Origin of the sequence: Streptomyces sp. PT12 (assembly GCF_003311645.1) — a bacterium.
Lineage (GTDB): Bacteria > Actinomycetota > Actinomycetes > Streptomycetales > Streptomycetaceae > Streptomyces.
The window spans coordinates 55,936-111,508 of sequence record NZ_QEST01000129.1; the positions used below are offsets into that span (position 1 = coordinate 55,936).

General features: G+C 73.3%; 53 protein-coding genes, 1 tRNA gene and 1 riboswitch (1 of these 55 cut by a window edge). Of the genes, 24 read left to right on the top strand and 30 right to left on the bottom strand.

All coding sequences use genetic code 11. The features are described 5' to 3' along the window. Positions 1-25: 25 nt before the first annotated feature. The 4 genes from pstA to DEH69_RS13955 all read right to left on the bottom strand — a co-directional run bounded on the left by pstA (position 26) and on the right by DEH69_RS13955 (position 4,444). Entirely contained in the window at positions 26-1,114 is a 1,089-nt protein-coding gene (gene pstA / locus DEH69_RS13940) for a phosphate ABC transporter permease PstA (RefSeq protein ID WP_113687265.1), read from the bottom strand. Next, on the bottom strand, positions 1,114-2,091 hold the full coding sequence (pstC, locus tag DEH69_RS13945; protein ID WP_258534660.1) for a phosphate ABC transporter permease subunit PstC: 978 nt from the start codon (positions 2,089-2,091) through the stop codon (positions 1,114-1,116). Before pstC ends, pstA begins: the two co-directional genes overlap by 1 nt. 216 nt (positions 2,092-2,307) lie before the next feature. Further along, positions 2,308-3,429, bottom strand: coding sequence for a phosphate ABC transporter substrate-binding protein PstS (pstS, locus tag DEH69_RS13950; protein ID WP_113687267.1), 1,122 nt, complete (start codon positions 3,427-3,429; stop codon positions 2,308-2,310). 229 nt (positions 3,430-3,658) lie between these two features. Beyond that, the gene (locus DEH69_RS13955) at positions 3,659-4,444 is read right to left on the bottom strand and encodes a response regulator transcription factor (RefSeq protein ID WP_258534661.1); all 786 of its coding nucleotides are present in this window, start codon (positions 4,442-4,444) and stop codon (positions 3,659-3,661) included. A gap of 243 nt (positions 4,445-4,687) precedes the next feature. Between DEH69_RS13955 and DEH69_RS13960 the strand changes: the two genes are divergently transcribed. Further along, positions 4,688-5,614 carry a hypothetical protein gene (locus tag DEH69_RS13960; protein ID WP_113687398.1) on the top strand — a complete coding sequence of 309 codons (927 nt, stop codon included), beginning with the start codon at positions 4,688-4,690 and terminating at the stop codon, positions 5,612-5,614. 96 nt (positions 5,615-5,710) lie between these two features. On the opposite strand, the gene DEH69_RS13965 is transcribed toward DEH69_RS13960, so the two are convergent. Continuing rightward, positions 5,711-6,565, bottom strand: a complete 855-nt coding sequence (locus tag DEH69_RS13965; protein WP_113687268.1) for a helix-turn-helix transcriptional regulator — start codon at positions 6,563-6,565, stop codon at positions 5,711-5,713. Positions 6,566-6,747: 182 nt separating this feature from the next. Between DEH69_RS13965 and DEH69_RS13970 the strand changes: the two genes are divergently transcribed. Further along, positions 6,748-9,135 (top strand): helicase-associated domain-containing protein, encoded by a 2,388-nt coding sequence (locus DEH69_RS13970; protein ID WP_113687269.1) that lies wholly within the window; start codon positions 6,748-6,750, stop codon positions 9,133-9,135. A 22-nt stretch (positions 9,136-9,157) separates the two neighbouring features. On the opposite strand, the gene argS is transcribed toward DEH69_RS13970, so the two are convergent. After that, positions 9,158-10,945 (bottom strand): arginine--tRNA ligase, encoded by a 1,788-nt coding sequence (gene argS / locus DEH69_RS13975; protein ID WP_113687270.1) that lies wholly within the window; start codon positions 10,943-10,945, stop codon positions 9,158-9,160. Positions 10,946-11,191: 246 nt separating this feature from the next. Between argS and DEH69_RS13980 the strand changes: the two genes are divergently transcribed. Continuing rightward, positions 11,192-11,806, top strand: coding sequence for a Uma2 family endonuclease (locus tag DEH69_RS13980; protein ID WP_113687271.1), 615 nt, complete (start codon positions 11,192-11,194; stop codon positions 11,804-11,806). Positions 11,807-11,882: 76 nt separating this feature from the next. Next, positions 11,883-13,529: a DNA repair helicase XPB gene (locus tag DEH69_RS13985; protein ID WP_113687272.1), complete on the top strand. Its 1,647-nt coding sequence runs from the start codon at positions 11,883-11,885 to the stop codon at positions 13,527-13,529. Here the strand turns inward: DEH69_RS13985 and DEH69_RS32075 are convergent. After that, positions 13,484-13,690 (bottom strand): hypothetical protein, encoded by a 207-nt coding sequence (locus tag DEH69_RS32075; protein ID WP_113687399.1) that lies wholly within the window; start codon positions 13,688-13,690, stop codon positions 13,484-13,486. The two genes, DEH69_RS13985 and DEH69_RS32075, sit on opposite strands and share 46 nt — an antisense overlap. Before the next feature lie 197 nt (positions 13,691-13,887). Here DEH69_RS32075 and DEH69_RS13995 point away from each other — a divergent pair, with 197 nt between their 5' ends. From DEH69_RS13995 to DEH69_RS14025, 6 genes are all read left to right on the top strand, one after another. Then, positions 13,888-14,352: a pyridoxamine 5'-phosphate oxidase family protein gene (locus DEH69_RS13995; protein WP_113687273.1), complete on the top strand. Its 465-nt coding sequence runs from the start codon at positions 13,888-13,890 to the stop codon at positions 14,350-14,352. A 247-nt stretch (positions 14,353-14,599) separates the two neighbouring features. Next, positions 14,600-14,869 (top strand): hypothetical protein, encoded by a 270-nt coding sequence (locus DEH69_RS14005; protein ID WP_113687274.1) that lies wholly within the window; start codon positions 14,600-14,602, stop codon positions 14,867-14,869. 87 nt (positions 14,870-14,956) lie between these two features. Further along, complete coding sequence (locus tag DEH69_RS14010; protein WP_258534662.1) at positions 14,957-16,543, top strand: tetratricopeptide repeat protein; 1,587 nt, start codon at positions 14,957-14,959, stop codon at positions 16,541-16,543. Between the two features lie 152 nt (positions 16,544-16,695). Continuing rightward, positions 16,696-18,741, top strand: a complete 2,046-nt coding sequence (locus tag DEH69_RS14015) for an ATP-binding domain-containing protein (RefSeq protein WP_258534663.1) — start codon at positions 16,696-16,698, stop codon at positions 18,739-18,741. An 84-nt stretch (positions 18,742-18,825) separates the two neighbouring features. Beyond that, positions 18,826-19,221 carry a RidA family protein gene (locus DEH69_RS14020; protein WP_113687400.1) on the top strand — a complete coding sequence of 132 codons (396 nt, stop codon included), beginning with the start codon at positions 18,826-18,828 and terminating at the stop codon, positions 19,219-19,221. Positions 19,222-19,279: 58 nt separating this feature from the next. Next, positions 19,280-19,894 (top strand): metal-dependent phosphohydrolase, encoded by a 615-nt coding sequence (locus tag DEH69_RS14025; RefSeq protein WP_309302793.1) that lies wholly within the window; start codon positions 19,280-19,282, stop codon positions 19,892-19,894. Here DEH69_RS14025 and DEH69_RS14030 read toward each other — a convergent pair. The 3 genes from DEH69_RS14030 to DEH69_RS14040 form a co-directional block, all read right to left on the bottom strand. Further along, on the bottom strand, positions 19,822-21,120 hold the full coding sequence (locus DEH69_RS14030; protein ID WP_113687401.1) for a Cmx/CmrA family chloramphenicol efflux MFS transporter: 1,299 nt from the start codon (positions 21,118-21,120) through the stop codon (positions 19,822-19,824). The genes DEH69_RS14025 and DEH69_RS14030 overlap by 73 nt on opposite strands. Positions 21,121-21,252: 132 nt before the next feature. Further along, positions 21,253-21,513 (bottom strand): DUF4031 domain-containing protein, encoded by a 261-nt coding sequence (locus DEH69_RS14035; protein ID WP_113687278.1) that lies wholly within the window; start codon positions 21,511-21,513, stop codon positions 21,253-21,255. Then, entirely contained in the window at positions 21,510-21,884 is a 375-nt protein-coding gene (locus DEH69_RS14040) for a hypothetical protein (RefSeq protein ID WP_113687279.1), read from the bottom strand. The genes DEH69_RS14035 and DEH69_RS14040 overlap by 4 nt, the downstream gene beginning before the upstream one ends. A gap of 99 nt (positions 21,885-21,983) precedes the next feature. Here DEH69_RS14040 and DEH69_RS14045 point away from each other — a divergent pair, with 99 nt between their 5' ends. Next, positions 21,984-22,928: a MurR/RpiR family transcriptional regulator gene (locus DEH69_RS14045; protein ID WP_258534672.1), complete on the top strand. Its 945-nt coding sequence runs from the start codon at positions 21,984-21,986 to the stop codon at positions 22,926-22,928. Between the two features lie 44 nt (positions 22,929-22,972). After that, the gene (murQ, locus tag DEH69_RS14050) at positions 22,973-23,881 is read left to right on the top strand and encodes an N-acetylmuramic acid 6-phosphate etherase (RefSeq protein WP_113687281.1); all 909 of its coding nucleotides are present in this window, start codon (positions 22,973-22,975) and stop codon (positions 23,879-23,881) included. Positions 23,882-23,937: 56 nt separating this feature from the next. Here the strand turns inward: murQ and DEH69_RS14055 are convergent, their stop codons facing one another. From DEH69_RS14055 to thrC, 5 genes are all read right to left on the bottom strand, one after another. After that, a complete protein-coding gene (locus tag DEH69_RS14055) occupies positions 23,938-24,423 on the bottom strand; it encodes a hypothetical protein (RefSeq protein ID WP_113687282.1) in 486 nt (161 codons plus the stop codon). A 143-nt stretch (positions 24,424-24,566) separates the two neighbouring features. Next, a complete protein-coding gene (gene groL, locus DEH69_RS14060; RefSeq protein ID WP_113687283.1) occupies positions 24,567-26,195 on the bottom strand; it encodes a chaperonin GroEL in 1,629 nt (542 codons plus the stop codon). A gap of 295 nt (positions 26,196-26,490) precedes the next feature. Continuing rightward, complete coding sequence (locus DEH69_RS14065; RefSeq protein WP_004986573.1) at positions 26,491-26,694, bottom strand: cold-shock protein; 204 nt, start codon at positions 26,692-26,694, stop codon at positions 26,491-26,493. 439 nt (positions 26,695-27,133) lie between these two features. After that, the gene (locus DEH69_RS14070) at positions 27,134-27,409 is read right to left on the bottom strand and encodes a MoaD/ThiS family protein (protein ID WP_113687284.1); all 276 of its coding nucleotides are present in this window, start codon (positions 27,407-27,409) and stop codon (positions 27,134-27,136) included. After that, positions 27,406-28,728, bottom strand: coding sequence for a threonine synthase (gene thrC, locus DEH69_RS14075; protein WP_113687285.1), 1,323 nt, complete (start codon positions 28,726-28,728; stop codon positions 27,406-27,408). The genes DEH69_RS14070 and thrC overlap by 4 nt, the downstream gene beginning before the upstream one ends. Positions 28,729-28,744: 16 nt before the next feature. Continuing rightward, a riboswitch (SAM riboswitch) is annotated at positions 28,745-28,909 on the bottom strand. Positions 28,910-29,152: 243 nt separating this feature from the next. On the opposite strand from thrC, the gene DEH69_RS14080 reads away from it, so the two are divergent. Both DEH69_RS14080 and DEH69_RS14085 read left to right on the top strand, forming a co-directional pair. Next, a complete protein-coding gene (locus DEH69_RS14080; RefSeq protein WP_113687286.1) occupies positions 29,153-30,118 on the top strand; it encodes a glucosyl-3-phosphoglycerate synthase in 966 nt (321 codons plus the stop codon). Between the two features lie 107 nt (positions 30,119-30,225). Next, positions 30,226-31,647 (top strand): trehalose-6-phosphate synthase, encoded by a 1,422-nt coding sequence (locus tag DEH69_RS14085; protein ID WP_113687287.1) that lies wholly within the window; start codon positions 30,226-30,228, stop codon positions 31,645-31,647. A 27-nt stretch (positions 31,648-31,674) separates the two neighbouring features. Here the strand turns inward: DEH69_RS14085 and otsB are convergent, their stop codons facing one another. Both otsB and DEH69_RS14095 read right to left on the bottom strand, forming a co-directional pair. After that, positions 31,675-32,496: a trehalose-phosphatase gene (otsB, locus tag DEH69_RS14090; RefSeq protein ID WP_258534664.1), complete on the bottom strand. Its 822-nt coding sequence runs from the start codon at positions 32,494-32,496 to the stop codon at positions 31,675-31,677. 10 nt (positions 32,497-32,506) lie between these two features. Then, positions 32,507-32,776 (bottom strand): DUF3263 domain-containing protein, encoded by a 270-nt coding sequence (locus DEH69_RS14095; protein WP_113687289.1) that lies wholly within the window; start codon positions 32,774-32,776, stop codon positions 32,507-32,509. A gap of 226 nt (positions 32,777-33,002) precedes the next feature. Here DEH69_RS14095 and DEH69_RS14100 point away from each other — a divergent pair, with 226 nt between their 5' ends. The 4 genes from DEH69_RS14100 (at position 33,003) to DEH69_RS14115 (ending at position 37,028) form a co-directional block, all read left to right on the top strand. Further along, on the top strand, positions 33,003-33,941 hold the full coding sequence (locus DEH69_RS14100) for an SIS domain-containing protein (RefSeq protein WP_113687290.1): 939 nt from the start codon (positions 33,003-33,005) through the stop codon (positions 33,939-33,941). Positions 33,942-34,015: 74 nt separating this feature from the next. Then, the gene (locus DEH69_RS14105; RefSeq protein ID WP_258534665.1) at positions 34,016-35,008 is read left to right on the top strand and encodes an ROK family protein; all 993 of its coding nucleotides are present in this window, start codon (positions 34,016-34,018) and stop codon (positions 35,006-35,008) included. Continuing rightward, entirely contained in the window at positions 35,005-36,162 is a 1,158-nt protein-coding gene (gene nagA, locus DEH69_RS14110) for an N-acetylglucosamine-6-phosphate deacetylase (protein ID WP_113687291.1), read from the top strand. Before DEH69_RS14105 ends, nagA begins: the two co-directional genes overlap by 4 nt. After that, entirely contained in the window at positions 36,159-37,028 is an 870-nt protein-coding gene (locus tag DEH69_RS14115) for a class II fructose-bisphosphate aldolase (RefSeq protein ID WP_113687292.1), read from the top strand. Before nagA ends, DEH69_RS14115 begins: the two co-directional genes overlap by 4 nt. On the opposite strand, the gene DEH69_RS14120 is transcribed toward DEH69_RS14115, so the two are convergent. Further along, positions 37,009-37,971 carry a hypothetical protein gene (locus tag DEH69_RS14120; protein WP_113687293.1) on the bottom strand — a complete coding sequence of 321 codons (963 nt, stop codon included), beginning with the start codon at positions 37,969-37,971 and terminating at the stop codon, positions 37,009-37,011. The two genes, DEH69_RS14115 and DEH69_RS14120, sit on opposite strands and share 20 nt — an antisense overlap. 99 nt (positions 37,972-38,070) lie before the next feature. Then, positions 38,071-39,690 (bottom strand): diguanylate cyclase CdgB, encoded by a 1,620-nt coding sequence (gene cdgB / locus DEH69_RS14125; RefSeq protein ID WP_113687294.1) that lies wholly within the window; start codon positions 39,688-39,690, stop codon positions 38,071-38,073. A gap of 204 nt (positions 39,691-39,894) precedes the next feature. Here cdgB and DEH69_RS14130 point away from each other — a divergent pair, with 204 nt between their 5' ends. Further along, positions 39,895-40,452 carry a flavin reductase family protein gene (locus DEH69_RS14130; RefSeq protein WP_258534666.1) on the top strand — a complete coding sequence of 186 codons (558 nt, stop codon included), beginning with the start codon at positions 39,895-39,897 and terminating at the stop codon, positions 40,450-40,452. A 41-nt stretch (positions 40,453-40,493) separates the two neighbouring features. On the opposite strand, the gene arfB is transcribed toward DEH69_RS14130, so the two are convergent. Then, positions 40,494-40,934 carry an alternative ribosome rescue aminoacyl-tRNA hydrolase ArfB gene (arfB, locus tag DEH69_RS14135; RefSeq protein ID WP_113687403.1) on the bottom strand — a complete coding sequence of 147 codons (441 nt, stop codon included), beginning with the start codon at positions 40,932-40,934 and terminating at the stop codon, positions 40,494-40,496. 141 nt (positions 40,935-41,075) lie between these two features. Between arfB and DEH69_RS14140 the strand changes: the two genes are divergently transcribed. Beyond that, complete coding sequence (locus DEH69_RS14140; RefSeq protein ID WP_113687296.1) at positions 41,076-41,651, top strand: TerD family protein; 576 nt, start codon at positions 41,076-41,078, stop codon at positions 41,649-41,651. Positions 41,652-41,727: 76 nt separating this feature from the next. Here the strand turns inward: DEH69_RS14140 and DEH69_RS14145 are convergent, their stop codons facing one another. Then, entirely contained in the window at positions 41,728-42,393 is a 666-nt protein-coding gene (locus DEH69_RS14145) for a pentapeptide repeat-containing protein (RefSeq protein WP_258534667.1), read from the bottom strand. Positions 42,394-42,503: 110 nt separating this feature from the next. On the opposite strand from DEH69_RS14145, the gene DEH69_RS14150 reads away from it, so the two are divergent. Further along, on the top strand, positions 42,504-43,508 hold the full coding sequence (locus tag DEH69_RS14150) for a zinc-binding dehydrogenase (protein ID WP_113687297.1): 1,005 nt from the start codon (positions 42,504-42,506) through the stop codon (positions 43,506-43,508). A gap of 119 nt (positions 43,509-43,627) precedes the next feature. On the opposite strand, the gene DEH69_RS14155 is transcribed toward DEH69_RS14150, so the two are convergent. Both DEH69_RS14155 and DEH69_RS14160 read right to left on the bottom strand, forming a co-directional pair. Beyond that, positions 43,628-45,766 (bottom strand): alpha-galactosidase, encoded by a 2,139-nt coding sequence (locus tag DEH69_RS14155; protein ID WP_113687298.1) that lies wholly within the window; start codon positions 45,764-45,766, stop codon positions 43,628-43,630. Between the two features lie 149 nt (positions 45,767-45,915). Further along, positions 45,916-45,992 (bottom strand) — tRNA-Thr (locus tag DEH69_RS14160). Positions 45,993-46,203: 211 nt separating this feature from the next. Between DEH69_RS14160 and DEH69_RS14165 the strand changes: the two genes are divergently transcribed. The 3 genes from DEH69_RS14165 to DEH69_RS14175 all read left to right on the top strand — a co-directional run bounded on the left by DEH69_RS14165 (position 46,204) and on the right by DEH69_RS14175 (position 48,875). After that, a complete protein-coding gene (locus DEH69_RS14165) occupies positions 46,204-47,343 on the top strand; it encodes an ABC transporter ATP-binding protein (protein WP_113687299.1) in 1,140 nt (379 codons plus the stop codon). 254 nt (positions 47,344-47,597) lie between these two features. After that, complete coding sequence (locus tag DEH69_RS14170) at positions 47,598-47,999, top strand: hypothetical protein (protein ID WP_113687300.1); 402 nt, start codon at positions 47,598-47,600, stop codon at positions 47,997-47,999. Positions 48,000-48,146: 147 nt separating this feature from the next. Beyond that, the gene (locus DEH69_RS14175) at positions 48,147-48,875 is read left to right on the top strand and encodes a nucleotidyltransferase family protein (RefSeq protein WP_113687301.1); all 729 of its coding nucleotides are present in this window, start codon (positions 48,147-48,149) and stop codon (positions 48,873-48,875) included. A gap of 177 nt (positions 48,876-49,052) precedes the next feature. On the opposite strand, the gene DEH69_RS14180 is transcribed toward DEH69_RS14175, so the two are convergent. From DEH69_RS14180 to DEH69_RS14210, 7 genes are all read right to left on the bottom strand, one after another. Then, complete coding sequence (locus DEH69_RS14180; RefSeq protein ID WP_113687302.1) at positions 49,053-50,651, bottom strand: DoxX family membrane protein; 1,599 nt, start codon at positions 50,649-50,651, stop codon at positions 49,053-49,055. A 127-nt stretch (positions 50,652-50,778) separates the two neighbouring features. Continuing rightward, entirely contained in the window at positions 50,779-51,729 is a 951-nt protein-coding gene (gene rlmB / locus DEH69_RS14185; protein WP_113687303.1) for a 23S rRNA (guanosine(2251)-2'-O)-methyltransferase RlmB, read from the bottom strand. A gap of 17 nt (positions 51,730-51,746) precedes the next feature. Further along, positions 51,747-53,138, bottom strand: a complete 1,392-nt coding sequence (cysS, locus tag DEH69_RS14190) for a cysteine--tRNA ligase (protein WP_113687304.1) — start codon at positions 53,136-53,138, stop codon at positions 51,747-51,749. A gap of 97 nt (positions 53,139-53,235) precedes the next feature. Next, positions 53,236-53,646 carry a PPOX class F420-dependent oxidoreductase gene (locus DEH69_RS14195; protein ID WP_113687305.1) on the bottom strand — a complete coding sequence of 137 codons (411 nt, stop codon included), beginning with the start codon at positions 53,644-53,646 and terminating at the stop codon, positions 53,236-53,238. A 75-nt stretch (positions 53,647-53,721) separates the two neighbouring features. Continuing rightward, positions 53,722-54,267 carry a 2-C-methyl-D-erythritol 2,4-cyclodiphosphate synthase gene (ispF, locus tag DEH69_RS14200; RefSeq protein ID WP_113687306.1) on the bottom strand — a complete coding sequence of 182 codons (546 nt, stop codon included), beginning with the start codon at positions 54,265-54,267 and terminating at the stop codon, positions 53,722-53,724. Next, a complete protein-coding gene (gene ispD, locus DEH69_RS14205) occupies positions 54,257-55,024 on the bottom strand; it encodes a 2-C-methyl-D-erythritol 4-phosphate cytidylyltransferase (RefSeq protein WP_113687307.1) in 768 nt (255 codons plus the stop codon). Before ispD ends, ispF begins: the two co-directional genes overlap by 11 nt. A 294-nt stretch (positions 55,025-55,318) precedes the next feature. Next, positions 55,319-55,573 carry the 3' portion of a CarD family transcriptional regulator gene (locus DEH69_RS14210; protein WP_049563928.1) on the bottom strand. Its footprint extends 228 nt past the window's final position, so only the last 255 of its 483 coding nucleotides appear in the window; its start codon lies off the right edge, out of view; the stop codon is at positions 55,319-55,321.

The window sequence follows — 55,573 nt, forward strand, 5'->3', positions numbered from 1 at the left end:
CTTCGCTTCCTTTGGCTGGTGACCGCTAGCTGCGGGTCTTCGGGGCGAACAGGCGGGCGATCAGGCGCGCCACGAGGTTGAGCGCCATCACGATGAGGATCAGGGTGAGCGCGGCGGCCCACGCCCGGTCCACGAACGCCTCGCGCGCGAAGCCCGGGGCGTTCTGGTACTGCGTGTAGGAGTAGACCGAGAGGGTCGCCATCCGCTCGTTGAACGGGTCGAAGTTGTCGCCGCGCGTGATGCCCACGGTGATCAGCAGCGGGGCGGTCTCGCCGATGACGCGCGCGATGGCCAGCGTGACGCCGGTGGCGATGCCCGCGATCGCGGTGGGGAGCACGACCTTGACGATCGTGCGCCACTTGGGCACGGCCAGCGCGTAGGACGCCTCGCGCAGCTCGTTGGGCACGAGCTTGAGCATCTCCTCGGTGGAGCGCACCACCACGGGGATCATGAGGACGCTCAGCGCGACCGAGCCCATGAAGCCCATGCGGATGCCGGGCCCGTAGAACAGCTCGAAGAGCGCGTAGACGAACAGGCCCGCCACGATCGAGGGGATGCCGGTCATCACGTCGACGAAGAACGTGATGGAGCGGGCCAGGCGCCCGCGGCCGTACTCGATGAGGTAGATCGCGGTCATCATGCCGATCGGCACGGACATCAGCGCGGCGATGCCGGTGATGATGAGCGTGCCGGTGACGGCGTGGCTCGCGCCGCCGCCCTCGTTGACGACGCCGAGCATCGAGTTGTTGAAGAACTCGGAGTCGAAGCGCTCGAGACCCCGGTCGACGACCGCGGTGAGCACGGAGACCAGGGGCAGCAGTGCCAGGACGAACGCCGAGGAGACGATCGCCGTGACCAGCCGGTCGAACGCGCCCCGCGGGCCCTCGACCGCGCGGGACCAGGCGTAGATCACGACGGAGTAGCCGAGGGCCGCCCCGATCCCGCACACCGCGGGATTGACGTCGGCGAGCTGCCACAGCGCCGCGGCCACGGCGACGAACGCGAGCAGGACGCCGGGGGCCGCGCCCCGGGGCAGCGACCCGCGGGAGAGCGGCACCGGAGGGAGCACATCCGGGGGCGGCGGGGTCTTGTCCAGGGTGGTCTCAGTGGACATCAGTTGGCTCCCGAGAATTCACGGCGCCGGTTGATCACCGCGCGGGCCCCCATGTTGACCAGCAGGGTGACGGCGAAGAGGACGAGGCCCGAGGCGATCAGCGTGTTGACGTCGAGCCCTGAGGACTCGGGGAACGACAGCGCGATGTTGGCCGCGATCGTCGAGGAGTTGGCGCTGCTGATCAGGTCGAAGCTGACGATGTCGCGGTTGGCGGAGAGCACGATGGCCACGGCCATGGTCTCGCCGAGCGCGCGCCCGAGGCCGAGCATCGAGCCGCCGATGATGGCCGAGCGTCCGAACGGGAGCACCGCCATCCGGATCATCTCCCAGCGGGTGGCGCCGAGGGCGAGCGACGCCTCCTCGTGCAGCCTCGGCGTCTGGAGGAACGCCTCGCGGATGACGGCCGTGGCGATCGGGAGGATCATCACGGCGAGCACGATGATGGCCACCAGCATCGTGCGGCCCGTGGCGGACGCCGGGCCGTCGAAGAGCGGAATGAAGCCGAGGTTGTCCGCAAGCCACTCGGTGGGTCCCACGGTCATCGGCGCCAGCTCGGCGACGCCCCACAGGCCGAAGATGATGCTGGGCACGGCGGCGAGCAGGTCGATCACATAGCCGAGCAGCGAGGCGACGCGGCGCGGCGCGTAGTGCGAGATGAACAGCGCGATGGCCACCGCCAGCGGGGTGGCGATGACCAGGGCGAACGTGGCGGAGATGAGCGTGCCAAACAGCACGGGCCAGACGTAGAGGACGATGCCGTCGCCGCCCGTGACGTCCTCGGAGTCGGCCCACAGGGCGGGCCACGCCTCGGCGATCAGGAACGCGGCGACGCCGGCGAGGATGACCAGGATCAGCACGCCAGCGCCGGTGGAGGCGCCGGAGAAGACGCGGTCGCCCAGGCGTTGGGGCGTTCCCCTGGGGCGGCCGCCCTCGGCCGCCCCAGGCCGGTCGCGCTTGCTCTCCTTGGTGGGAGGCACAGTCTCTCCCTTTCTGAAGTCGGCGGTCTTCGATGAGCGGTGGGGGCCCGACCGGCCGGGGGCTTGGGCGGCCCGGGGCCGGAATGCCCCGGCCCTATCCGGGCGCATAGCGTCGTCCGCCGGAGGCGGGACAGACGGGATGTGACGGATAGGGCCAGGTCCGGGCGGCCTCCTCGGTGGGGGGCCGCCCGGACCGTAGGGAGATCGGGCGCTCGATCAGGCGGCGGAGATGGCGTCCACCGCGGCCTGGAACTCGGTGCGGAGCTCGTCGGAGAGCGGCGCCGAACCGGCCTCGGCGGCGGCGGCCTCCTGGCCCTCGGCGCTGATCATGTAGCCGAGGAACGCCTGGACCAGCTCGGCCGTGGCGGCGTCATCGTAGGTGGCGCACGCCATGGCGTAGGAGACCAGGACGATCGGGTAGGTGCCCGCCTCGGTGGTGTCACGGGCCAGGTCGTAGGCGAAGTCGTACTGGCCGCGGCCCTCGACGCGCTCCGACACCGCGAGGACGGAGGCGGCCGCCTCGGGCGAGTACGGCACGAACTCCTCGCCGACGCCCACGTTGACGGAGCCGAGCTCGCGGGCCTGGCTAGCGTCGATGTAGCCGATGGTGCCGTTGCCGCCCGAGATGGCCTGGCTGACACCGGAGGTGCCCTGCGCGGCCTCGCCGCCGGAGACCGGCCACTCGTCGCTGACCTCGTGCGGCCAGTCCTCTGGGGCGGCGGCGGCCAGGTACTCGACGAAGTTCTCGGTGGTGCCCGAGGGGTCGGAGCGGTTCACCACGGTGATCGCGGAGTCGGGCAGCTCGACGTCGGGGTTGTCGGCGGCGATCGCCTCGTCGTTCCAGGTGGTGATCTGCTGGTTGAAGATCTGGGCGATGACCGACGGGCTCAGGTTGAGGGAGTCGATGCCCTCGAGGTTGAACGCGACCGCGATCGGCGAGACGTAGACGGGGATCTCGACGATCTCGCCGCAGCGCTCGGTCGCGGCCTCGAGCTCGCCCTCCTCCTCGGAGAAGTAGGCGTCGGTGCCGCCGAAGTCGGTGCCGCCCGCGATGAACTGCTCGCGGCCCGCGCCGGAGCCCGAGGGGTCGTACTCGACCGTGACATCGGGGTGGAGGGCGTTGAACCCGGCCATCCAGGCGCCCATCGCGGCCTCCTGCGAGCTGGCGCCCGCTCCGACGATGGTGCCGGACAGCTCCGAGGTCTCCTCGCCGCCGTTCCCGCCGGTGTCGCCAGTGTCGCCGTTGCCGTTGTCCTCGTTGTCGCTGCTACAGGCCGTGACCAGGGCCAGGGCGGACACCGCGGCTATCGCGGCGGACTTTGCGCGCCAGTTGCGCATGGCCGTTGCTCCTTGTTCAAAGCCCAGCCGGTCCGGCCGGGTGCAGATGACTTGAAAGTGTCGAGGAGAACGTAGGAGCGGCCAGCGAAGGCGCAGGGGCCAGAAGGTGAACAGAAAGATAGGTTCAACGGAACCGGTAGTTTCACAAAAAGAGTTGGAATCGTTAAGGAACGGACCTCCCCGCCGAGACCCGTACGGCCTCGGCGGGAGGCCCGTCGAACGCCCTGACTCAGCTCGTGGGCGGCACCAGCCGGTATCCGACGCCGCGGACGGTCTGGATGATCTCCGGGTGGTGCGGGTCGTCACCGAGCCGCTCGCGAAGGCGCCGAATGTGAACGGTAATGGTGTTCGACCGGCGGGCCCCCTCGCCCCACAGCTCCGCCCTGATCCGGTCCCTGGTGATGACCTTCTCGGCGTTGAGCATGAGCAAGTGAAGCAGCTGGAACTCACGCAGCGGCAGCCGGGCCGTCGGAACGCCGTGCATCCGCACCTCGTACGTGCTGGGGTCGAGCGTCAACGGGCCGCACACCAGCGGCTGGTCCCAGCCGCGGCTGCCCCGGTCGGCCAGGCTGAGCAACTGCGCGACCTCGCGCGGGCGGTAGGGGCGCGCGACACAGGCGCTCGCGCCCGCGGCGAGCGCGGGGGCCACCTGCGCGGTGTCATCGGGGCCCACGCCGAGCACGACGGGGATGGACAGCCTGCGGCGCACCAGGCGCAGCACGGTGGCGCCGTCGATCACGGGCAGGTCGGCCGACACAAGCAGCACATCCGGCTTGCGCAGCCCGGCCTCGAGCAGCGCGGCGGCGCCGTCGGCGCAGTGCACCACGGACACCTGGTACTTGGCGAGCTGGGCCGTGAGCCCCTGTCTGATGCGCTCGTCGGAGTCCGCGAGCAGGACGACGGGGTCGGTCCCGAGCGGGATGCGGGTCGAGGGGGGCAGCGGCTCGTCCATGCCGTCCTCCGGCGCGCTCGCGGGCGGCCTGCGGGGATGCGTCGTGCTCAACCAGGCGCCCATGGCGCTCTCCCTCGCTGTCGTTGTCGGCAGTGAAGAACGCGGTGCGTGCGGTCTTCGGACCCGGGCCCTCGCGGCGCCGACGCGGGGCGTTCACCATGTAACGAGCTGTGGGTAGCGGGTTGTGCGGCGTTCGGTGAACCCACGATGAACAACGGCGTTCCCTCAGGTTCTCCGCCGCCACGCCCCTTCAGCTGCGCGTGGCCACTAACATGCTCGGAATCGTCGGGGAGCACAGGGGCAGTGGTGGGAATCGAAAGCGAACAGCTCGTCTACGACTATCTGAGCCGCGTCGGCGACCTGGCGCACGGGACCAGCATGTCCTCCGCGCAGCGCGCCTCGCTGGTCAGCCGGGTGCGGGACGAGATCGGGCGCGAACGGGCCGCCGCGGGGGGCGCGGAGAGCCAGGCGGCGGTCAAGCGGATCCTGGGGCGGATGGGCCCGCCCGAGGACATCGTCGCGGCCGCGGCCCATGCGGCGCCGCCCTCCGCTCCCACGCCGCCCACCGCGCCCCCTTCCGCGCCCGCGCGCCCCCCCGGGGACGTGCCCGTGCCGCCGCCCCGGGAGGCCGAGGGCGGGCCCGTTTCGCTCGACAAGCGGCCCGGGCACTGGCCCGACGGTCAGATCGGCCGCTTCTTCGGCGGGATCGAGATCCCCGAGCTGCTGCGCCCGCCCGTCGAGGGCGACCCCGAGGACCTGGACGAGGCCGACGAGGCCGACGAGGCCGATGAGCGGGCCGCCGATGAGGGGCCGCCCGAGGCGCCGCCCGCCGGGCAACGCCCCTCGCGCCGACGGCGGTTGGCCCGTTCCGCGCTGGGGGGCAAGCGGGTCGGCGGCCCCGTCGAGCTGCTGGGCGTCGCGGTGCTCGTGGCGGGGACGGTCATCGGCTCGGTGGTCGCGCTGGGCGCGGGCTGGCTCATCGCGTACTGGTCGCCGCGGCTGAGCCGCAGGGAGGCGCAGTGGGCGACGTTCGGCATGCCCGCGCTGATCGCGGGCGGCTACGCGACGTGGCTGCTCGGCCGGGCCAGCGGCTACTGGGGCGCGGCGCTCGCCGAGGGTGACGCGGAGGCGGCGTTCACCGACCACTGGCCCCTCCTGCTGCGCGGCGCGGCCCTGGCGACCGCGGCGTTCCTCCTCTACCGCGCCCGCCGCCACGTCCCTGCGGGAGGCTGACCCGCGGCGGGCCCGCGGGCTCCCCCGGCGGGCCGACCGCTCCCCGACGAACCGCACCCGAACGTTCGCCGCCGAGGCCCGACCGGCCAGGTCACCTCACAGCTCGCGGGCGATGTGGTGGATCAGCTGGCGGGACTCGTTCGGGTCGAGGGACACCTTGCGCGCGCGGGCGAAGAAGGCGCGGTAGGCGACGAGTTCGGCCTCGGCGTCCAGGAACGCGCCGCCGATCGGGGTGTCGATCTGGAGCGTGTCGAGCTGCGGGACCACGCCGTTGGCGTAGAGCACCGGCTGGATCGCCTCGAAGAAGTCCTCGTTGGTGAACGGGATGACATGCACCGTGATCCGGGGCCGCTCCGACTCCTCCATCAGATACTCGAGCTGCCGCCGCACCACCTGCCGCCCGCCGAACCGCATGCGCAGCGCCGCCTCGTGGATGAACGCCTCGAACGGCGGCGGGTCGTCGCGATCGAGCACCACCTTGCGCCGCATGCGGAACTCCGTGCGCGTCTCGATCTCCTCGCCCGGCAGCTCCCCCACCCCCGCGCGGAACAACGCCCGCGTGTAGTCGGGGATCTGGAGCAGCCCGGGGATGGCGACCATGTGCACGATGCGCATCCCCACCGAGTGGTACTCCAGCTCGGCCACATTGAGCGGGTCGGGAGCAACCATGCCACGGTACTCGTCCCACCAGAACTGGCCCCGCCGCTCGCGGGCGATGGCGCACAGCGCCTCGAGCAGCGCCTGGTCGGTGCAGCAGTAGAACGTGGCCAGCTTCTTGATCCGCTCCTCGCTGACGCCGATCCTGCCGGACTCTATGTGGCTGATCTTGCCCTGGTCGGTCCCGAGCATGCCAGCGGCCTCCCGGGCCGTTCGGCCCGCCCGCTCGCGCAGCTTCCTCAACTCCGCGCCGAGGCGCGCCTGTCGAGCGGTGGGATTCTCCCTCGGCGGCATCGTGTCCTGGCCCTTCCGTCGTCTGCCCCCCGAAGTGTGCCGCCCCCTCACCCCCTGAGTCCACTCGCCTACGGAACTCGCCTCATCTCACCGTTGCCACGGGGCAACCTTCCAACGCGCCAGCCGGTGAACGCCGGGCGGGCCCCGTGCGCCCCACCCCTCGGGCCGCTACCGTTGGCCGGATGACCGGCACCAGCCCTCGTACCCTCGCCGACGAGCTGAGATCGCGCTCCGACGCCGAGCTCGCCGGGCTGCTGCGCGCCAGGGCCGACCTGCTGTCGCCGCTGCCCGGCGATCTCTCCCAGCTCGCCACCCGCGCCGGGACGCGCGCCTCCGTGCTCCGCGCGCTCGAACGGCTCGACGCGTTCACGCTCCAGGCCGCCGAGGCGCTGGCCGTCGCGCCGCAGCCCTGCTCGTTCCCCGCCCTGGCCGCGCTGCTGCCAGGCGGCGAGGACCGCCTGCCCGACGCGCTCACGACCCTGCGCGCCCGCGCGCTCCTGTGGGGCAGACCCGACGCGATGCGCCTGGTGCGCACGGCGCAGGAGCTGCTCGCGCCCTCGGCCGCGCGCCCCAGCTCGACGGGCCTCGGCCCCTCGCTCGCCGAGACGGCCGCGGGCATCTCGCCCAGCCGCATGCAGGACCTGCTCACCCACGCCGGGCTGCCGCCCACCCACGACCCGGTGAGCGCGCTCGCGGCGCTGACCGCGCTGTTCGCCGACCAGGGGCGGCTCGCCGCGCTGCTCGACGAGGCGCCGCAGGGCGCGCTCGGCGCGCTCGACCGGCTCACCTGGGGGCCGCCCTACGGCGAGGTCTCCGCCCACCCCGGGCCCCATCTGCGCTGGCTGCTCGACCGCGGCCTGCTCATGCCGACGGGCCCCGGCACGGTCGTACTGCCGCGCGAGGTCGCCCTCCATCTGCGGGGCGGACGGGCGCATCGGGAGTTGCGCGCCCATCCGCCCGCGCCCCTGCTGCGCTCCGAGCACTCCCCCGATGCGGCGGACGCCGCCGCGGCGGGCGCCGTCCATGCCGCGCTGACCGTCGTCGAGGAGCTGCTGACCGCGTGGGAGACCGAGACGCCCGCCGTGCTGCGCGCGGGCGGCCTGGGCGCGCGCGAGCTGAAACGCGCCGCCGTGACCCTCGACGTGGCCGAGCCCGAGGCCGCGTTCTGGCTCGAACTCTCCTATGCCGCGGGGCTCTTGGCGGGCGACGGCGCCGCGGACGAGCGCTATGCGCCCACCCCCGCGTACGACGACTGGCTCGCCCTCGCGCCCGAACGCCGCTGGCTGCGCCTCGCCTCGGCGTGGCTCACCACCACCCGCGTCCCGGGGCTCGTCGGCGGCCGCGACGGCAAGGGCCGCCTGCTGGCCGCGCTCGGCCCGGGGCTCGACCGGGGGCCCACCGCCGAGCTGCGCAGGGCAACGTTGCGCCTCCTCGCCGCGCTGCCGCCCGGCGCCGCGCCCGAGCCCACGTGGGTGCTCGACCGGATGCGCTGGGAGCTACCGCGCCGCGTCACCGACGAGACGCGCGCGACGCTGTGCCGCGCGGCGCTCGCCGAGGCCGAGCGCCTCGGCGTCACCGGGCGCGGGGCGCTCACGTCGTTCGCCAGGCCGCTGCTCGCCGAGCCGCCCGACGCGGCGGACCCCGAGCGCGCCGCGGCGCTGCTCGCGCCGTTCCTGCCCGAGCCGCTCGACCACTTCCTGCTCCAGGCCGACCTGACCGCCGTCGCCCCCGGGCCGCTCCGCCGCGACCTGCGGCAGGCCATGGCCGTGGCCGCCGACATCGAGTCGCGCGGGGGCGCGACCGTCTACCGGTTCACGCCGGACTCCGTGCGGCGCGCGCTCGACGCGGGCTGGTCGGCGGCCGACCTCCACGCGTTCCTCGCCGCCCGCTCGCGCACGCCCGTTCCGCAGCCGCTCTCCTACCTCGTGGACGACGTCGCGCGGCGCTACGGCAGGCTGCGGGTCGGCGCCGCGGCCAGCTATCTGCTGTGCGACGACGAGTCGTTGCTCACCCAGGTCGTCGCCGACCGGCGCGCCGAGGGGCTGCGGATGCGCCGGATCGCGCCCACGGTGGTGATCTCGGGCGCCCCGCCCGACACGCTGCTCGAACGGCTGCGGGAGTACGGCTACGCGCCCGCCGCCGAGTCGGCGGACGGGGCGGTCCTGACGCTGCCGAGCGAGCCCCACCGCACGCCGGCGCGCACGCTCCCCGAGCCAGCCCCCGACTCACCACCGGCCGCCGACGAAACGCTGCTGAGCGCCGCCGTGCGCGCCATTCGCGCCGGGGACCACGCCGCGGGCGCCGCCCCGCGCACGCCCGCGGGGCGCGTTCCCGACCCGGCGGGGCCGCCGCCGCGCACGGCGGCGGCCGACACGCTGGCCGCGCTGCGGGTGGCGGCGGCCGACGGGGCGCTCGTGCGGATCGGCTACGTCGGCGCGGACGGGGTGGCCACGCAGCGGATCCTGTCCCCGGTGCGGGTCGAGGGCGGCTTCGTCACCGCGTTCGACCACACCGCGGACGAGGTCCGCACCTACCCGCTGCACCGCATCACGGGCACCGCGGGCGTGTGAGGTCCCGCGGCCCCGTGAGCCGTCACATGCGCTCGGGCGCCGCGATCCCCAGCAGGTGCAGGCCCTGCGCCAGGGTCGCCCTGGTGAGCTCGCAGAACGCCAGGCGGTTCGCCCTGACGTCATCAGGCACATCGCCGCGCAGCACCGGGCACGACTCGTAGAACGCCGTGAACGCCCGTGCCAGCGCGTACAGATACCCCGCGAGCTGGTGCGGCTCCAGCGTCTCGGCCACCGCGTCCAGGGTCGCGCCGAACTCGTCGAGCGCCAGCGCGAGGGCGCGCTCCGCGGGCTCAAGCGCCAGCTCGGGCGCGAACCGCCCGCGCCCCGCGCCCGTCTCCCCCGCCTTGCGCAGGATCGAGGCGATCCTGGTGTGCGTGTACTGGAGATAGACGCCGGTCTGCCCGTTGAAGTTGACCATGCGGTCGACGTCGAACGAGTAGTCCTTCGTCCGCGACGTCGACAGCTCCGCGTACTTCACCGCGCCCACGCTCGCCAGGTGCGCGATGTCGTCGAGCTCGTCGGGCGACAGGTCGGGGTCCTTCTCGGCGACCACCTCGCGCGCCCGGCGCAGCGCGTCGTCCAGCAGGTCGGCGAGGCGGACGGTGTCACCGGCCCTGGTCTTGAACGGGCGCCCGTCGGGGCCGTTGATCGTCCCGTTGGCGGCGTGCACCGCCACCAGGTCCTCGGTCAGCCAGCCCGCCCTGCGCGCCGTGCGGAAGACCATCTCGAAGTGCTGCGACTGCCGGGCGTCCACGATGTAGATCATCCGCGTGCCGCGCAGGTCCTTGATGCTGTGCCTGATGGTGGCCAGGTCGGTCGCCGCGTAGCCGAAGCCGCCGTCGCTCTTGCGCACGAGCATCGGCACCGGCTTGTCCTCGGGGCCGCGGATGTCGTCGAAGAAGACGACCTTGGCGCCGTTGCTGTCCTGAAGGATCCCCTTGTCGCTCAGCTCGTCGACGACGTCGTGCAGCCAGGGGTTGTAGAACGACTCGCCCTTGGTGTCCTCCTGCGTCAGCAGCACGCCGAGCCGCCGGTAGACCTGCTGGAACGTCTCCTCCGACTCGGCGACGATCTCCCGCCAGGCCGAGACGGTCTCCTCGTCGCCCGACTGGAGCGCGACCACCCTGCGCTGCGCCCGCTCCTTGAACGCGGGGTCGGCGTCGAACTCCGCGCGCGCGGTCCTGTAGAGCGCGTCGAGGGCCGAGACCGCACCGGCCGTTCCCGCCTCGCCCGCGTCGCCCGCCTCCAGGTCCTTGCCGCGCCAGGCCGCCTCGGGGTGCTCGAAGAGGTACTGGATGAGCATGCCGAACTGCGTGCCCCAGTCCCCGATGTGGTTCTGCCGGATCACCGTGGCGCCGAGGAAGCCGAGCACGCGGGTCAGCGCGTCGCCGATGAGCGTGGACCGCAGGTGGCCGACGTGCATCTCCTTGGCGACGTTGGGCGCGGAGTAGTCGACGACGTCCGTCTCGCCCTTCCGGCTTGGCTCGACCCCGAGCCTGGGGTCGGCGAGCCGCTCGGCGAGGCGGTCGAGGAGCCGGGAGTCGGCGAGCGAGATGTTGAGGAAGCCGGGGCCCGAGACCTCGACGTCCGTCAGCCAGTCCAGGTCGGCCAGGCCAGCCCGAAGCTCGGAAGCCAGCTCGCGCGGGGGGCGGCCGAGGCGCTTGCCCAGGGAGAGCGCGACATTGGACTGGAAGTCCGCGCGGTCGGAACGCCGCACCAGCGGGTCAGCGGGGACGAGCCCCGCCCCGGCCATCGCCGCCGAGACAGCCGCTTCCACATCGCCCGCCAGGGACCGCACCCGTTCCGCCATGGTCGCTCGCATCCTCCTCAGGACCCGCGGCGGGCGTGGCGCCCGCCGACACCCCACCAGCATGACAGGTACGCCGGAGCGCCCGTTCCCCCGTTTCGCCGCATGCGCACGTGGGCGACGGCACGGTGATCCCGGACTGTCGGCGCCCGCCCCGCGGGTCAACCGCGCGCCCCTTGGGCCACCCTTTCCGGTGCCATATGGTCGTATGCGGAATCGCGCCTCGTGCGCGCGTCCATACTCAGAGCCATGGGAGCAGTGATGACCGTCGAACGGCCCGCGCGGGCGACTCCTGAGGACTGGATGTTCCCGCCGGAGGACGGCTGGACCTACGACCAGGTCAAGGACCTCGAGCTGCCCTTCGACTGGGAACTTGTGGACGGAGTGATCGTGCCCAGGGGCATGACGAAGTTGTGGCACAACCGCGTGAGGGATCGCATCCAGCGCCACGTGGAGGACGCGAGCGAGGAGCCGTTCGTCGTCGTCAGCGAGCAGTGTGTGCTGGTCGACAAGCAGAACCCGCCCAAGCCCGACATCGTCGTCTTCGACAGGCGGGGCCTGAGCTACTTCGATCTTGAGTGCGTCCCCGTCGAGAAGGTGGCGCTGGTCGTCGAGGTCGTCTCGCCCGGGTCGCGGCAGGACGACCGCGTCCGCAAGCCCGCCCTCTTCGCGGACCACAAGGTCCCCTACTACTGGCGCGTGGAGCGCGAGCGCGACGACGGCATCGCCGTGCACGAGTACTGGCTGCACCACGAGACCCGCAGCTACATCCCCGCGCCCCAGCACCCCGTGCACCGGGGGACGTTGATCACCGAGGTGCCGTTTCCCGTCGAGATCGACCTGGGCGCCCTGACCGATTTCTGAGCGCATCCGGCAGACTGGAGTCTTGGCCGGAATCACCCGGCCAGATCCACGCGGAGCGGCGGAGGCGAGACCTGGCGTGACTGGACCCCTCATCGTGCAGAGCGACAAGACGCTGCTCCTCGAAGTCGATCACGAGCAGGCCGAGGACTGCCGCCGGGCCATCGCGCCGTTCGCCGAGCTCGAGCGGGCGCCCGAGCACATCCACACCTATCGCGTGACCCCGCTCGGGCTGTGGAACGCGCGGGCGGCAGGGCACGACGCCGAGCAGGTCGTGGACGCGCTGGTCAGCTACTCCCGCTACCCCGTGCCGCAGTCGCTGCTCGTCGACGTGGCCGAGACCATGGCGCGTTACGGCAGGCTCTCGCTCGTCAAGCACCCCGCCCACGGCCTGGTGCTCCAGACCACCGATCAGCCGGTGCTCGAGGAGGTGCTGCGTTCCAAGCGCATCAAGCCGCTGGTCGGGGCGCGGATCGATCCCGACACCGTCGTCGTGCACCCCTCCGAGCGCGGCCAGATCAAGCAGGCGCTGCTGAGGCTCGGCTGGCCCGCCGAGGACCTGGCGGGCTATGTGGACGGCGAGGCGCACCCCATCGCGCTGCGCGAGGGCGACTGGGAGCTGCGCCCCTACCAGCGGCAGGCCATCTCGGGCTTCTGGCACGGGGGTTCGGGCGTCGTGGTGCTGCCGTGCGGGGCCGGGAAGACGCTGGTGGGGGCCGGGGCGATGGCCGAGGCGCGCTCGACCACGCTGATCCTGGTCACCAACACCGTCTCGGCCCGGCAGTGGAAGTCCGAGCTGGTCCGCCGCACGTCGCTGACCGAGGACGAGATCGGCGAGTACAGCGGCACGCGCAAGGAGATCCGGCCGGTCACGATCGCGACCTACCAGGTGCTGACGACGCGGCGCAAGGGCGTGTATCCGCACCTCGAGCTGTTCGACTCGCGCGACTGGGGGTTGATCGTCTACGACGAGGTGCATCTGCTGCCCGCGCCGGTGTTCAAGTTCACGGCCGACCTCCAGGCGCGGCGGCGGCTCGGGCTCACGGCGACGCTGGTGCGGGAGGACGGCCGGGAGTCGGACGTGTTCTCGCTGATCGGGCCCAAGCGGTTCGACGCGCCGTGGAAGGAGATCGAGGCGCAGGGGTACATCGCGCCCGCCGACTGCGTGGAGGTCAGGGTGGACCTGACCGAGTCCGAGCGGCTGGCGTACGCGATGGCGGAGCCGGAGGAGCGTTACCGCTTCTGCGCCACGACCGACTCCAAGCGGCGCGTGACCGAGACGCTAGTGCGGCGGCACGCGGGCGAGCAGACGCTGGTCATCGGGCAGTACATCGACCAGCTCGACGAGCTGGGCGAGCGCCTGGACGCCCCGGTGATCAAGGGCGACACGAGCAACACGCAGCGGGAGAGGCTGTTCAACGCCTTCCGCGCGGGCGAGATCCCCGTGCTCGTGGTGTCGAAAGTGGCGAACTTCTCGATCGACCTGCCGGAGGCGACCGTCGCCATCCAGGTGTCGGGGACGTTCGGCTCGCGGCAGGAGGAGGCGCAGCGCCTCGGGCGGGTGCTGCGGCCCAAGGCGGACGGGCACGAGGCGCGTTTCTACTCGGTCGTCGCGCGGGACACGGTGGACCAGGAGTTCGCCGCGCACCGGCAGCGCTTCCTGGCCGAGCAGGGGTACGCCTACCGAATCATGGACGCGGGCGAGCTGCTCGCGGGCGACGCCTGACGGGTGCGGAGGGCATCGGACCCGGTCTCGGCGCGGCCCAGGATGACGACGTCGAAGACGGCGCCCGCCACGACCCGGACGGCGTGAATGGCTCGCAACGCGTCCCCCAGCAGGTGGCGGGACGGGGCTCCGGTGGCGGTGTGAACGGTCGCGGTACTCATGTCGTCCAGCCTGCCCGCCCGCGCCCCGCGCCACATCACCCCCCGGAGGGAACCCCTGACCTGCGGCGCTCCGCCTCAGGGGCGAGCCGCCCCACCCCGCCCCCTAGGGAACGCCCGCCCGCGCCTCAGGGTGGGACCCGTTGGCCCTAGGTCTTCCGGCCGTTACGCCGGGGCCCCGGGCGTCGGAGAATCAACGCATGGCGCGTGCCCACCCGTTCGACCTCGACGCCTTTCTCGCCCGGCCCCTCACCGCCCGCCTCGCGACGGCAGGGCCGACCGTGCGGCCGGTCTGGTACCTGTGGGAGGGCGGGGCGTTCTGGGTGCTGACCGGGCCCTGGGCGCGGCTGCTCGCGCGTGTCACCGCCGATCCGGCCGTCGCGTTGACCATCGACACGTGCGACCCGGCCACGGGCGAGGTGCGGCAGGTCATCGCGCGCGGTGAGGCCGAGCGGGTGCCGTTCGACGTGCCGCGCGGCAGGCGGGAGTTGAGCCGCTATCTCGGCGGCGACGAGTCCCGTTGGGACCCCCGTTTCACGGGCTATCTGCACGACGACCCGGCCGAGCGCGGCACGGTGTGGCTGCGGATCGCGCCCACGTCACTCGTGGCGCGCGACCTCTCCTACACGCCCGCTCACGCGCCCGCGGGCACGGCCTCCGAGTAGCCGACGATCGCGTCGCGGTCGCGCGTGAGGCACACGATGCGCTCGGTCATCCGATCGCGCCCGCGCGCGAGGGCGGCCAGCGTCTCCGGGGTGGACCCCGCCGGTCGCCGAAGTGCTCGTCGTACCGGCGGCCGTTGGCGCGGCGCTCGGCGGCGCTCGGCGGGGGGGCCGCTCGGGAGGCGTGGCCTGTTGTCACGGCCCGATCTACAGTGGGTAGCGGTGAGCACGCCTCTCGAAGGAGGCGGACATGAGCAGGGCATGGGAGGCCGACCCCTCGGCGTTATTCGCGCGGCGGCTGGGGAGAACGGCGGCCGAGCTGGGGAATTCGAAGGATGAGGACGACTGCCCCGACATCTGGCAGCTCGACAACGGCGATGTCGCGGTGATAGGCCGCGACCTCACGGCCGCCTACGGCGCACGCCTTCCGGAGGGCGTGACCCTGGCCCCGGACGAGCGGCTGGTCGTCATCCCGGGAAACATGCTCAGTGCCGCGAAGGAAGACATCCCCGATGCTTGACCTCACCGTCCCCTCCCTCGGTCTCTCACGGGGCGAAAGGCTCGCCAGCCCCGGCCGCTGGCCCTGCGGATCGCGGGCGAGAGAGCGGTGAGCGACCCGCACGCGGGGCTGGACGACCTGATCGCCGACCTGCGCGACGAGTCGGCGCCGTGGGACGCGCTGAGCACCGGCGACGACGCGGACGCGGACGCGGTCAGGACCGTCTTCGCCTGGTCCTACCGCGCGCTGCCCGAGGACGCCGCCCGCCTGTTCCGGCTGCTCGGACTCCACCCGGGGCCGACGTTCGGGCCGCACGCGGCGGCCGCGCTCGCCGGGGCGCCGCCGCGCAGGACGCGGCAGCTGCTCGACACCCTCGTCGGCGCGCATCTCCTGGACCAACCGGCTTCGCACCGTTATGAGTTCCACGACCTGCTGAGGGCGTACGCCACCGCGCAGGCCCGGCAGGATGAGCCATCCGAAGCGCGCGAGGCGGCCCCGCGCCGCGTCCTCGACTGGTACCTCCACACCGCCGACGCCGCGCAAGAGTGGCTCGCCCCCGGCGGGGAGCGCCTGCCGCTCGATCCTCCGGACGAGGCCGTGACGCCCGTGGCCTTCAGGGACTACGACCAGGCCGTGGACTGGTCGGAGCGGGAGCACGCCAACTTCCTCCCGGCCGTGCGCGCGGCCGAGGCCGCCGGGCTCGTGCACCACACATGGCGGCTCGCGGCCGTTCTGTGGCACGCCCAGGCCCCCTCGGCCTCGGGCGCCGACTGGCTGCCGGTGGGCGAGATGGGGCTCAGGGCCGCTCGCCACCTCGGCGACCGCCCCGCGGAGGCGTTGCTCATGGAACGCGTGGGCATGGGCCACGCGCGCGTCGGCCGCCTGGCCGAGAGCGCGGAGTGCCACCGTGAAGCCCTCGCCATCCGGGAGGAGCTGGGCGACCGGGAAGGGGTGGCCGAGTCCACCAACCTCCGGTGCGTCGTCGCCCTTCGCGGGCGGCTCCTCGCCGAGGCGGAACGGCGGTTCACCGAGGCGATGGCCGTCTTCACCGAGCTGGGCCGGGAGCGCCCGGCCGGAATCGCCCGCGCCAACCTCGCCGTCGTGCGGTTCCAGGCGGGACGCCTCGACGAGGCCGAACCCGACGCCCGCGCGATCGAGGCCCTGCACCGCGAGCGCGGCGACAAGGCCGGTCTCGGCAATATCCTGCGGCTCATCAGCGCCATCGAGCTGGAGACCGGTCGGCCCGAAGCCGCGCTGCGCACGGCCGCCGAGGCCGTCGAGCATGAGCTCGACCTCAGGGACCACACGTTGGAGGGCTACTGGCTCCTCGCCCTCGGCGCCGCGCAGGGCGCGGCGGGGCTGCCGGGTGACGCGCTCGTCTCGTTCCAGCGCTCGGCCGTGCTGCATCGGCGGCTGGGGAATCGCGGCAGGGAGGCGCTGGCCTGGCAGGGGGCAGGGGAGGTGTACGCCGCGCTCGGGCGGGACGAGGAGGCCGCCGCGTTCCTCCGGCGCGCCGCCGCCGCGCACCGCGAGCTCGGTGACCGTTGGAACGAAGCCCTCGCCCTCGAGGCGCTCGGCGGCCCCGGCGACCGGGAGCGGGCCCTGACGTTGATCGCACCCGACGACGACCCGCGCGCCGCCGCGCGCCGCGCGCGGCTCCGCGCCGCGGGCCGGAGGCGACGGCGGCGGAAATGATTTGCGCCGGGTCCCCCGGCTGCCTATGCTCCCGTGCTCTGCCTCCACCCAAGCCGCCGTCACCGGCGCGGGGGTCGGAGCCGTCCGGACGGCAACCGGACGGCGTCTCCTTCCTTACCCACCCGCCGCCGACGAGCGATGGAGGCTCAGCCGTGCCCGCCCGCACCCCCCTGGACGACGAACGCGACCATCTCGCCGCCTCGCGCGCCGCCCTGCGCGCCATGCGCGGCCACGTCGAGGCGCTGGACATCAGCGACGTCACCGCGAACTGGGTCAACGCCGAGGTGCTCGCCGCCGAGATCGCGCTGCGGATCACGTCGCTGGCCGACCTCGCGGGGACGCCGTTGTTCTTCGGCCGCCTCGACTACGAGGAGCCGCTCGACGAGGACGGCGAGAGCGGCCACCGCTTCTACATCGGCCGCCGCCATGTCCACGACGCGGACGGCGACCCGATGGTCATCGACTGGCGCGCGCCCGTGTCGCAGCCGTTCTACCGGGCGTCCAAGCGGGACCCGCAGGGGGTCGCGCTGCGGCGGAGGTTCGGCTACGAGGGCGGGGACCTCACCGCGTACGAGGACGAGCACCTCACCGACCCCGCCGAGGCCGCGACCGGCAGCGCGCTGCTCCAGCGCGAGATCGAACGCCCCCGCGTCGGCCCCATGCGCGACATCGTCGCCACGATCCAGCCCGAGCAGGACGAGATCGTGCGCGCCGGGCTCGGCGGAACGGTGTGCGTGCAGGGGGCGCCCGGCACGGGGAAGACGGCGGTCGGCCTGCACCGGGTCGCGTATCTGCTCTACACGCACCGCGAACGGCTCGCCCGCAGCGGCACCCTGGTCATCGGCCCGAACCGCTCGTTCCTGCGCTACATCGAGCAGGTGCTGCCCGCGCTCGGCGAGATGGAGGTCAAGCAGGCCACCGTGGACGAGCTGGTGGCGCGCGTCGAGGTGCGGGGCGCGGACGGCGCGCAGGCGGCGCGTATCAAGGGGGACGCGCGGATGGCCGAGGTGTTGCGCCGGGCGGTGCGCTCCGGCGTGCGGATGCCGAGCGAGCCCGTGATGGTGGTGCGCGGCTCGCGGCGCTGGCGCGTTCCCGCCTACGAACTGGAGGAGATCGTACGGGAGTTGGCGAGCCGGGACATGCGGTACGGCTCGGCGCGCGAGGCGCTGCCGCAGCGGATCGCGCACGCGGTGCTGGTGCGGATGGAGCAGGCGGGCGAGGCGCCCGACGACCGGGTGCAGAACGCCGTGGCGCGCACGCCCGCGGTCAAGGCGGTGGTCAAGGAGTGCTGGCCGCAGGTCGACCCGGCGAAGCTGGTGCTGCGGCTGCTCTCGGACGCCGACTTCCTCGCGGAGCAGGCGGAGGGGATCCTCACGCCCGACGAGCAAAAGGCGATCCTGTGGGAGCGCCCGCCGCGTTCGGTGAAGTCGGCGCGCTGGTCACCGGCCGACGCCGTTCTCGTCGACGAGGCCCATGACCTGGTGGAACGCACCGGGTCGCTCGGCCATGTGGTGCTGGACGAGGCGCAGGACCTCTCGCCGATGCAGTACCGCGCGGTGGGGCGGCGGTGCAGCACGGGCTCGGCCACGATCCTGGGCGACATCGCGCAGGGCACGACGCCATGGGCGACGGAGAGCTGGGCGGCCGCGCTGGCGCACCTGGGCAAGGGGCGCGAGGGCGAGGCGGTGATCGAGGAGCTGACGCAGGGCTTCCGGGTGCCGCGCGAGGTGATCGCGTTCGCCTCCCGGCTGCTGCCCGCGATCGCGCCCGAGCTGAACGAGGCCACCTCGATCCGCGAGTCCGCGGGCTCGCTCGACATCTGGCCCGTGGCGCGGGGCGATCTCGACGAGGCGGTCGTGCTGGCGTGCAGGACGGCGCTGGAGAACGAGGGCTCGATCGGCCTGATCGCCGCCGACGCCCGCGTTCCGGCGCTGGCCGCGGCCCTTGCCGCGGACGGCCTGTCCCATCTGGCCCCCGGCGACGAGACGTCGCGCGAGGCGCGCCTGACGCTGGTGCCCGCCTCGCTGGCCAAGGGTCTGGAGTACGACCATGTGGTCCTCGACGAGCCCGCAGCCGTGGTGAGCGGCGAGCCGGACGAGCGCACCGGCCTTCGCCGCCTGTATGTGGCACTGACCAGGGCCGTTTCGGGGCTTGCCGTGGTGCACGCCGCGCCCCTGCCGGGGCCGCTTGCCGACTGAGGCGGCGCGCGTGACCATGCCGGGGTGGAGAATGCCGAGGTGGAGAATGCCGAGGTGGAGAATGCCGGGGTGAACGACAACGGCATGAGTCGGCTGACCCACATCCCCGCGCCCGACGGCGTCGCGCCAGGGGCCGGGTACACGCACGTGGTCACCGGGCGCGGGCGGCTGGTGGCGATCTCCGGGCAGATCGCGCTCGACGAGGCGGGCGAGCTGGTCGGGGCGGGGGACGCGGGGGCGCAGGCGCGGCAGGTGTTCCTCAATCTGAGCCGCTGCCTGGCGGCGGCGGGGGCGACGTTCGACGATGTGGTCAAGCTCACCTACTACGTGACCGACATCGCCGACCTGCCCGCGGTCCGCGCCGCGCGCGACGCGTATGTCGACACCGCGCGCCCCCCGGCGAGCAGCGCGGTGCGGGTGGCCGGTCTGGTCCGCCCCGATCTGCTGCTCGAAGTCGAGGCGTTCGCGCTCGTGCCGTGAACGCGGCCGCGCGGGCGCCGGGGCGCGTGCCGGGGCGTGCTCGGGGACAATGGGGCGCATGGACAAGAACGCCGCGCTGCTCGACCGGTTCGCCGCCCTGCCGGAAGCGCCGGGGACCGGCGTGGGGGAGGCGTTGCTGCGCTGCTGGTCGGAGCCGCATCGGCGCTACCACACGCGGGCGCACCTCGCCGCGGTGCTCGACCGGCTCGACGAGCTGACCGCGGCGGGGGAGGGCGGGCGGGTCAGGCCCGTCGCGCTGGCGGCGTGGTGCCACGACGCGGTCTACGACCCGCGCGCCCCCGACAACGAGGAGCGCTCCGCCCGGCTCGCCGAGGCACTGCTCGACGCCGACCCCGACAGGGACGAGGTCGCCAGGCTGGTCCGGCTGACGGCTGACCACGCGCCCGCCGATGGCGACGCCAACGGCGCGGCGCTGTGCGACGCCGACCTGGCCGTGCTCGCGGGCCCGCCCGAGGCGTACGCCGCCTACGCGGCCGAGGTGCGCCAGGAGTACGGCTTCGTGCCCGACGCGGACTTCCGCGCGGGCCGCGCCGAGGTCCTGCGCCAACTCCTGGTCGCCCCCCGCCTGTTCAGAACGGACTACGGCGCGGGACGCTGGGAGTCCACCGCCCGGTTCAACGTGCGCTCCGAGCTGCGCCTGCTCACCGGCTGACCCACCGGACCCGCCGCGCTCCCGGCGCTCCCGGCGCTCCCGGCGCTCGCCGCGCTCCCCGCGACGACCTGGCCCGGGCGCCCGGCGCGCGACTGGAGCCACGCGCCGACGAGCGCGCCGAGCACCAGCAGGGCGCCGACCCACGCGGTGGCCGCGTAGCCGAGCCCGGCGCTGATGACGAGGCCGCCGACCCAGGGGCCCAGGGTGTTCCCGGTGTTGAACGCCGAGGTCACCGTGGCCCCCGCGAGGGTGGGGGCGTCGGCGGTGGCGACGTTGAAGATGCGGGCGTTGAGCCCGGGCGCGCACAGGAACGACGCGAGGCCGAGCAGCCCGGACAGCGTCACGGCCGCCACGGCGTTGTGCGCGGTGACGGCGGCGAGCGCGAGGACCGCGGCGGCGGCGCCGAGCCCGACATAGAGCGTGCCGAACATGTGCGCGTCGGCGAGGCGACCGCCCGCGACGGTGCCGATGAGCGCGCCGACGCCGTAGAGCACCAGCACGACGGGCACCCAGCCCTCGTCGAGCCCCGTCACATCGGTGAGCAGCGGCGCGAGATAGGAGAAGAAACAGAACGTCCCGGCCGCGAACAGCGCGGTCGTGGCGACCGCCAGCCACACCAGGGGATCCCGGTAGATGCGCAACTCCGAACGCAGCGGCGGCCGTTCGTCCGCCTCACGCTCGGCGGCGCGCGGCACGAGGAGCAGCACCCCGACCAGCCCCGCCACGGTCAGCAGCGCCACGGCCCAGAACGCCGAACGCCAGCCCAGGCTCTGCCCGAGCACCGCGCCGCCCGGCACCCCGGCGATGTTGGCGATGCTCAGCCCGCCGATCATCACGGCCATCGCGCGCGCCCGCGCGTGCACCGGCACGAGCGAGATGGCGACCGCGGCGCCCACGGCCCAGAATCCGGCGCACGCAAGCGCGCTCACCACCCGGCACAGGAAGAGCACCCAGTACGCGGGCGCGAGCGCCCCCACCACATGCCCCACGGCGAAGACGGCGAGCAGCCACACAAGCGTGAGCCGCCTCGGCAGCCGTTGCGTGGCCGCGGCGAGCAGGGGCGCGCCGACGACCATGCCGATCGCGAACGCCGAGATCAGCAGCCCCGCGGCGGGGATGGACACATCGAGGTCGTCGGCGACCTCGGGCAGCAGCCCGGAGAGCATGAACTCAGAGGTCCCAAGCGCAAACACCGCCGCACCGAGAACGAGCACGGCGACGGGCAGCCTGGCGCTCGGCGCGGGCGCCGACGGCACACCCGTGGGCGCCGACGGCACACCCGTGGACGTCGACGGCACACCTGCGGACGCTTCGGACACGCCCGGCTCAACGCCCCTGCGCCCCGGCACCATTCCCCCTCAGCCGCGCTTTCTGCGGCGCAGGCCCGCCGCCGTCAGGCGGCTCACCAGCTCCCTGCTGTCCACCTCGACCGCGCCGAGCGCCACCGCGTCCGCGTACCGCTCGGCGGGGACGTCGTAGTGGTCGCGCTCGAACGCCCGCCGGGGGCAGCCAAGGCGCTCCGCGAACAGGTGGAGCTCGCCGAGCGACGCGTCGCTCACCAGGTGCGACCACATCCGCCCGTGCCCCGGCCAGGTCGGCGGGTCGATGTACACGGTCACCCGCGCGCCCCGGCGAGCGAGCCGACGGCGGCCACCGCGTTCCCCGTGACGAGGCACACCCAGTGCGGGTTCTCCCCCAACTCAGGCTCCACGTCGAGCGCGTGCGGCTCCTGGGCGTCGCACGCGTGGCACAGCGGCCACCTGCCGTGCCGGGCGAGCAGCGCGTCCTGGATGTCCTGGGCGAGCAGCCCGGTGACGAAGGCCGCGCCCGCGGGCCACTGGTCGCACCACCAGCGGCGGTGGGAGACTGCCTCCTCCAGCATGGAGACCTCCTCAGGGCCCGCCACCCCGTCCGCGACGAGGTCGGCCAGCACCAGCGCCCTGCCCCGGTGCAGGGCCTCTTCCGAAGTCGGCTGCTCCATGCCGACCATTGCACCAGAGTCGCGGCCGTTTTCCGACCCGTCCGAACGCCCCCGAGGTCTTGACGGACCACTCGGCTCGAAAATACGTTTCACCCTGTGAGGAATGCGATGAAGGAAAATTTCGTCCGCCGGGCCGGAAGACCCCGACCCGTCGCCGTGACGCCCCGACCCGCTCCTCCCGAGCCGGGTGCCCTGGCCGCGAAGGTGCGCACCATGGCCCCCTCGATGACGCGTTCCATGCAGCGCGTGGCGGAGACGGTCGCGGGTGACCCCGCGGGCTGCGCCGCGCTGACGGTCACCGGGCTCGCCGAGCGGACCGGCACGAGCGAGGCGACCGTCGTCCGCACCGCGCGGCTGCTCGGCTACCCCGGGTACCGGGACCTCCGCCTCGCCCTGGCCGGGCTCGCCGCCCAGCAGGCGTCGGGCGCCGCCCCCGCGGTGACGGCCGACATCTCCGTGGACGACCCGCTGAGCGAGGTCGTCGCCAAGCTCACGCAGGACGAGCGGCAGACGCTGTCCGACACGGCGGGCGCCCTCGACCTGGGCCAGCTGGAGGCGACCGTCGCGGCGTTGGCCACCGCCCGCCGCATCGACGTCTACGGCATCGGCGCCTCCTCGCTCGTCGCCCAGGACCTGGCGCAGAAGCTGCTGCGCATCGGGCTGATAGCCCACGCCCACTCCGACCCGCACCTGGCCGTGACCAACGCGGTGCAGCTGCGCGCCGGGGACGTCGCCGTCGCCATCACCCACTCGGGCCGGACGGTGGACGTGATCGAGCCGCTTCAGGCCGCGTTCGACCACGGCGCCACCACCGTGGCGATCACCGGGCGCCCCGACGGCGAGGTCACCCACTACGCCGACCACGTGCTCACGACGTCCACCGCACGGGAGAGCGAGCTGCGCCCCGCCGCCATGTCGAGCCGGACCAGCCAGCTGCTCGTGGTGGACTGCCTGTTCATCGGCGTCGCCCAGCGCACCTACGAGTCGGCGGCCCCGGCGCTGCACGCCAGCTACGAGGCGCTGGCCCACCGCCACTCGCCCCGCGAGCGCTGACGGCGCGCCACCGCCGCCCCCTTCCTCCGGAGAGCCGCTCCCGCATGTCCACCGAGTTCGATTCGCTGACCACCGAGGCGTACCGGCCCGAGCTGGCGGAGATCGACCAGCTGCCCACGCTCGACATCGCCCGCACCATGAACGCCGGGGACGCCACGGTGCCCGGCGCCGTCGCCGCGCAGCTGCCGCGCATCGCCGCCGCCATCGACGCCGCCGCCGCCCGCATGGCCCGCGGCGGGCGGCTGCTCTACCTGGGCGCCGGAACGGCCGGACGCCTCGGCGTGCTCGACGCCAGCGAGTGCCCGCCGACGTTCAACACCGACCCCGGCGAGGTCGTCGGCCTCATCGCGGGCGGCCCCCCCGCGCTGATCTCCGCCGTCGAGGGCGCCGAGGACAGCAAGGAGCTCGCGGCGGCCGACCTGCGCGCCCGGGGCCTCACCGCGGACGACGTGGTGGTGGGCGTCTCGGCCTCGGGCCGCACCCCGTACGCCGTCGGCGCGGTCGAGCACGCGAGGGCGGCGGGGGCGCTGACGATCGGCCTGTCGTGCAACGCGGGCTCGCCGCTCGGCGCGGCGGCCGAGTTCGGCATCGAGATCGTCGTGGGGCCCGAGCTGATCACCGGCTCGACCCGCCTCAAGGCGGGCACCGCGCAGAAGCTCGTGCTCAACATGATCTCGACGATCAGCATGATCAGGCTCGGCAAGACCTACGGGAACCTGATGGTCGACGTCAGGGCGTCCAACGAGAAGCTGCGCGCCCGTTCACGCCGCATCGTCCAGCTGGCCACCGGCGCGCCCGACGACGTGATCGAGTCCGCGCTCACCGCCACGGGCGGCGAGGTCAAGCACGCGATCCTGACGATCCTCGGCGACGTGGACGCGCCGACCGCCGACCGCCTGCTGAGCGAGTCCCGCGGCCACCTGCGGGCCGCCCTCGCGGCGACCCGAGGCTGAACGCGCCTCCTCGGGCGCCTCGGGCGAACGCGTCCCCCGAGGCCGAACGCGTCCCCTCAGGCGGCCCGGCGCCGCAGCAGCCCGCGCCGCGCGGGCATCGCCTCGTACGCCATGGCCGTGGTCGCGCCGTAGATCAGGTGCGGAACGATGTCCGACACCCAGCCGCGCGTGCCCCAGCTGGTCGGCTTGGTCACGCCGAGCGAGGCGGCTGGCACGTCGCTGCCCGCCATCGCCGCGGCCCCGAGCGCGGGCCCCGCGAGCCAGCGCGGCATCTTTCCGCCGCGGTCCCGCATCGCCCCGTAGGCGGCACCCACGGCGAGCCCCGTCGCGTAGCCGAACAGCGCGCCCATGGCCGTCTCGCGGTTGGGCCCGTGCGCGGCGTCGCCCGGGCTGATCCCCGTCCGGTACGCCAGCTCGCCGACGACCTCGTCGGGGGTGCCGCTCGCGGGCCTGCCGCGGATCAGCATGTCGCCGTAGGTGGTGATGTTCAGGGCCGTGGTCCCGGCCGCACCGGCCAGCAGACCCTTGGTGATCGCGTGCATGGACGAATCCTCCAGGAACCCCCGTGTCCCCCACCGCTCACGCGGTGCCGAGTACCCGCCCGCCCCACCGGGACACGCGCCCGGGCATGCCGAAGGGCGGCACCCCGGGGGGTACCGCCCTTGGCACGCGGGTGCGAGGGGACTCAGAAGTCCATCCCGCCGCCCATGCCGCCCGCGGCGTCACCGGCGCCCGCGGCGGCCTTCTCCGGCTTGTCGGCGATGACGGCCTCGGTGGTGAGGAACAGCGCCGCGATGGAGGCGGCGTTCTGGAGCGCGGAGCGGGTGACCTTGGTCGGGTCGGGGATGCCCGCGGCCAGCAGGTCGACGTACTCGCCGGTGGCGGCGTTCAGGCCGTGGCCCTGGGGAAGGTTGCGCACCTTCTCCACCACGACGCCGCCCTCGAGCCCGGCGTTGACCGCGATCTGCTTCAGCGGGGCCTCGAGCGCGAGCCTGACGGCGGCCGCGCCGGTCGCCTCGTCGCCCTCCAGGTCCAGCTTCTCCAGCGCCGAACCCGCCTGGAGCAGGGCCACGCCACCACCGGCGACGATGCCCTCCTCGACGGCGGCCTTGGCGTTGCGCACCGCGTCCTCGATGCGGTGCTTGCGCTCCTTGAGCTCCACCTCGGTGGCGGCACCGGCCTTGATGACGGCCACGCCACCGGCCAGCTTGGCCAGGCGCTCCTGGAGCTTCTCGCGGTCGTAGTCCGAGTCGGACGCCTCGATCTCGGCGCGGATCTGGTTGACCCGGCCCTCGACCGACGCGCTCTCGCCCGCGCCGTCCACGATGGTCGTCTCGTCCTTGGTGATGACGACCTTGCGGGCGCGGCCCAGGAGGTCCAGGGTCGCGTTCTCCAGCTTGAGGCCGACCTCCTCGGAGATCACCTGGCCGCCGGTGAGGATCGCGATGTCGCCCAGCATGGCCTTGCGGCGGTCGCCGAAGCCCGGGGCCTTGACGGCGACGGACTTGAAGGTGCCGCGGATCTTGTTCACGACCAGGGTGGACAGGGCCTCGCCCTCGACGTCCTCGGCGATGATCAGCAGCGGCTTGCCGGACTGCATGACCTTCTCCAGCAGCGGAAGGAGGTCCTTCACGTTGCTGACCTTGGAGTTGACGATGAGGATGTACGGGTCCTCGAGCTCGGCCTCCATGCGCTCCATGTCGGTCGCGAAGTAGGCCGAGATGTAGCCCTTGTCGAAGCGCATGCCCTCGGTGAGCTCCAGCTCGAGCCCGAAGGTCTGCGACTCCTCGACGGTGATGACGCCTTCCTTGCCGACCTTGTCCATCGCCTCGGCGATCAGCTCGCCGATCTGCGTGTCGCCCGCGGAGATGGAGGCGGTGGAGGCGATCTGCTCCTTGGTCTCGACCTCCTTGGCCTGGTTCAGCAGGGCCTCGGAGACCTTCTCGACTGCGGCCTCGATACCCCGCTTGAGGGCCATCGGGTTGGCACCGGCCGCGACGTTGCGCAGGCCCTCGCGGACCAGCGCCTGGGCCAGCACGGTCGCCGTGGTCGTGCCGTCACCGGCCACGTCGTCCGTCTTCTTGGCGACTTCCTTGACGAGCTCGGCGCCGATCTTCTCGTAGGAGTCCTCGAGCTCGATCTCCTTGGCGATCGACACACCGTCGTTGGTGATCGTGGGGGCGCCCCACTTCTTCTCCAGCACGACGTTCCGGCCCTTGGGGCCGAGCGTGACCTTGACGGCGTCGGCGAGCTGGTTCATCCCGCGCTCAAGGCCGCGCCGCGCCTCCTCGTTGAACGCGATGATCTTGGCCATGTGAAGTGGTCCTCCCAGGACTGGGCTGGATTGCTCCGGACCGCGCTGGCGCCCGCGACGGACGGCCCCGGACCCGGCGGCTCCTTGCGCCACCCAGCCCCCGGACCTCACCGAACCGGTCCTTCCTTGTCACTCTCACCTTCAGAGTGCTAACGCCATGATTAGCACTCTCCCCCTGAGAGTGCAAGCGCGACCCCAGGGGCGGCCGGTCGGGCGAGGTCCATGCACGCCGCAGGGCCCGCGCCCCCGTGGCGGGGGTGCGGGCCCTGCGTGACGCCGCGGTACGGTCGGCGGTTCAGGCGGTCACTCGGACCATGTCGGCCTGTGGACCTTTCTGTCCCTGCGAGATCTCGAACTCGACCCGCTGTCCCTCTTCCAGAGTGCGGTAGCCGTCCATCTGAATCGCGCTGTAGTGGACGAACACGTCCGCACCACCGTCTACCGCGATGAAGCCGTAGCCCTTCTCCGCGTTGAACCACTTGACGGTGCCCTGAGCCATTCCTAACTCCCCATTTTGCTGGCCCTTTCACGAGACCGCACTTCGCGGGCCCGGGTCAGACCTCTCAGACCCCACCCCCCCGGCGGTCGGGGGGTGTGCGCCGGAACGCGTCGACCGCCGCTGAATGTATCTGGACGGACGCCCAGTGCAACAGGTCATTCGAGGGAGAATTCTTGGAGCCACAGAACGGGCAAAGGGCTCAAAATATATGAAACATGAATCTTTTCCCGTGCCCTAAAAGTGCCAACCCGACAATTGGTGCACCCAATCCGAGCATATTCTTTGCGTCGCTGTCGCGAATTCACATGCGAGTGGCGCACGTGCGCGGCGTTGCGGGGAAGGAACGGGCCGCCGGGCGGCCCCGCCACTCTAGCGCCCCGGAGGGGGCCCGCCGCCCCGAACGCCCGGAGGCGGCGGGGGCGGCGGGCCCCGCGGAATGTCAGCCTCCGGCGACCGCGGGGATGATCGAGACCCCCGCTCCCTCGGGCGTGGCCGTGCCGAGGCCATCGGCGAAACGGACGTCGTCGTCGTTCACGTACACGTTCACGAAGCGGCGCAGCTTGCCCTCGTCGTCGAGCACCCGCGCGGCGATCCCCTTGTGGTGCGCCTCCAGGTCGGCGAGCACCTCGCCGAGCGTCGCGCCCTCGGCGGAGACCTCCGCCTGACCGTCGGTGTACGTGCGCAGGATGGTCGGTATGCGGACAGTTACGCTCATGATGCGAGGCCAGCCTCTCGGAACGAGTCGAGGTTCGGTCGGATGATGGCGGTGGGGCCGGTGGTCGGGGCCACCGCGTCCAGGGTCTTGAGGCCGTCGCCCGTGTTGAGGACGACCGTCGTGAGCGACGGGTCGAGCGCGCCCGCCTCGATCAGCTTGCGCGTCACGCCCACGGTCACCCCGCCCGCGGTCTCCGCGAAGATGCCCTCGGTGCGGGCGAGCAGCTTGATCGCGTCGACGATCTCGGGGTCGCTCACGTCCTCGACCGCGCCCCCGGTGCGCCGGGCGATGTCCAGCACATAGGGCCCGTCCGCGGGGTTGCCGATCGCGAGCGACTTGGCGATGGTGTCGGGGCGAACGGGCCTGACCACCTCGTGACCGGCCTTGAACGCCTGGGACACCGGCGAGCAGCCCGCGGCCTGGGCGCCGAAGATCTTGTAGGGCTTCTCCTCGACCAGCCCCGTGGCGATCAGCTCGCGCAGCCCCTTGTCGATCTTGGTGAGCTGGGACCCCGAGGCGATCGGGACCACGAGCTGGTCGGGCAGCCGCCAGCCCAGCTGCTCGCAGATCTCGTACGCCAGCGTCTTGGAGCCCTCGGCGTAGTACGGGCGGAGGTTGACGTTGACGAAGCCCCAGCCCTCGCCCGCGGGGTCGCCGATGAGCTCGCTGCAGAAGCGGTTGACGTCGTCGTAGGTGCCCTCGATGCCGACCACGTCGCCGCCGTATACGGCCGCCATGACGACCTTGCCCTGTTCGAGGTCGTGCGGGATGAAGACGCAGGAGCGCAGGCCCGCCCGCGCGGCGGCGGCGCCGACGGCGCCCGCGAGGTTGCCGGTGGACGAGCAGGAGAGCGTGGTGAAGCCGAAGGCGCGGGCCGCCTCGACGGCGTTGGCCACCACGCGGTCCTTGAACGAGTGCGTGGGGTTCCCCGAGTCGTCCTTGACATACAGGCCGCCCGTCACGCCGAGCTCGGCGGCGAGCCGGTCGGCCTTGACGAGCTGGGTCCAGCCGGGGGCGAGGTTGGGCTTGTCGGCGACGTCGGCGGGCACGGGGAGCAGCGGCGCGTAACGCCAGATGCTCGGGGGGCCCGCCTCAATGCGGCGGCGCAGGCCCTCGGGGTCGCCGAGCGGGAGGTCGTAGGCCGCTTCGAGCGGCCCGAAACAGCTCGTACACGCGAAGGCGGGGGCCAGCGGGAAGCGCTCCCCGCACTCGCGGCACGAGAGCGCCGACGCGGGCCCGAGATCGACGGGCGTGGATGTGCCGGGGGAGGTATCGGAGGTGGACGTTCCGGTGGAAGCGGCTGCTGCCAGGACAGACATGGGTGCGAGGCCCCTCTCCTCATCTTCCCCGCGACGTCTCTCGCCGCGGGCCGGAATTGGCACCTTCCCCACCGGTGGTCGCGCGAAGGACGGTCGACGATGACCGTCTCGGATGGCGAGATCCGGCGGAAGGGTTGCCGGGGCTTCAACGGGCCGTTCCCTCTGCCCCTCTGGATGAGCTGTATGAAGTTGTCCACTGCCGGGCCCAGGCATCGGCCCCCCGATATGCGGAGGACACCTGGGCTGTTCAAGACTGTAACGGACGGCCCGCACAATGGCCCGGGCCGTCCGATCCGCGAGACAGCGCGGGAGACCACGGGAATCGACGCAGAAACCTGCCAGCGTTGGGTTCGGACTCCGCCAGGAAGGGGCAGATACGGCCATACAGGTTAAATGTGGCCGAACGCGAACAGGAGCGACATTCGTGCTGGAAGAGGCTAAGGAGTGGCTGAGCCGCCGGTCCTGGGAAGCCGCTGACCGCCCGCTGCCGCAGCTGTTGGACGCGAAGCGGGCAGCTGGAGCGGCCGGCAGCATCAGCGTGGTCCTCCCCGCGCTGAACGAAGAGGCGACCGTGGGCGCCATCGTGGAAACGCTCCGGCGTGACCTGATGGAGGACGTGCCACTGATCGACGAACTGATGGTGGTGGACTCGGGGTCCACCGACCGCACATCGGAGGTGGCCGCCGCGGCGGGCGCGAAGGTCGTTCACCGCGACGAGATCCTGCCGAGAGTGCCGACCGTGCAGGGCAAGGGCGAGGTGCTGTGGCGCTCGTTGCTGGCCACCAGCGGCGAGATCATCTGCTTTGTGGACGCGGACCTGCGTGACTTCGAGTCACGGTTCGTCTACGGGATCCTCGGCCCGCTGCTCACCGAGCCCGACGTGCAGCTGGTCAAGGCGATGTACGACCGCCCGCTCGGCGACAACCCCACGGGCGCCCGCCAGGGCGGCCGGGTCACCGAGCTGGTCGCGCGCCCCCTGCTGAACCTGCACTGGCCCCAGCTGGCCGGTGTGGTCCAGCCGCTGGGCGGGGAGTACGCGGCCCGCCGCTCGCTCCTCGAGCGGCTGCCGTTCCCCGTCGGGTACGGCGTGGAGCTCGGGATGCTGATCGACACGCTGCACCTCGCGGGCCTCGACGCCCTCGGCCAGGTCGACGTGGGCGTGCGCAAGCACCGCCACCAGGACGGCCAGGCGCTCGGCAGGATGGCCGCGGCGATCCTGCGGACCGCCCAGAGCAGGCTGCCGGGGTCCGTCATGCCCATCCGCCTCGGGCTGACCCAGTTCGAGCGGACGGACGACGGCGGGTTCGCGCCGCAGACGCACCCGATCGACGCGGACGAACGCCCGCCGATGGCCACCGTTCCCGAGTACGCCGTGCGCAGGGCTGCCTGAATGCGCGAGCTGGCCCGCGCCGGCGAGCTGGCCCGAACCAGTGAAACGTGCGCACGCTGTGACAGGGCACACGTTTCGCGCCGCATGGGATTGGCTAGCCTCCGCGCGTGACGGGACAGGTGCTGGTCGCGTCGAACCGCGGCCCCGTGAGCTACACGCTGGGCGACGACGGCTCGCTCACCGCCAGGCGTGGCGGTGGCGGCCTGGTCTCGGGGCTGAGCGCGCTCGGCCCAGGCGCCGGGACGTGGGTGTGCGCCGCGCTCGGCGACGGCGACCGGGAGGCCGCCCGCCGCTCAGGGCCCCGCCTCGACCCCGCCGACACGGGCGGTCAGGCGGTCAGGATGCTCGACATCCCGCCCCTCACCTTCGACGCCGCGTACAACGGCATCGCCAACTCCGTGCTGTGGTTCGTCCATCACCTGCTGTACCAGACGCCGTTCGAGCCGGTCTTCGACGCCGACTTCGAGGCGCGCTGGGCCGACTACCGCGCGTACAACGCCGCCTTCGCCGGGGCGCTCGCCGACGAGGCGGAGCCGGGGGCGGCCGTGCTGGTGCAGGACTACCACCTCTCGCTCGTCCCCGGGCTGCTGCGCGAGCTGCGGCCCGATGTGCGGGTGGGCCACTTCTCGCACACGCCGTGGGCGCCGCCCGAGCTGTTCCGGGTGCTGCCCGACGCGGTGGCGCGCGAGGTGCTGCTCGGCATCCTGGGCGCCGACCGCGCGGCGTTCCTGACCCGGCGCTGGGCGGACGCGTTCGCGGCGTGCTGCGCGGACGCGCTCGGCGCCGAGGTCACGGGCGAGGGCGTGACGCTCGATGGGCGCACCACGCGCCTCGGGGTCCACGGGCTCGGCGCGGACGGCGACTTCCTGCGGGAGCGGGCGTTCCGTCCCGACGTGGACGAGCGCCTCGCCGCGCTGCGCGAGCAGGTCGGCGACCGCAGGACGATCGTGCGCGTGGACCGCACCGAGCTGTCGAAGAACATCGTGCGCGGCCTGCTGGCCTACCGGCGGCTGCTGACCGACAGGCCGCGGTGGCGCGGGCGCGTGACGCACGTGGCGTTCGCCTATCCCTCGCGCCAGGACCTGGCCGTCTACCGCGACTACACCGCCGAGGTCTCGCGGGTCGCCGACGAGATCAACGCCGCGTTCGGCGCCGATGGCTGGACGCCCGTGGTGCTGCATGTGAAGGACGACTTCGCGCGTTCGCTCGCCGCCTACCGGATGGCGGACGTGGCCCTGGTGAACCCCATCCGCGACGGCATGAACCTCGTCGCCAAGGAGGTCCCCGTCATCTCCGAGCGCGGCTGCGCGCTCGTGCTGTCGCGCGAGGCGGGCGCCGCGGCCGAGCTCGGCGGCGACGCCCTCCTGGTGAACCCCTACGACATCGCGGGCACCGCCGAGGCACTGCACACGGCGCTCTCGCTGCCGGACGAGGAGCGGCGGGAGCGCGGCAAGCGGCTGGCCGCCGTCGCCACGGCCCTGCCGCCACGGGCGTGGTTCCTCGACCAGGTCGAGGCGCTGCGGGCGTAGGGCCCCACTGCGCCCCGACCCGGCCGCTCAGCCGAAACGGTCGGCCAGGGCCGCCAGGAGACCGGCGATCCCCTCGGGCCCCTCCACCGTCACATCCGTCGCCGCGGCCAGCTCCGCGACCTCGGCGCTTCCGCTGCACACGCGCAGGCCCGCCACGCCACGCTCGCGCAGCTCGGCCACCGCGGCGAACGCCGCGAGGTCGCCCAGGTCGTCGCCCCCGTAGAGGACCGCGCGCGCGTCCGTCTCGCGGACGAGGGCCTTCAGCGCGGCGCCCTTGTCGCTGCCCGGCGGGCGCAGCTCGATGACGAGGCGGCCCGGCTCGACGGCGAGGCCGTGGCGGGCGGCCAGCGCGGCAAGCGGCTCGCGCAGCGCGGCGAACGCGCCCTCGGGGTCGGGGGCGCGGCGGGTGTGGACGGCGAGCGCGTTGCCCTTGTCCTCGACGAACGCGCCCGACTCGGCGACCAGCCCAGGGAGTTCGGCACGCGCGGCAATCACGCCCCGGTGCGGGGGCGGGGTGCTCAGCTCGCCGGTGGCCGCGTCCCAGCGCTCCGCGCCATAGGCGCCGAGCACGACGAGGCCCGCGAGTTCGGGGTGCCCCGCGAAGCCGCCGAGGCGCACGGCGACCTCGGCGGGGCGGCCCGTGACGACGGCGACCGCAGCGACCCGCCCCGCCACGCGCGCGAGCGCGGGCACGGCGGCGGGGTGGGGGCGCGCCCGCTCGGGGTCGGGGACGATGGGGGCGAGCGTGCCGTCGAAGTCGAGGGCGATCAGCGCGCGTTCCGGCTGGTCGAGGAGAGCGGAGAGTCCGGCGCGTCCGGCGTCCGTGGTGGGTACGGGAAGGCTGCCCATGTACATGACCTTACCGGCGGCGGCGCCTGGCCTCCCTGAGCCTGCGCAGGCGGTTCACCGTCACGGGGTCGTGCGCGAGCGCGCGCGGGTCGTCGAGCAGGGCGTTGAGCAGCTGGTAGTACCGCGTGGGCGAGATGCCGAGGCGGTCGCGGATCGCGCGCTCCTTGGCGCCTGGGCCAGGCCAGGAGGCGCGTTCGACAGCGAGGACGGCCCGCTCGCGCTCGGACAGTCCCCCCTCGTCGCGCCGCTCGCGCTCCTCGCGCTCACTGCCGCCGGTCACGGCGGAAGTCTAGGTCCTGTTGTGAAAGTAGCGCCGTCCGCCCGAAGGGCGTGCCCTGTGGCGTCTGGTGCGTGCGATCGCAAGGCGCCGGATCGCCCTCGTGCTCGGGGGCACCTCCCGGACGAAGTCCGGGGGAGCACTTGGGTGATTCGGCAACGCAGCGAGTGCGCGTGCCAGGCGTCGCGGGGCAGGAGGGACTTTCACAGCAGGGCCTAGGCTGCGGGGCATGGTCACCGAAGAGCCGCGTTCCGCGTACCCCGAAGGCCCCCGCACCGCCGTCGAGTTGGCCAGCCAGCCGGAGTGCTGGCGCCGTGCGCTCGGGGAGCTGTCCTCGTACGCCGAAGCCCTGCCGCGCCCTGGGGAGCGGGTGGCGGTGACCGGGTGCGGGACGTCGTGGTTTATGGCGCAGGCGTACGCGGCGCTGCGCGAGGCGGCCGGTGGGGGCGAGACGGACGCGTTCGCCGCCTCCGAGTTCCCCGTGGGGCGCGCGTACGACCGGGTGGTGGCGATCACGCGCTCCGGCACGACGACGGAGGTGCTCGGCCTGCTGGGCGCGCTGCGCGAGGCCGGGTCGGGAACGCCGGTGGTCGCGCTGACCGCGGACCCCGAGGCGCCCGTGGTGGGGGCGGCGGAGCGCGTCGCGGTGCTCGCGTGGGCGGACGAGGAGTCGGTGGTGCAGACGCGGTTCGCCACCACGGCGCTCGCGCTGCTGCGCGCGGGCCTGCCGGGCGGCGCACGCGCCGTGGAGGGCGCGGCGGCCGACGCGGAGGCGGCGCTCGGCGCGGAGCTCGCGCCCGAGGTGCTTGCGGCGGATCAGTGGACGTTCCTGGGCACGGGCTGGGGGTATGGGCTCGCGCTCGAGGCCGCGTTGAAGATGCGGGAGGCGGCGGGGGCGTGGACGGAGGCGTATCCGGCGATGGAGTACCGGCACGGGCCGGTGTCGATCGCGGCGCCCGGGCGGGTGGTGTGGGTGTTCGGGGCGGCGCCCGACGGGCTGGCCGACGACGTGGCGGCCACGGGCGCGACGCTGGCCGCCGAGCCCGCCGCCGACCCGATGGCGCGGCTCGTGGCGGCGCAGCGCCTCGCGGTGGCGGTGGCCCTGGCGCGGGGGCTCGATCCCGACAGGCCGCGCCATCTGACGCGTTCGGTGATCCTGCCGGGCTGATTTGCCCTTCCCGGAACGCGATCTCCGCGTAGTGGACTAGACCTCTTCCCCCGTCAGGGGCGAGACTTGCGCCTGTGAGTGACAACTATGTGATCGCCCTCGACGTGGGCGGCACCGTGTTCAAGGCCGCCCTCACCGGGGAGGACAACGCGCCGCTGTACGAGGCCCGTCGGCCCACCGGGGGCACCGGCGGGACGGGCTCGGTGGCCGACGCGATCCTCGACTTCGCCGCCGAGCTGTACGCGACGGGCGTGGCGCGCTTCGGCCGCCCGCCGTCGGCCGCGGGCGTGGTGGTGCCGGGGATCGTGGACGAGAAGGCGGGCGTCGCCGCGTACTCCGCGAACCTCGGCTGGCGCGACCTGCCGCTGCGACGCCTGCTCACCGAACGGCTCGACGGGATCCCCGTGGCGCTCGGCCACGATGTGCGCGCCGGAGGGCTCGCGGAGGGGCGCGTCGGCGCGGGCGCCGGCCATGAACGTTTCCTGTTCATCGCGCTGGGCACCGGCATCGCCGGGGCCATCGGCATCGAGGGGCGCGTCGAGCCGGGGGCGCACGGGGGCGCGGGGGAGATCGGCCATGTCATCGTGCGCCCCGGGGGCGCGCGCTGCGGCTGCGGCCAGCGCGGCTGCCTCGAAACGGTGGCCTCGGCCGCCGCGATAGGGCGCGCCTGGGCTGCCGCGTCGGAAACGCCGGGCGCCACCGCGGCCGACGCGGCCCGCGCCGTCGTGGCGGGCGACCCGCGCGCCGCGTCCCTGTGGCGGGACGCCGTGGACGGGCTCGCCGACGGCCTGCTGACGGGCGTTCGGCTGCTCGACCCCGGCGTGGTCGTCGTGGGCGGCGGGCTCGCCGAGGCGGGCGAGACGCTGCTCGCGCCGCTGCGCACCGCGCTGGCCGCCAGGACGACGTTCCAGCAGGTCCCCGAGATCCTTCCCGCGGCCCTCGGCGACGCCGCGGGCTGCCTGGGCGCGGGGCTCATCGCCCTGGACCTCGCGAGGGACGAGCGCGCACGCCGCGCCCCGCTCGAAGAACTCCCCCAACTCCCCACATCAGCGGAGGTTTCCCCGTGACGAAGCGCACCGTGCTCTCCGGCGCGAAGGTGGTACGGCCCACCGGGGTCGTGGAGGGCGGCAGGGTGACCGTCGAGGATGGCCGCATCGCGGCGGGGCGGCGCGACGAGCCTGAGGGGACGGGGGGCGGGGTCGAGGTGATCGACCTGGCGGGGCACTGGGTGCTGCCCGGCTTCGTCGACATCCACGTACACGGCGGCGGGGGCGCGTCGTTCTCCTCGGGCACCGCCGAGGAGGCGCTGCGGGTGATCGAGACGCATCGCGCGCACGGCACCACGACCATGCTCGCCTCCACCGTGACCGGCGACCTCGGCGACCTCGCGGGGCAGGCGGCCGTGCTGTCCGAGCTGGTCGAGCAGGGCGAGCTGGCGGGGATCCACTTCGAGGGCCCGTTCATCTCGGCCCGGCGCTGCGGGGCGCACGAGCCCGCGCTGCTGCGCGACCCCGATCCCGCGGCGGTGCGCAAGCTGATCGACGCGGCGCGCGGCACGGCGCGCATGCTCACGCTCGCGCCCGAACTCCCCGGCGGCATCGACTCGGTGCGGCTGCTCGCCGAGCAGGGCGTGCTCGCGGCCGTCGGCCACACCGACGCCCCGTACGAGACCGTGCGCGACGCGGTGGACGCGGGCGCGACGGTGGCGACGCACCTGTTCAACGCGATGCCGCAGCTGGGCCATCGCGCCCCTGGGCCGATCGCGGCGCTCCTCGACGACGAGCGGGTCACCGTGGAGCTGATCAACGACGGAACGCATCTGCACCCGGCCGTGCTCGCGCTGGCCTTCCGCTCCGCGGGGCCCGACCGCGTCGCGCTCATCACCGACGCGATGGGCGCGGCGGGGATGGGCGACGGGCTCTACCCGCTGGGCCCGATGGAGGTCGAGGTGCGCGACGGCGTGGCCAGGCTGACCGAGGGCGGCGCGATCGCGGGCTCGACGCTGACCCTCGACCTGGCGTTCCGGCGCGCGGTGACGGTCGACGGGATCGCCGTCACCGACGCGGTGCGGGCGCTGTGCGCGACCCCGGCACGGCTGCTCGGCCTCTCCGACCGGGTGGGCTCGATCGAGGAGGGCAAGGACGCCGATCTCGTGGTGCTCGACGGCGACTTCGCGCTGACCGGCGTGCTGCGCAAGGGCGAGTGGCTGGTGCGCCCATGACCCTGGTGCCGTGTGGAGGGCTGCTCGACGAGGCGCGCGCCGGGGGGCGCGCGCTGGTCGCGTTCAATGTCATCACGCTCGAACACGCCCAGGCCGTCGCCGCGGGCGCGGGCGCGGTAGGGGCGCCCGCCGTGCTGGCCGTGTCGCAGAACGCCGTGGCGCACCACGGCGGGCGGCTCGCCCCGCTCGCCGCCGCGCTGGTGGCGCTCGCGCGCGACGCGCCGGTGCCGCTCGCGCTGCACCTCGACCATGTGACCGACGAGGCGCTGCTGCGGCAGGCGCCATCGGCGGGCTTTGGCTCGGTGATGTTCGACGGCTCGCGCCTGCCCTACGGCGAGAACGTCGCGGCCACGGTGCGCGCGGCCCGCTTCGGGCGGGCCAACGGGCTGCTGGTGGAGGCCGAACTCGGCCGGATCGGCGGCAAGCCTGGCGACGCGCACCTGCCGGGGGTGCGCACGGACCCCGACGAGGCGGTGGGGTTCGTGACCGCGACCGGCGTGGACGCGCTCGCGGTCGCGGTGGGCAGCAGCCACGCGATGACCGCGCGTACCGCCGCGCTCGACCACGCGCTGATACGGCGGCTGCGGTCGGCCGTCGCGGTGCCGCTGGTGCTGCACGGCTCGTCCGGGGTGCCGGACGGGGAGCTGCGGCGGGGGGTGGCGGCCGGGCTCACCAAGGTGAACGTGGGCACCGCGCTCAACGCCGCGCTCACCGGCGCCGTGCGCGAGGGCCTGGCCGCCGACCCTTCGGGGGTGGACCCGCGCCCGTGGCTCGCGGCGGGCCGGGCGGCGATGACGGCCGTGGTGGAACGCTTCCTGCGCGCGCTGTGCCCCCCGCAGGGCGGCGTCAGCCCTGGTGCTCGGTGATGGCCAGGCCGTCGATCAGCACGTCGCACTGGGCGGTGCAGGTGAGCTGGACGATGTTCTCGCCCTGGTCCAGGTCGACCAGGTTGTAGGTGTCGAACCAGCTGTTCTCCCACTCGCTGATGTCGCCGTTCCAGTCCCTCAGGTTGATGGGGTCCTCGCGAGGGGTCCCATTGATCGAGAAGGACATCGTCTGATCGTTGGCGACCGCGGCGTAGTAGGTGGTGAGCCGGTACTGACCGGGCTCGCCCTGGAAGTCAAAGGTCCAGGTGATCGTGGAGTTCTGCTGGTTCTGGACCCGCACATAGGCGCCGTCGTCGGAGCGCGCGCCCTCCACATCGGCCTGGAAGCCGATGCCGCCCGCCAGCTCCAGCTCGGTCACGGCGGCGGCGGGCAGGCCCTCGGGCTCGGCCTCCTCGTCGCTCGGCTCGTCCGTCGGCTCGTCGCCGCCCTCGTCGTCACCCGAGCCGCCCGTGGGCTCTGACGTCGTCTCGTCGCCCGCGGCGTTCTCGTCCTCGCCGCCGCTGAACAGGATCGCCGCGCCCACGCCCAGCACCACCGCGAGCACGACGGCGATCGCGCCGATCAGCAGCCCGTCGCGCCGGGGCTCGGGATCGACCCTGCGGCGGTCGGGCCGACCGCCCTCGGGCGGCCCCCCGCCCACCTGCGTCTCGGGGGCGGCGTAGTACGCGTCGGGGCGGTGCTGCTGGGGCTGCTGCTGGTACGCCGAGGGGGAGGGCTGCGTCGCGTAGGAGCCGCCACCCTGCTGCCGGTAGCCCTGCTGGCCGCCGAACGTCCGCTCCCCCACCGGGCGGACCTGGTGATACGACGGCTGCCGCGGCTGCTGGGGCTGCGGCTCGCCGCCCTCCGGGCGATACAGGTACGCGAAGGGGTCGTCGCCGCCCTCGTCGGGCGTGCCCCTGCCGCCGGTGTGCCCCGCGCTCATCGGCTTCCGCTCCTTAAGTGACGCACTGTCCCCCGTGATGTCTCCGCGCGAGCCTACCCCTTTCGGGGGAAGCAGCCCGAACTCCTGGCCCCACCCCGGTCAGCCCGCGCGGCGCCTGCCCTGCGACCGCGAGCGCTTCTCGACGTACATGCGCTGGTCGGCCGACTCAAGGACCTCCTCGGTGGTCATCCCGCAGGCCGCCCAGCCGATCCCGAAGCTCGCGCCGACCCGCACCGCGCGGCCCTCGACCCGGATGGGCGGGATGATGCCGTTGCGCAGCCGCACCGCCAGGTCGGACGCCTCCGCGGGCCCCAACCCCTCCGCCAGCACGACGAATTCGTCGCCGCCGAGCCGGGCGACGGTGTCGTTGTCGCGCACGCCCTGCTCAAGGCGCCTGGCAACCTCGATCAGCACCGCGTCGCCACAGACATGCCCGAACCGGTCGTTGATGGACTTGAATCCATCGAGATCGCAGAAGAGAACGGCCAGACCCTTGCCGTCCCCGCCTGGCTCGTCAGGGGCGACCACGTGCTCGTGGTGGTCGTAGTGGCGGCGGCGCGGCGTGCCGAAGCCCTCGAACGCGTCGACCGCCCCCGCCGCGGGAAGCCCGTGCACGCCCGCGTGCCCGAACGGGTCGGGCGCCCGGTCGCAGATCCGGCTGCCCAGGCGGGCCTTGAGCTCGGCGCTGTTGGGCAGCCCGGTCAGCGAGTCATGGCTCGCCCGGTGCGCGAGGGCCAGCTCGTGGCGCTTGCGCTCCTCGATGTCCTCGACGTGCGTCAGCTGCACCTGCGGCCCGTCGGCCGCGTCCGCCACCACGGAGTTGCGCAGGGAGACCCACACATACGAGCCGTCCCTGCGCGCGAGCCGCAGCTCGGCGCGCCCGCCCTCGGCCGACGTGCGCAGCAGCACGCCCGTGTCCTCGGGGTGCACGAGATCGGCGAAGCTGTAACGCCGCAGCACCGCGCCTGGCCGCCCGAGCAGCCTGCACAGCGCGTCGTTGACCTTGATCAGCCGCCCGTTGGCCTCCCCGCCCACCTCGGCGATGGCCATGCCGCTCGGCGCGTACTCGAACGCCTGCCTGAAGCTCTCCTCGCTCGCCCGCAGCGCCTGCTGGTCGCGTTCGAGGCGGATGAGCGCGCGCTGCATGTTGCCGCGCAGCCTGGCGTTGCTCACCGCTATGGCGGCCTGCGACGCGTACAGCTGAAGCGCCTCGCGCCCCCAGGGCCCGGGGCGGCGGCCGTCGCGCGGCCTGTCCACCTCGAGAACGGCGAGCAGCTCGCCGTCGGGCGCGTACATCGGCGCGAACAGGCGGTCCATCGGGTGCCACTCGTCGGGATACCTCGGCGCGGGCCCCGTGATGTGCCACTGCGGAACGTCGTCGTGGTCGAGGACCCAGCCCTCGGTGTAGGGGATGAAGCGGAGCTCGCCCCAGCGCTCGCCCATCTCCAGGCGCCGCTCCCAGGACTCCCGGGAGCCGGTGCGCCCCGCAATGGCGGCCTCGGCGTCGTCGTTGCCCGCGACGGCGGCCACCACGAGGTCGCCGTCGGGCTTGACCAGGTTGACGGCGGCGAGCTGGAAGCCGAGGGCGGCGTCGACCGCGCCGTCGGCGATGGTCTGCAAGGTGTCCGCCATGCTGCGGGCGGTGTTGAGCTTTGCGACGACCTGGTGCAACTCTCGCAGTGAGGCGAGGCGCACATAAGGCTCCGTCTCCGTTTCCATCACTCCCCCGGGCGCGAAATGCACGTGCAGATACACAGGCCACTGAATCACAGGGAGCTGCTTGCTCGGTACACAGGGTCAGCGATTAGTCGCCTACTGTGATTCATGTCACAGTGCGAAAGTGCTCGGTCGCGGGATGTAGGACGACCTAGGTCTCGCACTGGTTCCCTGGTCCGATGCCCGCCCGGGGCGCGGGGAGTTACGGTGTGCGCCGTGTCCCTACCTGCCCGAGAGCACCCGGCCGTGCCCCATTCTGGAGGAGTGAGCGACGAGGAGTTCCGCGGCGCCCTCTCCCGGCTCGCGGCCGGGGTCGTGCTGGTGACCGCGCACGACGACGAGGACGGGCCGAGCGGCGCCCCCGCGGGCATGACGGCGACCGCGTTCATGTCGGTGTCCCTCGACCCGCCGCTCGTGCTGGCGGGCGTGCGCACGGGCTCGCGCATGGACGACGTGCTCGAACGCCAGCCGCTGTGGGCGGCGTCCCTGCTCGGGGACTCCCACCGCGCGACGGCGGGCCGCTTCGCGATGAAGGGGCGGCTCAGCGACCGGCTGCTGTTCAGGGACGTGCCGCACCGGCTCGGCGAGGTCACCGGGGCGCCGCTGCTGACCGACGCGCTTGCCACCGTCGAGTGCAGGACCGAGCAGCGCGTGGCCGCGGGCGACCACACCCTGGTGATCGGCCGCGTGCTGGCCGCCGAGCTGCCGGCGACGGGCGCGGGACCCCTGCTCTACTACCGGGCGGCCTACCGCTCGCTGGGCTGAGGGAGCGCTCCCCCGGGGCGCTGCCCCGCTCACTCCCAGGCTCACTCCCAGCCGCCCCGGCGCGACCTGCCGCGCTTCACCTCGGCGCGGCGGCGCTTGTCCGCGAGGCGCCGCTCGGTCACCCGGCGCGGCGTGCCGCGTGGCCTGCGGGCCCTGGGCGGCGGCGCGGACGCCTCGGCGAGGAGCGAGGCGAGGCGGCGCGCGGCCGTCTCGCGGTTACGCCACTGCGAGCGGTGCTCGCTCGCGCGGACCGCGAGAACGCCGTTGTGCAGGCGCCCGGCGAGCCGGTCGAGGGCGCGCTCCTTCCACACGTCGGGCAGCGCGCGGGTGGCGCCGAGGTCGAAAAGGACCTCGACCTGGCTGTCGCTCGTGTTGACGTGCTGCCCACCCGGCCCCGACGACTTGGAGAAACGCCAGCGGAGCTCGGACTCGGGGAGCGAGACGGAGCCGCGGATGACATAGGGGCCGGACATGCGTTCCATGGTCCCCCGCTCGGCCGCGCCTCGCACGCCGGTTTTCCCGAAACCCGCGTGGAACCCTCCTCCCCCCTCACATCGTTGGGGACAGTGAGAGTAACGTCATCGCAAAGGCGACCCTGAGCGACATGGAATAAGGGGATCTACATGGGTGTGAGCCTGTCCAAGGGCGGCAACGTCTCGCTGAGCAAGGAGGCCCCCGGCCTGACAGCCGTCACCGTCGGTCTCGGCTGGGACGTCCGCACCACGACCGGTGCCGACTTCGACCTGGACGCGAGCGCCCTCGGCGTGAACGCGGCGGGCAAGATCGTGTCGGACCAGCACTTCATCTTCTACAACAACCTGAAGTCGCCCGACGGCACGATCGAGCACACCGGCGACAACCTGACGGGTGAGGGCGAGGGCGACGACGAGCAGATCAAGGTCAACCTCGCCGGGCTCCCCGCGGAGGTCGACAAGATCGTGTTCCCGGTGTCGATCCACGACGCCGACAACCGCGGCCAGAACTTCGGCCAGGTGCGCAACGCGTTCATCCGCGTGGAGAACCAGTCGGGCGGCGTCGAGCTGGCGCGTTACGACCTGACGGAGGACGCGTCCACCGAGACCGCCATGGTCTTCGGCGAGCTGTACCGCAGCGGCGCCGAGTGGAAGTTCCGCGCGGTCGGCCAGGGCTACGCCTCAGGACTCGCGGGCATCGCCCAGGACTTCGGCGTCAACGTCTGAGCCTGAGCCGACGCCTCGGGCGACAGAAGGCCCCCCGGCGCTCCGGGGGGCCTTCTCCGTCCCCGCCCCCGCGGGGTCAGTCGGCCACCCGCACGCCGAGCTCCGCCGCCAGGTGCGGCGCCAGGTCGAGCAGCTGGCCCGGCGTGATCACCGCGCCCCTGAGCCGGTCGGCGCCGCGCAGCAGGCTCAGCCAGGCCGCGCCCCGCAGGTCCGTGTCCTTGCACGTCGCCGCCGTCAGATCGACATCGCGCAGGTCGCAGCCGTCGAACGAGACGCGCTCAAGACGCGCGCCCCCGAAGTCCGGCTCGGCCAGGACGCAGTCGCGGAACGTGACATCGGTGAGCGTGGCCTGGCGGAGGTTGAGGTAGTCGATCTTGCCGCCCTCGATCAGCACGCGCTGGAGCGTGGCGCCGCTGAGCTGTATACCGCCGAGCCTGGCGTCCCTGATCTCCACGTCGCGCAGCGACGCCTCCGAGAGCGCTGTGCCGACGCCGCGCACATCCGTGAGCAGCGTGTCGACGAGCCGGGCGCGCTTCAACCCCGCCGCGTCGAGCACGCATCGGCGCAGCGCGCAGTCGAGGAAGCTCGCCCCCGGCGCCGCCGCGTCCGTCAGGTCGAGCCCGTCGAACTCCACCCCGTCGTAGTCCCCCGAGGGCTCCAGGCGCTCGCCGTCGAACGGGCGCAGCTCGGGGAGGGTCACATCAGGGCGCCGCGGGGGCTTGACCACATCTCGTTCCGCCATGCGCCCCATCCTGCCGCCCGCCACTGACAACGCCTCCTTGACTTCAAGAGAGCTTGAAGTAGCAAGCTGCCTCACAGGCCACCACCGGGGGAGCGAGAGGAAGAACGCCCATGCACGCCGTCCGTCTGCACGCCTTCGGGCCGCCGGAGAACCTCCGTTACGAGGAGGTGCCCGACCCCGAGCCAGGGCCTGGGCAGGTGAGGATCGCCGTGGCGGCGGCCGGGGTCCACGTCGTGGACACCGCGCTGCGCGCGGGCCCGCTCGGCGGGGCCTTCCCCGTGCCCGAGCTGCCCACCGTCCCGGGCCGCGAGGTCGCGGGCACCGTGGACGCGGTGGGCGACGGCGCCGACGCGTCATGGCTCGGCCGCCGCGTGGTGGCGCACCTGGGCATGGCCCCGGGCGGCTACGCGGAGCTGGCCGTCACCGGCGCCGACCGGCTGCACGCGCTCCCCGACGGGGCGCGGGAGGACCACGCCGTCGCCATGGTCGGCACTGGGCGCATGACGATGGGCATCCTGCGCTTCGCCGACCCAGGGCCTGGCGACACCGTGCTCGTGCTGGCCGCGGCCGGGGGCATCGGGGCGCTCCTTGTGCAGCACGCCAAGCGGCGCGGCGCGGCCGTGATCGGGGCCGCGGGCGGCGAGGCCAAGGCCGCGGCGGTCGCCGACCTGGGGGCCGACCTGGCCGTCGACTACACGCGCGAGGGCTGGGCGGACCGCGTACGGGGGGCCTATGGCGACCGGCCCATGAGCCTGCTCTACGAGGGCGTGGGCGGCGCGAACGCTCTGGCGGCGCTGCGGCTGCTCCGCCCCGGAGGCGTCCATGTCACCTATGGCTCGTTCTCGGTCGAGCCGGGCGCGGGCGCGACGGCCGCCCTGCCCGAACGCGAGGCGGCCGAGCGGGAGATCGTCTCGCGCCCGGCGCTCGGGCAGCCGCTGCTGGACAGGATCGGCGGCCGGGAGAACCTGCCGGTGCTCGAGCGCGAGTCCCTGGCCGCGCTGGCCTCGGGCGCCCTCACGCCCTTGACGCACCACTTCGCGCTGTCCGACGCGGCCAGGGCCCATTGGGCGATCGAGACCCGGGCCACCGTCGGCAAGGTCGTGCTGGTTCCCTGACCGTACGGGGGCGGTCAGGGACCGAGCCGACATCACCGCCAAACGATCAGCCGCAACAACGGTCGGCCGCAACGACCAGCCGCAACGACCAGCCGCAATAACGATCAGCCACCCAACGATCAGATCCGGACGGCCTCGATCAGCACCAGTCGCTCGGGCCACTGGATGGGGGCGCGCACCCCGACCGTCGCCAGGGCGCGCCCCGGCAGCGTCACGCCCTCGTTCCACCAGGGCAGCGTGGCAGCGCGCGACCCCGCGAGCCGGTCGCCGGGGGCCAGCGGCGCGACCCGGTAGGTGGCGTCGGGGTCGAGCCCCGGCAGCGTGACGCGCCCTGGCGGCGAGACGGCGCTGGTCGCCATCTGCACCCAGGCGTAGACGGCGCGCGAGCGGTCGTGAGCCACCACGCCGTGTGTCCACAGCGCCGGGTCCGGGTGGTCGCCGCGTACCACGGCGCCGCCGTGCAGCAGCGGGCGCAGCCGCTTGTACAGCGCGATCCACTCGGTGAGCGCCGCCCGGTCCTCCGGTGTCGAACGCGTCAGGTCCCACTCGATGCCGAAGTGCCCGAACAGCGCGGTCCCCGCCCTGAAGCCCAGGGCGTGCGTGCGCCCCGTGGTGTGCGCCGTGGGCGCCCCGACGTGCGCGCCCATCAGCTCGGGCGGGAGCAGCAGGCCGGTGAAGCGCTGGATCTGCTGGCGTTCGAGCGCGTCGATGCAGTCGCTCGTCCACACGCGGTCGGTGCGCTCCAGGATGCCGAGGTCGACGCGGCCGCCGCCCGACGAGCAGGACTCGATCTCCAGGCCGGGGTGCCGCGCGCGCAGCTCGTCGAGCAGCCGGTAGACGGCCTCGGTCTGGGCGTGCACGCCGGCGCGCCCCGTGGGACTGTGGCCCGCGTCGACCAGGTCGCGGTTGTGGTCCCACTTGAGATAGGTGAGCTCGTACTCGGTGACCAGCGCGTCAAGGCGCTCCAGGATGTAGGCGTACGCGCCGGCGTGGCCGAGGTCGAGGACCTGCTGGTTGCGCGACTCGGGCGGCAGCCGGTCGCCGGTGGCCAGGATCCACTCGGGGTGGGCGCGGGCCAGGTCGGAGTCCGGGTTGACCATCTCGGGCTCGACCCACAGGCCGAACTCGATGCCGAGCGACCGCACATGGCGGGCCAGCGGGTGCAGCCCCCCGGGCCACACGCCCTCGTCCACATACCAGTCGCCCAGGCCCGCGCGGTCGTGGCGCCGCCCCCTGAACCAGCCGTCGTCCAGCACGAACCGCTCCGCGCCCACCTCGGCCGCGAGGTCGGCCAGCTTGGTGAGCTTGCCGAGGTCGTGGTCGAAGTAGACGGCCTCCCATACGTTGAGCGTCACCGGGCGCGGCGTGCGCGGATGGCCCTCACGCCCGCGCAGATAGCCGTGGAAGCGGGCGGCCAGCTCGTCGAGGCCGCGCCCCCAACTGCCGTAGACCCACGGGGTCGTGTACGACTCGCCCGCGCCCAGCGCCAGCTCACCCGCGAGCAGCAGCTCGCCGCCGCCCAGGATCGCGGCCCCGGTGTGGGTGCGCTCGGCCAGCGAGCGCTGGTTCCCGCTCCAGGCCACGTGCACGCCCCAGACCTCGCCCGACCTGAAGCCGAAGCCGCGCTCGCCCGCGACGTGCACGGTGGCCGCGTCGGTGCCGGTGCGGCCCTTGCGGTTCTCGCGCAGATGCGTCCCGATGGTGAACGCGTGCCGCTGCGGGGTGCGTTCGCGCAGGTGCCGCCCGGTCATGTCGAGTATCTCGGTGGCGCGCTCGGGCACGGGCAGGGTGAGAAGCACCCCGGAGAGGGCGAACGGCGCGCGATCGGCCGCCGCCGTGCTGCTCACGGTGGCGCGCTGGCGCACAAGGCCGCTTGCGGTCAGCTCGATCTCCAGGCGGAGTACCAGCGCGGCCGTGCGGTCCTCGGCGGTCACCGTGAGCGCCCGCTCGGCGGCCTCGACGGAGGTGACCGCGAACGCCGTGGAGAAGTCGGCGCCCGCGCGGTGCCCCGTCAGACCAGGGGTACCGAGCCAGCCCGCCGACTGCTCGGGCAGCACCGCGACGGGGACGACGACATCCACGTTGTTGGAGGCGGTCTGCGGGACCTCCGCGCGGGCGAGCGCGGCGAGAACGCCCTGGTCGAGCCCGTCTCCCAGGTCATCCCCCCAGTGCAGGATCCGGGGCAGCCCCGCGCCGGTGCAGTCCAGCACGAGGCTGGTGCCGGCGGAACGGAGGTGGACGAGGGTCCCGTCGCGCATCTGTCATCCCCTGATCGATCCTGTTGAGACATGCGCGTTATTTCTATGGTCGGACATCGAGGCCCGTCAAGGGAGATCCCGGGCGCGAGGGGGCGGCCGAGCGGCGCGAACGGGCCCGGTGCGGGCCCGCGCGGGGGGTGCGGAGAGTGTGGAGCCGCCTGTCGGATTCGAACCGACGACCTGCTGTTTACAAGACAGCTGCTCTGGCCGACTGAGCTAAGGCGGCGACGGCTGGTCCAGGGTACACGGGCGCGAACAGCCGGTCGGTGGACGCGTAGGACGTCGCACCGATCATGCGATCACTATTTTTGCGCACCGGCTACTGACTTTCCCACCCGTTTCGAGTTAGGTTCACTCAGCGTCCATTTACATGGCCGTCACACCTTCCTACTCGGATCGTCCGGCACGTTCCTGCCGGTAGAAGGAGACAGAGAGACATGGCTACGGTCACCTATGACAAGGCCACCCGGATCTACCCCGGGTCCGAGGTCCCCGCCGTCGACCAGCTCGACATCGAGATCGCGGACGGCGAGTTCCTCGTGCTGGTCGGCCCCTCCGGCTGCGGCAAGTCCACCTCCCTGCGCATGCTCGCGGGTCTCGAGGACGTCAACGGAGGCTCCATCCACATCGGTGACCGTGACGTCACCCACCTGCCGCCGAAGGACCGGGACATCGCGATGGTGTTCCAGAACTACGCGCTGTACCCGCACATGACCGTGGCCCAGAACATGGGCTTCGCGCTCAAGATCGCCGGGGTCAACAAGACCGACATCCGCGCGAAGGTCGAGGAGGCCGCCAAGATCCTCGACCTCACCGAGTACCTGGACCGCAAGCCCAAGGCGCTCTCCGGTGGTCAGCGGCAGCGTGTCGCGATGGGCCGCGCGATCGTGCGTGAGCCGCAGGTGTTCCTCATGGACGAGCCGCTGTCGAACCTCGACGCCAAGCTCCGCGTCCAGACCCGTACGCAGATCGCGGGACTTCAGCGGCGCCTCGGCGTCACCACGGTCTATGTCACCCACGACCAGGTCGAGGCCATGACCATGGGCGACCGGGTCGCGGTCCTCAAGGACGGCCTGCTCCAGCAGGTGGACAGCCCGCGCAACATGTACGACAAGCCCGCGAACCTCTTTGTGGCGGGCTTCATCGGCTCCCCCGCCATGAACCTGGTCGAGGTCCCGATCGCCGACGGCGGCGTCAAGTTCGGCAACAGCGTGGTCCCCGTCGAGCGCGCCGCGCTCAGCGAGGCCCAGGCGAAGGGCGACACCAACGTCGTCGTCGGCTGCCGCCCCGAGCACTTCGTCGTGGTCAACGGCGAGAGCGACGGCGCCGCCTCGGGGCTGGCCAAGGCGGACGAGAAGAAGGAGGCGGGCCTCGCCGTCACCGTCAACGTCGTCGAGGAGACCGGCGCCGACGCGTACGTGTACGGCACCGCCGAGTTCGGCGGCGACATCAAGGACCTGGTCATCCGCGTCGACAGCCGCGACGTCCCTGAGAAGGGCGCCAAGCTGAACGTCGTGCCGCGCCCCGGCGAGACCCACGTCTTCGCCGCCGGTTCCGGCGAGCGACTGAGCGACTGACCAGTTGAGCGACTGAGCAGTTGAGCGACTGAGCAGTTGAGCGACTGAGCACCGGGCGGCTCCCCCGCCGCCCCTGTGTCAGGGCCATGAGGGCCGTGTTTCCGCACACGTTGCGGAAACACGGCCCTTCGCTCGTCAACGGCCCATCGAAAACCTGGGACAGCGTCACCCGCGAGGGTGGCGGAAGGTATCCCCACCACTACTCCTCGCTACCATTCTCCAAGCCCGTCACCGTCTCGCGAGGAAGACCTCAAGTGAATCAGGCACTCCGACACATCGGCAGAAGTCTCGCCATCGCCCTCCCGGCCGTCCTGGTGCTCTCCGGGACCCTCGCCGTCACCCACGTCCCCTGGGCGGGCACGCCCACCGAGACGCAGATGCTGACCGCCTCGGCCGAGCAACAGCGGCAGGCGCCCGAGGACTTGCTGCGCGACCGGCTGGTCACCACGCTGCGCGCGGAGGACCCGGGCGCCGCGCTCACCGAGCTCCAGCGGGCCGTCGACCGCGACCCGGCCCTCGCGCCGCACTGCCAGGACATCGCCAGGGCGCTCGGCGAGGCGGCGGTGGAGAAATACGGCAGCCCCCAGCGCGCCCAGCAGCACGCGCGCCCCGTGTGCGACACCGCGTACGCCTCGGGCGTCGCCGCCGCCGACTGACGGCCGACTGACGGCCGACCGACCGCCGACCAGGCGCCGACCCGGGTCCGACCGACCGCAGACCGGGGGCGCCCGACGACACGGCCGACGACTGAAGGGCCGCACCCGGCCGTTCTCCGCGATCACCGCACCGCATAGGCTGCCCGCATGACGCAAGCCCCGCTCGACGCCCCGCAGCCGACGCAGGCCGTGGTCCTGGCCGGGGGCCAGGGCTCGCGGCTGCGCCCCTACACCGACGACCGGCCCAAGCCGATGGTGGAGATCCCCGGCACCGGGGTGCCGATCATCGGCCACCAGCTCGCCTGGCTCGCCGCCGAGGGCGTCACGGACGCCGTCGTCTCCTGCGGGCACCTCGCCGAAGTCCTCCAGGAGTGGCTGGACTCCGCCGAGCTGCCGCTGCGCGTCACCACCGTCGTGGAGCACGAGCCACTGGGCCGCGGCGGCGGCCTCAAGCACGCCGCCGCCGCGCTGCCGCGCCCCGACGAGCCGTGGTTCGCCACCAACGGCGACATCTGGACCCGCTTCTCGCTGCGTGAGATGTCCGAATTCCACGAGGAGCGCGACGCGTTGGCCACCCTCGCGCTCGCCCGCCCGCGGATCCCCTGGGGCGTGGTCGAGACGGACGAGTTCGGCCATGTCCTCGACTTCATCGAGGCCCCGCCATCGCCCTATCTGATCAACGCCGGGATCTATGTCTTCGCGGCCGAGTTCACCAAGCTCCTGCCGGACCGCGGCGACCACGAGCGCACCACGTTCCCCCGCCTCGCGAGGGAACGCAGGCTCGCGGGCTTCCCGTTGCCGCAGGGCGCGTACTGGCGGGCCATCGACACCGCCAAGGACCTGACCCAGGCCGCGCGCGAGCTGACGACCCCGTAGGCTCCCCCGTCCCGTCCGTGACCTCGCGCATCGAACGCTCCTCAGGCAGCGGACGGCGGCCACCGGGGAGCCGCGGCGCGTCCGGCGGCGGCAGCCGGGCCAGCTCGCCAACTCCGGGCGGCCGCCTGCCGGTCGCCCGCGCGGCGCACCCGTGGATCACCTACCCCAGAAGCTCACCTAGCCGAGCAGCCCGCCGATAGGGCTGAGGCTGCTCCCGTCCCCCCCTTCCTCGGTGGACGGGCTCTCGTCGACGGCCTCCCCGCCGTCGCCCGCGCCGGGCGACGAGGGCGCCGCGGGCTCCTCGGGAACATGCGGGTCGGGCGCGGCGGGCTGCTGCGGCGCGGGAACGGTCTGTTCGGCGCTCGGGGAGCTCTCCCCCGGCGCGTCCGTGCCCGGCGTGCCAGGGGCGCCGCCCTCCTGGCCGCGCGGGCTCTCCTCGTCGCCCGCGCCCCGCTCGTCGGGCGACGCCGACTCCTCGGGCGAGGCGCCGCGCTCCTCGCGCCGCTCGGGCTCGTCGCGGTCCCGCTCGGGCGCCTCGTCCTCGGGCAGCGGCTCGCCCGGAAGGTGGTTGCGCGGCGGCTCGCCGGGGCCTGGCAGCGTCGGGAAGCGGTCGGAGCGCACCGCGCTGCCGAGCAGCGAGCCGATCAGCAGCGCGAGCCCGACCAGCAGCGTGGCCAGGGCCGCGCCCCTGCGCAGCACCCGGTGGCGCAGATCGGCGAGCGGAACGCGCGGCCCCAGCCTGCGCCACGCCTCGCTCGCCAGGCGCGCGTCGAGCGAGTAGACGGGCGCGCCCGCGATCAGCAGCGGCGACCAGGCGGCGGCGAGGAACAGGTCGGGGGCGTCGTACGCGGGCCCGTTCCGCCAGCTGACGGTCACGAGCAGCGCGAGCGACAGCAGGACGCCGATCCCCGCGGCCAGCCGCTGCCAGAGCCCGAAGAGAGTGAGCACGCCGATGATGATCTGGGTGAACGCCACGGTCAGCCCGGCGCCCACCGGGTGGGAGAGCGCCCACTGGTACAGCGGGTCGGCCGCGCCCCACGGGTGGAGTGACGCGAGCCACGCGTTGAGCGACCCCCGCTCGCCGCCGTCGAAGTAGACGGGGTTGGTGAGCTTGCCCATCCCGGCGTAGATCGCCATGAAGCCCAGCACAAGGCGCAGCGGCAACAGCACGACGCCCAGGCTGAGATGGCGCCCCGGATAGTACGCCTGCCGCGCGTCGGCGCGGTGCTGGCGCGGCTCGGGGCGCGTGGCCGCCCCGAGCGCGGCGCCGCCCTCGGGTCCCGCCCCGGCGCCCTCGGCGTACGCGTCGTGGACATCGCCGTGGACATCCCCATGGGCATCGCCGTGCACACCGTCGCGGGCGCCGCCGCCGCGCGCCGCGGGCAGCAGCCGCGTCGACTCGGAGGGCTGCGGCGCACGGGGCCCGACCACGGGCGGGCGCGCGCCCGCGGAAACGCGCGGGAGCACCCGGGTCGCGCTCTCGGCGCGCGCGTCCCCCGCCTCACGCACGGCGCGCAACAGCGTGCTCGCGCCCGCGTCACCCGGCGCGCTGCGTCCCGACCACACCAGCGGGCGGCGGCGCCCCGCCGCGGGGATCCGGGGCAGCTCCCCCGTGTCGGGGACCGCGATGCTCACGGGCGGCGGGGTGGCGAGCCGCACCCGGAAACTGGCGTGGTTGACGACGACCTGGGCCGGGTCGGACGGCACCTTGACCGTGCTCAGCACCGGCTCGTCCAGCGTGAGGCCGCCGCGGGGTGTTCTGGTGTCCACACTCATCTAACCGAGTGACACACGCAGAAGACACTGCCTTGACTCAGACGGGACCGAACTCTGTCGGCGCCCCTCAAGACCCGTCAGACCCGTCAGACCCTTCGGGCCGGACCCTTCGAACGCGCCGCGCGGATCAGCGGCGGCGGGCCGCCTCGTACAGCACGATCCCGGCCGCCACACCGGCGTTGAGGCTCTCGGCACCGCCCGGCATCGGGATGCGCGCGCGGATGTCGCACGTCTCCCCGACGAGCCGGGACAGGCCCCTGCCCTCGCTGCCGACCACGATGACCACGGGCCCGCCGAGCGCGTCGACGTCGCCGAGCTCCCTCTCGCCGTCCGCCGCGAGGCCGACCACGGTCAGCCCCGCCCTCTGGTAGTCCTTCAGCGTGCGCGTGAGGTTGGTGGCGCGGGCGACCGGCGTGCGCGCCGCGGTGCCCGCCGAGGTCTTCCACGCACCCGCCGTCATCCCGGCCGCGCGCCGCTCGGGCACGACGACGCCATGGCCGCCGAACGCGCTGGCCGAGCGGACGACCGCGCCGAGGTTCCGCGGGTCGGTGACCCCGTCGAGCGCCACGATCAGCGGGTCGGCGCCCGCGTCGGCCGCCGCGTCCGTCAGGTCGTCGGGGTGGGCGTACTCGTAGGGCGGGACCTGGAGGACAAGGCCCTGGTGGTTCAGCCCGCCGGTGATGCGGTCGAGCTCGGGGCGCGGCGCCTCGAGCAGGTGCACATCGCCCCGCTCCATGGCGAGCTTGACGGCGTCGGTGACGCGGTCGTCGCTCTCCAGGAACTGCTGCACATACAGCGTGGTCGCGGGAACGCCGCCGCGCAGCGCCTCGAACACCGGATTCCGGCCGACGACCAGCTCGGACGGCGACGTGCCGCCGCGCCGGGCCGCGGCCTTGCGGCCCGCGTCCTTGCGGGCGCGCAGCTCGGCCGCGCGCTTCTTGGGGTGGCCGGTGCGGGCCTCGGCCGGGGGCGTGGGCCCCTTGCCCTTGAGGCCGCGGCGGCGCTGGCCGCCGCTGCCGATCTGCGGCCCCTTCTTCTGGGACGTACGGCGGTTGCGGCGCTGGCTGTTGCCTGGCATGGGTGGTCCGGTCCTTCTCAGCTGAGGTCCCAGCGGGGACCGTCGGGGGTGTCCTCGATCACCAGGCCAGCCGAGGTCAGCTCGTCCCTGATGGCGTCCGCGGTGGCGTAGTCCTTGCGCTCGCGGGCGGCCTGCCGCTGGCTCAGCACGAGGCCGACCAGCGTGTCGACCGCCGCGGCGAGCTGGTCGCCGCGCCCGCCCGCGCCCGCCCACGGCGCGGCGAGCGGGTCGAGGCCGAGCACGCCGAGCATGGCCCTGACCTGACCGGCGAGCGAGGCGACCGACTCCTTGTCGCCCTCGGCGAGCGCGGCGTTGCCCTGCCTGACGGTGGTGTGCACGGCGGCGAGCGCCTGGGGAACGCCCAGGTCGTCGTCCATCGCGGCGGCGAAGTCGGCGGGCACGGCGGCGGCGGGGGCGATGTCGCCGACCTGCTCGACCGCGCGGTCGACGAAGCCCTCGATCCGCGTGAACCCGGCGTCGGCCTCGGCGAGCGCGGCCTCGCTGTACTCGATCATCGAGCGGTAGTGGGGGGTGCCGAGGTAGTACCGCAGGACGATGGGCCGCCAGCGCTTGACCATCTCGCCGACGAGCACGGAGTTCCCGAGCGACTTGCTCATCTTCTCGCCGCTCATGGTGACCCAGGCGTTGTGCGTCCAGTACCGGGCGAACGTGTCCCCCGCGGCCTTCGACTGCGCGATCTCGTTCTCGTGGTGCGGGAAGATCAGGTCGATCCCGCCGCCGTGGATGTCGAACGCCTCGCCCAGGTAGGTGTGGGCCATGGCCGAGCACTCCAGGTGCCAGCCGGGGCGGCCAGGGCCCCAGGGGGTCTCCCATGTGGGCTCGCCCGGCTTGGCGGCCTTCCACAGCGCGAAGTCGCGCGGGTCGCGCTTGTCCGCCTCGCCCTCGCCGCCCGGCTGGAGGAGGTGGTCGAGCTCCTGGTTCGACAGCTGGAGATAGCCGGGGAAGGAGCGCACATCGAAGTAGACGCTGCCGCCCGCGGGATAGGCGTGACCGCGGTCGATCAGGGTGCGCATCAACGCGATCATCTCCGGGACATGACCGGTCGCGCGTGGCTGGTAGGTGGGCGGGAGGCAGCCGAGCGCGGCATAGGCGTCATCGAACGCGCGCTCGTTCTCGTAGCTCAGTGACCACCACGGGCGCCCCTGGTCCGCGCTCTTCGCCAGGATCTTGTCCTCGATGTCCGTGACGTTGCGGATGAAGACGACCTGATATCCGCGGTAGGCGAACCAGCGGCGCATGATGTCGAAGTTGACCCCGGACCTGACGTGCCCGATGTGGGGGGCGGCCTGGACGGTGGCGCCACAGAGGTAGATCGAGACACAGCCCGGCGTGAGCGGGACAAAGTCACGGATCTGCCGGGCACTGGTGTCGTACAGGCGAATGGTCACGCGTCAAGAGTAGTGGGAGGAGGGTGACCCCCGCGCCGTCGCGTGGCACGGGGATCGTGAAGCGTCATGTACACGCCATATTTGGCCGCCGCGCGGCTCAGACGATGCCCTGGCCGACGATGCGCTCCGCCGTGACCCGCACGACGACGCGGGGGGTTTCCTGCGCGGCCGAGGCGTTGAACTCCGCGTACTTCTTACCGACGTACTTCAGGGCCAGGTCGTCGATCAGCTCCTGGCCGCCCTCGGTCGTCAGCTCGGCCTTTCCGTAGACGGTGGCGTAGCTGTAGGGGGCATCGGCGGGGAGCACCTGCACGGTGACGCGCGGGTCACGGCGCAGGTTACGCTCCTTGCTGCGCCCGACGGTGGTCGAGATCAGCAGGTCGTCCCCGTCCCGCTTGACCCAGACGGGGGTGAGCTGGGGACTGCCGTCCCGCTGGATGGTCGCAACGGTGACGAACACCTTGCTGTCGAGCACCGCCTTGAGGCCCTCGGGGAGCGTGACTGCCACGGTGACACCTTTCTTGAGGTTCCTTCCGAGTCGTTGAATCTGGCACAACTCCCTCGGCGGCGCCAGACCGCCTCTTCAGGAACCTAGTGCCGCGGGTCCCGGCAGCACCAGCGCGGTGGCGATGGCGGCCAGGCCCTCGCCTCGCCCGGTCAGCCCGAGGCCGTCGGTCGTGGTGCCGGAGACGGAGACGGGCGCGCCCCCGAGCGCGTCGGAGAGCGCGCGCTGCGCCTCCGCGCGCCGCTTGCCGACGCGGGGGCGGACGCCGATGACCTGGATGGCGACGTTGCCGATCTCGAACCCCGCGGCCCTCACGATCCTGGCCGCCTCGCCCAGCAGGGCGACGCCCGAGGCGCCCGACCACTCGGGGCGGTCGGTGCCGAAGTGCTCGCCCAGGTCGCCGGTGCCCGAGGCGGAGAACAGCGCGTCGCACGCGGCGTGCGCCGCCACGTCGCCGTCGGAGTGCCCCGCGAGCCCGAACTCCGCGTCGGGCCAGTGCAGTCCGGCGCACCACAGCGCGCGCCCCGGCGCGAAGGCGTGCACATCGGTGCCGATCCCCACGCGCGCTCCAAACGCTCCGAACGCTCCGGAATCTGTCTCACGCGCACCCGTCTCAGAAGCCATCGTTGAGCCTCCTGCGGGCGAGCACGGCCTCGGCGAGCACCAGGTCGAGCGGGCGGGTCACCTTGAACGCCTCCTCATGGCCGGGGACCAGGACGACCGGCACCCCGAGCCGTTCGACGAGCCCGCCGTCGTCGGTCGCGGCGGCCTCCGCGTCGTCGGCCAGCCGCTCATGCGCCTTGACCAGGGTGGCGCGGTCGAACCCCTGGGGCGTCTGCACCGCGCGCAGGAGCGAACGGTCGGGGGTCGCCACGACCGGCTCGGACGCGCCGTCGGCCGCCGGGGCGGCGATCCGCTTGACGGTGTCGGTCACGGGCAGCGCGGGGACGACGGCCGGGGCGCCCGCGTGGACGGCGGCGGCGACCGCGTCCACGGTGTCCACGGGAACGAGGGGGCGGGCCGCGTCGTGCACCAGCACCACCTCGATGTCGTCGGGGAGCGCGTCGAGCCCGAGCCTGACGGACTCCTGGCGGGTCGCCCCTCCGGCCACGACCATCTGGTCCACGCCGGGCGGCGGGGGGTGCTCGTCGAGCAGGGAGCGGACGGCCCCGGTCTCGGCGGCCGGGGCCACGACGACGACCAGGACGACGGCACGCGCCCTGGCCATGGCGTGGGCGGCGTGCACCAGCATCGGGGTGCCGCCGAGCGGGCGCAGCGCCTTGGGGAGGCCGGGGCCGAGGCGGACGCCACTGCCCGCCGCGGGAATGACGGCCGCGGTGCGGGGCAGCGGGGCGCGGGCTTCAGGTGTGGTGTCTGTCATTGGGTGACGGGTGCAGGTTTGTTTGCAGGGTGGTGTTGGGTATGGCCTGAGCGTGCCGGGCACCACACGACCGGACCCTTCCGTGACAGCCGGTCGGAGGAGCTGCACGGGCCCGGCACATCGTTCGAACGATCCGTACATGCGGCAGCGCCCGTATGGCACAGGGGATGCCTCCGGGCGCTGCGGCACGTTCGTCGTCGCACGCGAAGCGGGGTCAGAAGCGGGGTCAGGTGGCTGCCGTGAGTCGCGTGGCCCGCGTGGGTCGATGGGGAAAGGCGGGTGGGCCCACGACCGTCAGGAGGCGAGCACCTCGTCGAGCAGGGACTCGGCCTTGTCCTCGTTCGTCGCCTCGGCGAGAGCCAGCTCGCTGACCAGGATCTGCCGGGCCTTGGCGAGCATGCGCTTCTCACCGGCGGACAGGCCGCGCTCGCGCTCGCGGCGCCACAGGTCGCGCACGACCTCGGCGACCTTGATGACGTCGCCCGACGCCAGCTTCTCCAGGTTCGCCTTGTACCGCCTCGACCAGTTGGTGGGCTCCTCGGCATACGG

Excerpts from the sequence above, each read along its gene's own strand:
- pstA (WP_113687265.1), bottom strand. The coding sequence starts at position 1,114 with ATGTCCACTGAGACCACCCTGGACAAGACCCCGCCGCCCCCGGATGTG.
- pstS (WP_113687267.1), bottom strand. The coding sequence starts at position 3,429 with ATGCGCAACTGGCGCGCAAAGTCCGCCGCGATAGCCGCGGTGTCCGCC.
- DEH69_RS13955 (WP_258534661.1), bottom strand. The coding sequence starts at position 4,444 with ATGGGCGCCTGGTTGAGCACGACGCATCCCCGCAGGCCGCCCGCGAGC.
- DEH69_RS13965 (WP_113687268.1), bottom strand. The coding sequence starts at position 6,565 with ATGCCGCCGAGGGAGAATCCCACCGCTCGACAGGCGCGCCTCGGCGCG.
- DEH69_RS13970 (WP_113687269.1), top strand. The coding sequence starts at position 6,748 with ATGACCGGCACCAGCCCTCGTACCCTCGCCGACGAGCTGAGATCGCGC.
- argS (WP_113687270.1), bottom strand. The coding sequence starts at position 10,945 with ATGGCGGAACGGGTGCGGTCCCTGGCGGGCGATGTGGAAGCGGCTGTC.
- DEH69_RS13980 (WP_113687271.1), top strand. The coding sequence starts at position 11,192 with ATGGGAGCAGTGATGACCGTCGAACGGCCCGCGCGGGCGACTCCTGAG.
- DEH69_RS32075 (WP_113687399.1), bottom strand. The coding sequence starts at position 13,690 with ATGAGTACCGCGACCGTTCACACCGCCACCGGAGCCCCGTCCCGCCAC.
- DEH69_RS13995 (WP_113687273.1), top strand. The coding sequence starts at position 13,888 with ATGGCGCGTGCCCACCCGTTCGACCTCGACGCCTTTCTCGCCCGGCCC.
- DEH69_RS14005 (WP_113687274.1), top strand. The coding sequence starts at position 14,600 with ATGAGCAGGGCATGGGAGGCCGACCCCTCGGCGTTATTCGCGCGGCGG.
- DEH69_RS14020 (WP_113687400.1), top strand. The coding sequence starts at position 18,826 with ATGAGTCGGCTGACCCACATCCCCGCGCCCGACGGCGTCGCGCCAGGG.
- DEH69_RS14025 (WP_309302793.1), top strand. The coding sequence starts at position 19,280 with ATGGACAAGAACGCCGCGCTGCTCGACCGGTTCGCCGCCCTGCCGGAA.
- DEH69_RS14040 (WP_113687279.1), bottom strand. The coding sequence starts at position 21,884 with ATGGTCGGCATGGAGCAGCCGACTTCGGAAGAGGCCCTGCACCGGGGC.
- DEH69_RS14045 (WP_258534672.1), top strand. The coding sequence starts at position 21,984 with ATGAAGGAAAATTTCGTCCGCCGGGCCGGAAGACCCCGACCCGTCGCC.
- murQ (WP_113687281.1), top strand. The coding sequence starts at position 22,973 with ATGTCCACCGAGTTCGATTCGCTGACCACCGAGGCGTACCGGCCCGAG.
- DEH69_RS14055 (WP_113687282.1), bottom strand. The coding sequence starts at position 24,423 with ATGCACGCGATCACCAAGGGTCTGCTGGCCGGTGCGGCCGGGACCACG.
- groL (WP_113687283.1), bottom strand. The coding sequence starts at position 26,195 with ATGGCCAAGATCATCGCGTTCAACGAGGAGGCGCGGCGCGGCCTTGAG.
- DEH69_RS14065 (WP_004986573.1), bottom strand. The coding sequence starts at position 26,694 with ATGGCTCAGGGCACCGTCAAGTGGTTCAACGCGGAGAAGGGCTACGGC.
- DEH69_RS14070 (WP_113687284.1), bottom strand. The coding sequence starts at position 27,409 with ATGAGCGTAACTGTCCGCATACCGACCATCCTGCGCACGTACACCGAC.
- thrC (WP_113687285.1), bottom strand. The coding sequence starts at position 28,728 with ATGTCTGTCCTGGCAGCAGCCGCTTCCACCGGAACGTCCACCTCCGAT.
- otsB (WP_258534664.1), bottom strand. The coding sequence starts at position 32,496 with ATGGGCAGCCTTCCCGTACCCACCACGGACGCCGGACGCGCCGGACTC.
- DEH69_RS14100 (WP_113687290.1), top strand. The coding sequence starts at position 33,003 with ATGGTCACCGAAGAGCCGCGTTCCGCGTACCCCGAAGGCCCCCGCACC.
- DEH69_RS14115 (WP_113687292.1), top strand. The coding sequence starts at position 36,159 with ATGACCCTGGTGCCGTGTGGAGGGCTGCTCGACGAGGCGCGCGCCGGG.
- DEH69_RS14120 (WP_113687293.1), bottom strand. The coding sequence starts at position 37,971 with ATGAGCGCGGGGCACACCGGCGGCAGGGGCACGCCCGACGAGGGCGGC.
- cdgB (WP_113687294.1), bottom strand. The coding sequence starts at position 39,690 with ATGGAAACGGAGACGGAGCCTTATGTGCGCCTCGCCTCACTGCGAGAG.
- arfB (WP_113687403.1), bottom strand. The coding sequence starts at position 40,934 with ATGGAACGCATGTCCGGCCCCTATGTCATCCGCGGCTCCGTCTCGCTC.
- DEH69_RS14140 (WP_113687296.1), top strand. The coding sequence starts at position 41,076 with ATGGGTGTGAGCCTGTCCAAGGGCGGCAACGTCTCGCTGAGCAAGGAG.
- DEH69_RS14145 (WP_258534667.1), bottom strand. The coding sequence starts at position 42,393 with ATGGCGGAACGAGATGTGGTCAAGCCCCCGCGGCGCCCTGATGTGACC.
- DEH69_RS14150 (WP_113687297.1), top strand. The coding sequence starts at position 42,504 with ATGCACGCCGTCCGTCTGCACGCCTTCGGGCCGCCGGAGAACCTCCGT.
- DEH69_RS14155 (WP_113687298.1), bottom strand. The coding sequence starts at position 45,766 with ATGCGCGACGGGACCCTCGTCCACCTCCGTTCCGCCGGCACCAGCCTC.
- DEH69_RS14165 (WP_113687299.1), top strand. The coding sequence starts at position 46,204 with ATGGCTACGGTCACCTATGACAAGGCCACCCGGATCTACCCCGGGTCC.
- DEH69_RS14175 (WP_113687301.1), top strand. The coding sequence starts at position 48,147 with ATGACGCAAGCCCCGCTCGACGCCCCGCAGCCGACGCAGGCCGTGGTC.
- DEH69_RS14180 (WP_113687302.1), bottom strand. The coding sequence starts at position 50,651 with ATGAGTGTGGACACCAGAACACCCCGCGGCGGCCTCACGCTGGACGAG.
- rlmB (WP_113687303.1), bottom strand. The coding sequence starts at position 51,729 with ATGCCAGGCAACAGCCAGCGCCGCAACCGCCGTACGTCCCAGAAGAAG.
- ispF (WP_113687306.1), bottom strand. The coding sequence starts at position 54,267 with ATGGCTTCTGAGACGGGTGCGCGTGAGACAGATTCCGGAGCGTTCGGA.
- ispD (WP_113687307.1), bottom strand. The coding sequence starts at position 55,024 with ATGACAGACACCACACCTGAAGCCCGCGCCCCGCTGCCCCGCACCGCG.